Source organism: Pseudomonas sp. Sample_16 (assembly GCF_004307665.1).
Classification (GTDB): domain Bacteria; phylum Pseudomonadota; class Gammaproteobacteria; order Pseudomonadales; family Pseudomonadaceae; genus Aquipseudomonas.
On the sequence record NZ_RCOB01000146.1, the window covers coordinates 57,672 to 105,323 of the forward strand.

Annotated in this window: 46 protein-coding genes and 1 other RNA gene (1 of these 47 cut by a window edge); 15 read left to right on the forward strand and 32 right to left on the reverse strand. The window is 59.3% G+C overall.

Annotated elements, in window-relative coordinates; all coding sequences use genetic code 11:
- The 10 genes from murD to rsmI all read right to left on the reverse strand — a co-directional run.
- Positions 1-713 carry the 5' portion of a UDP-N-acetylmuramoyl-L-alanine--D-glutamate ligase gene (gene murD / locus D8U69_RS19500; RefSeq protein WP_130907937.1) on the reverse strand. It extends 634 nt beyond the left edge of the window, so 713 of the gene's 1,347 nt are visible here — the first part of the coding sequence; the start codon lies at positions 711-713; its stop codon lies beyond the left edge, outside the window.
- Between the two features lie 6 nt (positions 714-719).
- Positions 720-1,802, reverse strand: coding sequence for a phospho-N-acetylmuramoyl-pentapeptide-transferase (gene mraY, locus D8U69_RS19505; protein ID WP_056853199.1), 1,083 nt, complete (start codon positions 1,800-1,802; stop codon positions 720-722).
- Complete coding sequence (gene murF / locus D8U69_RS19510; protein ID WP_130907938.1) at positions 1,802-3,169, reverse strand: UDP-N-acetylmuramoyl-tripeptide--D-alanyl-D-alanine ligase; 1,368 nt, start codon at positions 3,167-3,169, stop codon at positions 1,802-1,804. Before murF ends, mraY begins: the two co-directional genes overlap by 1 nt.
- On the reverse strand, positions 3,162-4,625 hold the full coding sequence (locus D8U69_RS19515) for a UDP-N-acetylmuramoyl-L-alanyl-D-glutamate--2,6-diaminopimelate ligase (protein ID WP_130903603.1): 1,464 nt from the start codon (positions 4,623-4,625) through the stop codon (positions 3,162-3,164). Before D8U69_RS19515 ends, murF begins: the two co-directional genes overlap by 8 nt.
- Positions 4,625-6,364: a penicillin-binding protein 2 gene (locus D8U69_RS19520; RefSeq protein ID WP_177336557.1), complete on the reverse strand. Its 1,740-nt coding sequence runs from the start codon at positions 6,362-6,364 to the stop codon at positions 4,625-4,627. Before D8U69_RS19520 ends, D8U69_RS19515 begins: the two co-directional genes overlap by 1 nt.
- Entirely contained in the window at positions 6,364-6,657 is a 294-nt protein-coding gene (gene ftsL, locus D8U69_RS19525; protein ID WP_056853203.1) for a cell division protein FtsL, read from the reverse strand. The genes D8U69_RS19520 and ftsL overlap by 1 nt, the downstream gene beginning before the upstream one ends.
- Positions 6,654-7,595 carry a 16S rRNA (cytosine(1402)-N(4))-methyltransferase RsmH gene (gene rsmH / locus D8U69_RS19530; protein WP_130903641.1) on the reverse strand — a complete coding sequence of 314 codons (942 nt, stop codon included), beginning with the start codon at positions 7,593-7,595 and terminating at the stop codon, positions 6,654-6,656. The genes ftsL and rsmH overlap by 4 nt, the downstream gene beginning before the upstream one ends.
- Before the next feature lie 2 nt (positions 7,596-7,597).
- Positions 7,598-8,053, reverse strand: a complete 456-nt coding sequence (gene mraZ / locus D8U69_RS19535) for a division/cell wall cluster transcriptional repressor MraZ (protein WP_007917012.1) — start codon at positions 8,051-8,053, stop codon at positions 7,598-7,600.
- A gap of 355 nt (positions 8,054-8,408) precedes the next feature.
- An RNA gene (gene rnpB, locus D8U69_RS19540) (RNase P RNA component class A) lies at positions 8,409-8,762 on the reverse strand.
- A gap of 76 nt (positions 8,763-8,838) precedes the next feature.
- On the reverse strand, positions 8,839-9,711 hold the full coding sequence (gene rsmI / locus D8U69_RS19545; RefSeq protein ID WP_056853205.1) for a 16S rRNA (cytidine(1402)-2'-O)-methyltransferase: 873 nt from the start codon (positions 9,709-9,711) through the stop codon (positions 8,839-8,841).
- A gap of 208 nt (positions 9,712-9,919) precedes the next feature.
- Between rsmI and D8U69_RS19550 the strand changes: the two genes are divergently transcribed.
- From D8U69_RS19550 to D8U69_RS19565, 4 genes are all read left to right on the forward strand, one after another.
- On the forward strand, positions 9,920-11,731 hold the full coding sequence (locus tag D8U69_RS19550; RefSeq protein WP_130907939.1) for a penicillin-binding protein activator: 1,812 nt from the start codon (positions 9,920-9,922) through the stop codon (positions 11,729-11,731).
- Positions 11,731-12,093 (forward strand): YraN family protein, encoded by a 363-nt coding sequence (locus tag D8U69_RS19555; RefSeq protein WP_130907940.1) that lies wholly within the window; start codon positions 11,731-11,733, stop codon positions 12,091-12,093. The genes D8U69_RS19550 and D8U69_RS19555 overlap by 1 nt, the downstream gene beginning before the upstream one ends.
- Before the next feature lie 101 nt (positions 12,094-12,194).
- Positions 12,195-12,788, forward strand: coding sequence for a phosphoheptose isomerase (locus tag D8U69_RS19560; protein ID WP_007904374.1), 594 nt, complete (start codon positions 12,195-12,197; stop codon positions 12,786-12,788).
- A complete protein-coding gene (locus D8U69_RS19565) occupies positions 12,785-13,363 on the forward strand; it encodes a BON domain-containing protein (RefSeq protein ID WP_056853208.1) in 579 nt (192 codons plus the stop codon). The genes D8U69_RS19560 and D8U69_RS19565 overlap by 4 nt, the downstream gene beginning before the upstream one ends.
- A 106-nt stretch (positions 13,364-13,469) precedes the next feature.
- Here D8U69_RS19565 and D8U69_RS19570 read toward each other — a convergent pair whose 3' ends face one another.
- From D8U69_RS19570 to rplM, 7 genes are all read right to left on the reverse strand, one after another.
- A complete protein-coding gene (locus tag D8U69_RS19570) occupies positions 13,470-13,880 on the reverse strand; it encodes a ClpXP protease specificity-enhancing factor (RefSeq protein ID WP_130907941.1) in 411 nt (136 codons plus the stop codon).
- 16 nt (positions 13,881-13,896) lie between these two features.
- Positions 13,897-14,514 carry a glutathione S-transferase N-terminal domain-containing protein gene (locus D8U69_RS19575; RefSeq protein WP_056853210.1) on the reverse strand — a complete coding sequence of 206 codons (618 nt, stop codon included), beginning with the start codon at positions 14,512-14,514 and terminating at the stop codon, positions 13,897-13,899.
- A gap of 150 nt (positions 14,515-14,664) precedes the next feature.
- Positions 14,665-15,447, reverse strand: a complete 783-nt coding sequence (locus D8U69_RS19580; RefSeq protein WP_056853211.1) for a cytochrome c1 — start codon at positions 15,445-15,447, stop codon at positions 14,665-14,667.
- Complete coding sequence (locus D8U69_RS19585) at positions 15,447-16,658, reverse strand: cytochrome bc complex cytochrome b subunit (protein WP_056853212.1); 1,212 nt, start codon at positions 16,656-16,658, stop codon at positions 15,447-15,449. Before D8U69_RS19585 ends, D8U69_RS19580 begins: the two co-directional genes overlap by 1 nt.
- Positions 16,658-17,251: a ubiquinol-cytochrome c reductase iron-sulfur subunit gene (gene petA, locus D8U69_RS19590; RefSeq protein ID WP_056853213.1), complete on the reverse strand. Its 594-nt coding sequence runs from the start codon at positions 17,249-17,251 to the stop codon at positions 16,658-16,660. Before petA ends, D8U69_RS19585 begins: the two co-directional genes overlap by 1 nt.
- A gap of 268 nt (positions 17,252-17,519) precedes the next feature.
- Entirely contained in the window at positions 17,520-17,912 is a 393-nt protein-coding gene (gene rpsI / locus D8U69_RS19595; RefSeq protein WP_003228056.1) for a 30S ribosomal protein S9, read from the reverse strand.
- 14 nt (positions 17,913-17,926) lie between these two features.
- Positions 17,927-18,355: a 50S ribosomal protein L13 gene (gene rplM / locus D8U69_RS19600; RefSeq protein WP_003228062.1), complete on the reverse strand. Its 429-nt coding sequence runs from the start codon at positions 18,353-18,355 to the stop codon at positions 17,927-17,929.
- A gap of 245 nt (positions 18,356-18,600) precedes the next feature.
- On the opposite strand from rplM, the gene D8U69_RS19605 reads away from it, so the two are divergent.
- Positions 18,601-19,641, forward strand: coding sequence for an NADP(H)-dependent aldo-keto reductase (locus tag D8U69_RS19605; protein WP_130907942.1), 1,041 nt, complete (start codon positions 18,601-18,603; stop codon positions 19,639-19,641).
- Between the two features lie 128 nt (positions 19,642-19,769).
- On the opposite strand, the gene D8U69_RS19610 is transcribed toward D8U69_RS19605, so the two are convergent.
- On the reverse strand, positions 19,770-20,906 hold the full coding sequence (locus D8U69_RS19610; RefSeq protein ID WP_056853215.1) for an acyl-CoA dehydrogenase family protein: 1,137 nt from the start codon (positions 20,904-20,906) through the stop codon (positions 19,770-19,772).
- Between the two features lie 221 nt (positions 20,907-21,127).
- On the opposite strand from D8U69_RS19610, the gene D8U69_RS19615 reads away from it, so the two are divergent.
- From D8U69_RS19615 to D8U69_RS19635, 5 genes are all read left to right on the forward strand, one after another.
- Positions 21,128-22,048 (forward strand): GlxA family transcriptional regulator, encoded by a 921-nt coding sequence (locus D8U69_RS19615; RefSeq protein WP_177336558.1) that lies wholly within the window; start codon positions 21,128-21,130, stop codon positions 22,046-22,048.
- 222 nt (positions 22,049-22,270) lie between these two features.
- A complete protein-coding gene (locus D8U69_RS19620) occupies positions 22,271-24,217 on the forward strand; it encodes an FAD-dependent oxidoreductase (RefSeq protein WP_130907943.1) in 1,947 nt (648 codons plus the stop codon).
- Between the two features lie 239 nt (positions 24,218-24,456).
- Entirely contained in the window at positions 24,457-25,344 is an 888-nt protein-coding gene (locus tag D8U69_RS19625; RefSeq protein WP_056853218.1) for a nitrilase family protein, read from the forward strand.
- 15 nt (positions 25,345-25,359) lie between these two features.
- Positions 25,360-26,565 carry a hypothetical protein gene (locus D8U69_RS19630; protein WP_130907944.1) on the forward strand — a complete coding sequence of 402 codons (1,206 nt, stop codon included), beginning with the start codon at positions 25,360-25,362 and terminating at the stop codon, positions 26,563-26,565.
- Between the two features lie 75 nt (positions 26,566-26,640).
- Positions 26,641-27,624 (forward strand): asparaginase, encoded by a 984-nt coding sequence (locus D8U69_RS19635; RefSeq protein ID WP_056853220.1) that lies wholly within the window; start codon positions 26,641-26,643, stop codon positions 27,622-27,624.
- A gap of 48 nt (positions 27,625-27,672) precedes the next feature.
- Here the strand turns inward: D8U69_RS19635 and zapE are convergent, their stop codons facing one another.
- The 3 genes from zapE to D8U69_RS19650 all read right to left on the reverse strand — a co-directional run bounded on the left by zapE (position 27,673) and on the right by D8U69_RS19650 (position 30,867).
- The gene (zapE, locus tag D8U69_RS19640; RefSeq protein WP_056853221.1) at positions 27,673-28,767 is read right to left on the reverse strand and encodes a cell division protein ZapE; all 1,095 of its coding nucleotides are present in this window, start codon (positions 28,765-28,767) and stop codon (positions 27,673-27,675) included.
- A gap of 90 nt (positions 28,768-28,857) precedes the next feature.
- Positions 28,858-30,213 (reverse strand): tryptophan--tRNA ligase, encoded by a 1,356-nt coding sequence (locus D8U69_RS19645; RefSeq protein ID WP_130907945.1) that lies wholly within the window; start codon positions 30,211-30,213, stop codon positions 28,858-28,860.
- 24 nt (positions 30,214-30,237) lie between these two features.
- Positions 30,238-30,867, reverse strand: coding sequence for an alpha/beta fold hydrolase (locus tag D8U69_RS19650; protein ID WP_130907953.1), 630 nt, complete (start codon positions 30,865-30,867; stop codon positions 30,238-30,240).
- A gap of 144 nt (positions 30,868-31,011) precedes the next feature.
- On the opposite strand from D8U69_RS19650, the gene D8U69_RS19655 reads away from it, so the two are divergent.
- On the forward strand, positions 31,012-31,446 hold the full coding sequence (locus D8U69_RS19655; protein WP_056853223.1) for a DUF1043 family protein: 435 nt from the start codon (positions 31,012-31,014) through the stop codon (positions 31,444-31,446).
- Between the two features lie 148 nt (positions 31,447-31,594).
- On the opposite strand, the gene D8U69_RS19660 is transcribed toward D8U69_RS19655, so the two are convergent.
- The 8 genes from D8U69_RS19660 to D8U69_RS19695 form a co-directional block, all read right to left on the reverse strand.
- Entirely contained in the window at positions 31,595-32,980 is a 1,386-nt protein-coding gene (locus D8U69_RS19660) for an aspartate aminotransferase family protein (RefSeq protein WP_130907946.1), read from the reverse strand.
- An 11-nt stretch (positions 32,981-32,991) separates the two neighbouring features.
- Positions 32,992-34,464 (reverse strand): NAD-dependent succinate-semialdehyde dehydrogenase, encoded by a 1,473-nt coding sequence (locus tag D8U69_RS19665; RefSeq protein ID WP_130907947.1) that lies wholly within the window; start codon positions 34,462-34,464, stop codon positions 32,992-32,994.
- 266 nt (positions 34,465-34,730) lie between these two features.
- Positions 34,731-35,210, reverse strand: coding sequence for an Lrp/AsnC family transcriptional regulator (locus D8U69_RS19670; RefSeq protein ID WP_056853226.1), 480 nt, complete (start codon positions 35,208-35,210; stop codon positions 34,731-34,733).
- 129 nt (positions 35,211-35,339) lie between these two features.
- Entirely contained in the window at positions 35,340-36,341 is a 1,002-nt protein-coding gene (doeB, locus tag D8U69_RS19675; RefSeq protein WP_056853227.1) for a N(2)-acetyl-L-2,4-diaminobutanoate deacetylase DoeB, read from the reverse strand.
- 3 nt (positions 36,342-36,344) lie between these two features.
- Positions 36,345-37,535, reverse strand: coding sequence for an ectoine hydrolase DoeA (gene doeA / locus D8U69_RS19680; protein ID WP_056853228.1), 1,191 nt, complete (start codon positions 37,533-37,535; stop codon positions 36,345-36,347).
- A gap of 43 nt (positions 37,536-37,578) precedes the next feature.
- Positions 37,579-38,571, reverse strand: coding sequence for an ectoine utilization protein EutC (eutC, locus tag D8U69_RS19685; RefSeq protein WP_130907948.1), 993 nt, complete (start codon positions 38,569-38,571; stop codon positions 37,579-37,581).
- A 36-nt stretch (positions 38,572-38,607) separates the two neighbouring features.
- A complete protein-coding gene (eutB, locus tag D8U69_RS19690) occupies positions 38,608-39,579 on the reverse strand; it encodes a hydroxyectoine utilization dehydratase EutB (protein ID WP_130907949.1) in 972 nt (323 codons plus the stop codon).
- 105 nt (positions 39,580-39,684) lie between these two features.
- Positions 39,685-41,079 carry a PLP-dependent aminotransferase family protein gene (locus D8U69_RS19695; RefSeq protein ID WP_056853300.1) on the reverse strand — a complete coding sequence of 465 codons (1,395 nt, stop codon included), beginning with the start codon at positions 41,077-41,079 and terminating at the stop codon, positions 39,685-39,687.
- A gap of 291 nt (positions 41,080-41,370) precedes the next feature.
- On the opposite strand from D8U69_RS19695, the gene ehuB reads away from it, so the two are divergent.
- The 4 genes from ehuB (at position 41,371) to ehuA (ending at position 44,491) form a co-directional block, all read left to right on the forward strand.
- Entirely contained in the window at positions 41,371-42,228 is an 858-nt protein-coding gene (gene ehuB, locus D8U69_RS19700) for an ectoine/hydroxyectoine ABC transporter substrate-binding protein EhuB (RefSeq protein WP_130907950.1), read from the forward strand.
- Between the two features lie 75 nt (positions 42,229-42,303).
- Complete coding sequence (gene ehuC, locus D8U69_RS19705; RefSeq protein ID WP_056853232.1) at positions 42,304-42,963, forward strand: ectoine/hydroxyectoine ABC transporter permease subunit EhuC; 660 nt, start codon at positions 42,304-42,306, stop codon at positions 42,961-42,963.
- Entirely contained in the window at positions 42,960-43,616 is a 657-nt protein-coding gene (gene ehuD / locus D8U69_RS19710) for an ectoine/hydroxyectoine ABC transporter permease subunit EhuD (protein ID WP_056853233.1), read from the forward strand. The genes ehuC and ehuD overlap by 4 nt, the downstream gene beginning before the upstream one ends.
- 80 nt (positions 43,617-43,696) lie before the next feature.
- Complete coding sequence (ehuA, locus tag D8U69_RS19715; RefSeq protein ID WP_056853301.1) at positions 43,697-44,491, forward strand: ectoine/hydroxyectoine ABC transporter ATP-binding protein EhuA; 795 nt, start codon at positions 43,697-43,699, stop codon at positions 44,489-44,491.
- A 124-nt stretch (positions 44,492-44,615) separates the two neighbouring features.
- Here the strand turns inward: ehuA and D8U69_RS19720 are convergent, their stop codons facing one another.
- The 3 genes from D8U69_RS19720 to D8U69_RS19730 form a co-directional block, all read right to left on the reverse strand.
- On the reverse strand, positions 44,616-45,347 hold the full coding sequence (locus D8U69_RS19720; protein WP_056853234.1) for an OmpA family protein: 732 nt from the start codon (positions 45,345-45,347) through the stop codon (positions 44,616-44,618).
- 102 nt (positions 45,348-45,449) lie between these two features.
- Positions 45,450-46,091 (reverse strand): MBL fold metallo-hydrolase, encoded by a 642-nt coding sequence (locus D8U69_RS19725; protein ID WP_130907951.1) that lies wholly within the window; start codon positions 46,089-46,091, stop codon positions 45,450-45,452.
- Positions 46,092-46,178: 87 nt separating this feature from the next.
- Positions 46,179-47,652, reverse strand: a 1,474-nt coding sequence (locus D8U69_RS19730; RefSeq protein WP_241668671.1) for a LuxR C-terminal-related transcriptional regulator, incomplete at its 5' end; no start/stop codon positions are given.

Below are 47,652 nucleotides of genomic sequence, written 5' to 3' on the forward strand. Positions count from 1 at the left end.
TTGCTCAAACCGAAGGTCCAGCACGGCTGACCCTCGCCCATCAGCGGACGGCTCAGTGCATCCTGACGGTTGACCACGAACTGCCGGGCGCCACGGAAGATCCGGTGCTTGGCCAGGTGATAGGCCGGCAGACCGCTGTAGCGATCCATATGGTCTTCGCTGATGTTGAGTACGGTCGCCACTTCGGCGTTGAGCTGATCGGTGGTTTCCAGCTGGAAACTCGACAGTTCCATCACGTACAACTCGATGTCGTCGCTGAGCAGGTCCAGCGCCGGCGTTCCGAGGTTGCCGCCGACGGCGACACGCTTGCCGGCCGCAGCCGCCATCTCGCCGACCAAGGTGGTGACAGTGCTCTTGGCGTTGGAACCGCTGATGGCCACGATCGGCGCCTTCGCGTTACGCGCGAACAGCTCGATATCGCCGGACAACTTCACGCCACGGGCGGCGGCAGCCTGCAGGGCCGGGGTCGCCAGGGCCAGGCCGGGGCTCACGTAGAGCTCGTCGGCACGGCACAGGAATTCGACATCCAGCTCGCCACAACGCACTTCCACGTGCGGATAGTCACGCTTGAGCGTGGCCAGTTCCGGTGGATTTTCCCGCGTATCGGCCACGGCAAACGCCACGCCCCGGTTCGCCAGGAAGCGAACCAGGGACATGCCGCTCTTGCCGAGGCCGACAACGATGCGGAAGTGGTCAGAAGCGATCAGAGACACGAGTTTCTACCTCAGCTTCAGAGTGGCAAGGCCGACCAACACGAGAATCACGGTGATGATCCAGAAACGGACGATCACGCGCGGCTCGGGCCAGCCCTTGAGTTCAAAGTGGTGGTGAATCGGTGCCATGCGGAACACGCGGCGACCGGTCAGTTTGAAGGAGGCAACCTGAATGACCACTGACAGGGTTTCCATCACGAACACACCGCCCATGATGAACAGGACGATTTCCTGACGGACGATCACTGCAATGGTGCCCAGGGCCGCGCCCAGCGCCAGTGCGCCGACGTCACCCATGAAGACTTGCGCCGGGTAAGTGTTGAACCAGAGGAAACCCAGGCCGGCACCGATCAGCGCGCCGCAGAACACGATCAACTCACCGGCACCCGGTACATAAGGAATCAGCAGGTATTCGGCAAATTTCACGTTACCCGACAGGTAGCAGAAAATGCCCAGGCCACCGCCAACCATCACGGTCGGCATGATCGCCAGGCCGTCGAGGCCATCAGTCAGGTTGACCGCGTTGCTCGAACCGACGATCACGAAATAGGTCAGGACGACGAAACCTGCGCCCAATGGAATGCTGTAGTCCTTGAGCATCGGCAGGATCAACGTGGTTTCTACCGGAGTGGCCGCGGTCATATAAAGGAAGATCGCCGCGCCCAGGCCGAACACCGATTGCCAGAAATACTTCCAGCGGCTCGGCAAGCCACGGGAGTTCTTCTCGATCACTTTGCGGTAGTCATCGACCCAGCCGATGGCACCGAACAACAGGGTTACCAGCAACACGACCCAGACATAGCGGTTGGTCAGGTCAGCCCACAGCAGGGTGCTGACGCCGATGGAAGACAGAATCAACGCGCCGCCCATGGTCGGGGTGCCCGACTTGGACAGGTGCGATTGCGGACCGTCGTTACGAACGGACTGGCCGATCTGACGGTTCTGCAAAGTGCGGATCATCCACGGGCCATAGCACAGCGACAAAACCAGCGCGGTCAGTACACCGAGAATCCCGCGCAGGGTCAGGTACTGGAAGACCGCGAAGCCTTTGTAGAACTGTTGCAGATACTCCGCTAGCAGCAGCAGCATTAATGTTTCTCCAGACTGGTCCCGCACAAAGCGGCGACGATGTTTTCCATCGCTGCGCTGCGCGAGCCCTTGATCAAAATGGTGGTGTTTGTATCTTGCTCGGCGCCCAGGGCCTTGATCAGTTCAGCCTGAGTGCTGAAGTGAAAAGCCTGTGGACCGAAGGCGTTGACGGCGTGAACCATCATTGGCCCGACGGCGTACAGCGCAGAAACCTTGCCACGGGCGTACTCGCCCACGTCGCGGTGCCCCTGCTCCGCCCAATCGCCCAACTCGCCGATATCCCCGAGCACCAGAACGGTGCGGCCGGAAAAGCCGGCGAGTATATCAACGGCGGCGCACATCGAGGTGGGGTTCGCGTTGTAAGTGTCATCGATGACGCGCATGCCATTGCTGGCCAATTGCGCGACGGTACGGCCCTTGACCGGTTGCACCGCGCCAAGACCGGTGGCGATGCCGAACAGCGACACACCCAGGGCATGGGCAGCGGCAGCGGCGGCCATCGCGTTGGCAACGTTATGCGTGCCGAGCAGGTTCAGTTGCACGCGCTCCACACCTTCAGGGCTGTGCAAATTGAACGCCGGGCAACCACGGGCATCGGTGGTCAGGTCACTGGCAAAGAAATCGGCACTGCTGTTGCTCAAGGCGAATGTCAGCACCTTGCGTTCGCCGGCGCGCTTCTTCCAGATACCAAATGCCTTGTCGTCGAGGTTGAGCACGGCGATGCCATCGGCCGCCAGGCCTTCGATGATCTCGCCCTTGGCTTCGACGATTTTTTCCGGCCCGCCGAACTCGCCAACGTGGGCGGTCCCGGCGTTGTTGAGAATGGCTACGTGGGGTTTGGTCATGCCCACGGTGTAGGCGATTTCACCCAGACGCGAAGCGCCGAGTTCGATCACGGCAGCGGTGTGTTCCGGCGCCAGCTCGAGCAGGGTCAGCGGAACGCCGAGGTCGTTGTTCAGGTTGCCGCGGGTTGCCAGTACCGGACCGCGGGTCCGCAGGATGCTCGCGAGCATTTCCTTGACCGTGGTCTTGCCGCTGGAGCCGGTGACGGCTGCGACTTGCTGCGTGAAGGCCTGGCGATTCAGGGCACCCAACTGGCCGAGGGCCTGGCGGGTATCGCTGACCAGCAGTTGCGGCAGCGCGCTGTCGGCGACTTCGCGCTCGACCAATGCCGCCACGGCGCCTTTGGCCGCGACGTCATTCAGATAATCATGGCCATCGAAGCGTGGTCCGGCCAAGGCAATGAACAATTGGCCAGGCTTGATCGCACGGCTGTCGATACTGACGCCATCGAAACTGGCATCGGCAGAAATCAGGCGAGCATTCAGTGCGCTCGTCAGCTCGCTCAGTTTCAAAGCCTTAAGCATGGGCCACCTCCCACGCGGTCAAGGCATGATCGGCCTCAACCAGATCGGAGAAGGCATGGCGCTCTCCGTTGATTTCCTGATAGTCCTCGTGACCTTTACCCGCGAGCACGATCACGTCGTCCGCTGAAGCGTCGGCGATCAATTGGGCAATCGCCTGGCCACGGCCAGCAACGAAGGTGACTTTATCCACAGCGGTGAAACCGGCGCGGATGTCATCGAAAATCACCGCTGGATCTTCGGTACGCGGATTGTCGTCGGTCACCAGCACGCCATCGGCCAGGCGCTCGACCACTTCAGCCATCAACGGACGCTTGCCGCGATCGCGGTCGCCGCCACAGCCGAACAGGCACAGCAAACGGCCTTTGACGTGCGGGCGCAGGGCGGTCAGGACTTTTTCCAGGGCATCCGGGGTATGGGCGTAATCGACCACCACCAACGGCTGATTGCCACCGCCAAGGCGCTGCATGCGCCCGGCCGGGCCTTCGAGTTTCGGCAACACCTTGAGAATCTCGTCCAGCGCGTAATCCAGGCCGAGCAAGGCACCGACCGCCGCCAAGACGTTGCTCAGGTTGAATCGACCGAGCAAAGTGCTGCGCAAAAGGTGTTCGCCTTGCGGCGTGACCAGCGTGGCACGTACGCCTTCGTCATCGAACTGTGCTTCACGGCAATACAGGTAAGCGCTGCTGTCGAGCAGGCTGTAGGTGATCAGCCGCGACTCACGTTTTTCGGCGGCCAGTTGCCGGCCGAAATCGTCATCGAGGTTAACCACCCGACACTTGAGATCATTCCAGGCAAACAGCTTGGCCTTGGCGTCGCCATACGCCTGCATGGTGCCGTGATAGTCCAGGTGATCGCGGGACAGGTTGGTCATCACCGCCACATCAAAAGCCAACGCAGTGACACGACCCTGGTCCAGGCCATGGGACGAGACTTCCATGGCGACGGCTTTGGCACCGGCCTTTTTCAGGTCGCCCAGGGTCGCTTGCACGGCAATTGGATTCGGCGTGGTATGCAGGCCGCTTTCCAGCGCGCCGTAGAAACCGCAACCCAGGGTGCCGACGATGCCGCAGTGCTGGCCCAGCAGATCCAGCGCCTGGGCAATCAGTTGGGTCACGCTGGTCTTGCCATTGGTGCCGGTCACGCCGACCAGATTCAGATGATGGCTCGGCTCGCCATAAAAGCGCCCGGCAATGTCCGACAGTTGCGCTGCCAGGCCTTTGACCGGAATCAACGGCACTTCAGTGATCGGCAGCACGGTGGCGCCTTCGACTTCGTACGCCACAGCTGCGGCGCCGCGTGCCAGAGCATCGGCAATGTGCGCACGACCATCGAATTTGCCGCCCGGCACGGCGAGGAACAAATCGCCCGCGCGTACATTGCGGCTGTCGAGCGCCAATTCACGGATCAACAGATCGTGGCCGGCGTGGGGGAAAATCTTGTTCAGACTTAATGACATCAGCCGCGCCCTCCATTGGCTTTCAGTGGAACGACCGGCGTAGCGTTCGCTTGTTGAGTAGGTGGCAGGTTGTCCGGGGTGACGTTCATCAGGCGCAGGGTGCCGGACATCACGCGGCTGAACACCGGCGCCGATACCAGACCACCGAAGTAGCCGGCCTTGGTCGGTTCGTCGATGACGACCACGATGGCGTAACGTGGATCGCTCATCGGGCCGAAACCGGCGAACAGCGAGCGATACGAGTTTTCGGCGTAACCCTTGGCACCCACCGAAGTCTTGCGCGCAGTACCCGACTTGCCGCCCACGTGATACGCCGGCACTTGCGCACGGAACACACCGCGCGGAGCTTCGATCACTTGTTGCAGCATGGTTTGCATGGTTTTCGCGACTGTTTCGGGCAGCACTTGAGTGGTCTGCGGCGCTTTGTCGGTTTTGATCAGCGTCAGTGGTGCGAGGCGACCGTTGTTGGCCAACGCCGAGAAGGCGTGAACCAGCTGGATCGCGGTCACGGAAACACCGTAGCCGTAGGACAGCGTCGCGGTCTCGGCCTTGCGCCATTCACGGTAGTTCGGCAGGTTGCCGACGCGCTCGCCCGGGAAACCCAGGCCGGTGTCCTGACCGAGGCCGACTTTCTGTGCGAGACGGAAAATCGTCTCGCCACCGATATCGAACGCGATCTTGCTCATGCCCACGTTACTGGAGTTGATCAGGATGCCTGTCAGGTCGAGCACCGGACCTTCGGTCTTGGACACGTCCTTGATGGTGTATTTACCGATCTGCAAGGTCCCCGGGTACACCTCGACGGTATCGCTCGGTTTCCAGCGCCCGGTTTCGATCGCGGCGCTCATCGAGATCGCTTTCATCGTCGAACCGGGTTCGAACACGTCGATCATCGCGCGGTTACGCATCATCGCCGGTTGCAGGTTGCGCCGGTTGTTCGGGTTGTAGGTCGGTTGGTTGACCATCGCGAGAATCTCGCCGGTCTTCACGTCCATGATCACCAGGCTGCCGGCCTTGGCGCCGTTCTCGATGATTGCATTACGCAACTCGCGGTTGGCCAGGTATTGCAGGCGCAGGTCAATGGACAACGCCAAGGGCTTTCCGGCCTTGGCGTTTTTGGTGACCTGGACATCCTTGATCAACCGGCCGCGCCGGTCCTTGATAACCTGCCGTTTGCCCGGCACCCCGGCCAGCCATTCGTCATAGGCCAGTTCGACACCTTCGCGACCGTGATCGTCGATATCGGTGAAGCCGACCATATGCGCGGTCACTTCACCGGCCGGATAAAAACGGCGGAATTCTTCGATACCGTAGACACCCGGCACTTTCAGATCGAGCACAGACTGGCCTTGCTCAGGCGTCAGCCCGCGCACCAGGTAAATGAATTCTTTATTGGCCTGGGCTTCAAGGCGCTCAGCCAGGGCTTTCGGATCTTGCCCGAGCGCCGCGGCGAGTGCTGGCCACTTCTCCTTGGCCAGCTGCATTTCCTTGGCGTTGGCCCACAGGGTGGTCACCGGCGTACTCACGGCCAACGGCTCGCCGTTACGGTCGGTGATCAAGCCACGGTGTGCCGGAATCGGAATATGACGAACGCTGCGCGCGTCGCCCTGACCTTTCAGGAAGTCACGGTCAACCACTTGCAGATCGATGATGCGCCAGGCGATTGCTGCCACCATGACACCGAGCAAGCCCAGCACCAGACGGAAACGCCACGGAAAGAGTGCGCCTTCAAGTTTCATCATGGCGCCACCATCTGCACTTCGGCGGCGCCCGGAATGCGCATTTTCAGTTGTTCGGTGGCGAGCACTTCGATACGGCTATGGGCGGTCCAGGTGCTCTGCTCCAGAATCAACCGACCCCATTCCGCCTGCGCCTTGTCGCGCACGCTCAACTCGCCGTAAAGCGAGTTCAGCAATTGGCGGCTCCAGTGCGCGCTGTAAGACACGCCGATGGCCGACACCAGCACGCCGACAAACAGCAGCAGCATGAAAAAGCTTCCGCCGGGCAGTGGCTTGGCGAAAAGCTTGCTCACCGAAGTTTCTCCGCCACGCGCATGACGGCGCTACGGGAACGTGGGTTGGCTTTGAGTTCGGCGTCGGAGGCCGTCTGCGCTTTGCCATGGACTTTGATTTTCGGTTCGAATGCCACGTGGCGAACCGGCAGGTTGCGTGGCAGGTTGTCGGCTTCGCCTTTCACCAGCTTGCGCATGAACAATTTGACGATGCGGTCTTCCAGCGAGTGGAAGCTGATCACAACCAGACGACCACCGATTTCCAGGCATTCCAGAGCGGCTTCGAGGCCGGCTTCCAGATCGCCCAGTTCGTTGTTGACGTGAATACGCAGCCCCTGGAACGCTCGGGTAGCAGGGTTTTTGCCTTTTTCCCAGGCAGGGTTGGCGACTTTCAACACCTCGGCAAGATCGGCAGTACGCTCGAACGGCTTGATGTCGCGGCGTTCTGCCACTGCACGAGCCATGCGTCCGGAAAAACGCTCTTCGCCGTATTCCTTGAATACCCGGGCAATTTCTTCCACGGGCGCGGTGTTGACGAACTCCGCAGCACTGATCCCGCGGGACGGGTCCATGCGCATGTCCAGTGGGCCATCGTTGAGGAAACTGAAGCCGCGTTCAGGGTCGTCGAGCTGCGGCGAGGACACACCGAGGTCAAGCAGAATGCCGCTGACCTTGCCCTTCATGCCGCGCTCGGCAACTTCAGAACCCAGCTCGGCAAAGCTGCGCTGCACAACGACAAAGCGGCCGTCTTCGGCCGCTAGCGTCTGCCCGGTGGCAATCGCTTGAGGATCCTTGTCAAATCCGAGCAAACGACCATCGGGACCGAGCCGGCTGAGGATCAATCGGCTGTGCCCGCCGCGCCCGAACGTGCCATCCAAATAGCAGCCATCAGGACGTACGGCGAGAGCCTCGACGGCTTCGTCAAGCAGTACGGTGATGTGGTTAAAGCCGCTATCAATAGTCACAGGATCAGATCACGCAGTTCATCAGGCATCGCGCCCGGTTGTTGAATAGCAGCCAGGTCAGCGGCAGAAACCGCATTCCAGGCATCCTCGTCCCACAATTGGAACTTGTTCAGTTGGCCTACCAACATCGCGCGCTTATCCAATTTGGCATATTCACGAAGACGCGGCGGAACCAGAAAACGACCACTGCCATCGAGCTCGAGGTCGACGGCATTACCAATCAGTAAACGTTGCAGGCGGCGGTTCTCTTCGCGAAGCGAAGGCAGTGCGCGCAGTTTGGTTTCAATAATTTCCCACTCATCGAGGGGGTAAACACACAAACACGGATCAACGGCATCAATGGTGACGATCAACTGGCCGGAACTGCGCGAATCGAGCTCGTCACGGTACCGGCTCGGCATAGCGAGACGGCCCTTTGCATCGAGACTGATTGCGTTGGCTCCGCGAAACACGTCAGCGTTTCTCCAAATATTAGCGTTTTGCGTTCAAAAAACCCACTTCATGCCACTTTCCGCCACTTGCGCACACTATAGGAATGCGCCTACCGCACCGTCAAGGCGCGCAGTAAAGGAAAAGCCTTACAGAACTGAGATTTAGGAGCATAAAAGGAGGGGTAACGGGAATCTGGCGGATGAAAATGACCAATAACTTGAACCAGCACGGAAGGCTGCGCCCGGAAGTTAAAGTAATTTATTAAGAGTAAGATTTTTTTGGTATTACAACCGGGGTTCTGCAGATGATTGTGTAAGAGGGGAAATTGCTATCACCAACACTCTGCTCAATGATTTAAGCAGAGGGGAGAAAAAGGTGGAGAGTCGATCTGTAAGCCGGGTTCTGTCTTGAACAGTCATTCGTCTACGATGGCCATCACTGGACATCTTTAGCAACCTACCCGGTCCCAGCGCGGGCCACGCCTTGGGACCCTATTTGGTCTTGCTCCAAGTGGGGTTTACCTAGCCACGAACTGTTGCCAGACGTGCGGTGCGCTCTTACCGCACCTTTTCACCCTTACCGGCGCCGAAGCGCTTAGGCGGTTATTTTCTGTGGCACTTTCCGTAGGCTCACGCCTCCCAGGCATTACCTGGCACTTCGCCCTATGGAGCCCGGACTTTCCTCCCCCCCCTAATTTTCATAGAGGGCAGCGACTGTCCGATCGACTCTCCGCCGCGAAGGTTAACGGCAGAGCGTGCGAAGAACAAGCGCTAAAAGCCTTCAACCACGCCTGCGCGTCGGGTTTTTACTCGCCCTTCTGTTTATCCAGAGCGACTTGATAGAGAACATTCTTACGCTCGCCGGTAATTTGCGCCGCCAATGCCGCCGCGCGCTTGAGCGGCATTTCTTCGAGTAACAGATTCAGCACGCGCATTGCCTCGCTGCTGACTGCATCTTCAGACTCGGGCACTGTCCAGCCAGCGACCAGCACCACGCATTCGCCGCGCTGTTGATTGCTGTCCGACTCGACGAACTGCCGCAACTCGCCCAGTGGCAAACCCTTCAGCGTTTCAAAGGTTTTCGTCAGTTCGCGAGCAAGCAGCGCTGGACGTTCTGGCCCGAACACCAACTCCATGTCCTGCAGGCATTCCAGAATACGGTGCGGCGCCTCGTAGAAAATCAGCGTGCGCGGCTCTTCCTTTACCAGCTCAAGACGCGCACGTCGCCCAACGGCTTTGGCCGGCAGGAAACCTTCGAAGATGAAACGGTCCGACGGCAGACCCGCCGCCGACAAAGCCGCCACCAACGCACAGGCACCCGGCACGGGCACCACATTGATCCCGGCAGCGCGAGCCTGGCGCACCAGATGATAACCAGGATCAGAAATCAGCGGCGTACCGGCATCGGAGATCAGCGCCACATCGTCACCCGCGAGCAGACGGGTAATAAAGCGACTGCCTTCATCGCGCTCATTGTGCTCATGGCACGCTGCGAGCGGCGTTGGAATGCCGAAGTGCTGCATCAAACGCTGGGAGTGACGAGTGTCCTCGGCGGCGATCAAGGCAACATCACGCAGGATCTTCAGCGCGCGCGCACTGATGTCGTCCAGGTTGCCGATGGGCGTCGCCACCACATAAAGCGAGCCAGCAGCGGAATTCAAAGCACCTGGAGCAGTCAAAGCGCACACCTCATGATCGATAAAGCGGGCATTGTAACCCGTAGCGGCGCTTGCGATACGCGTGAGCAATGCTCGCTTTTGCCGCGTTTTGTGCCGCACAGCAACAATTGCGCAAGCTAAATTGATCGATTCACGCCACTAACATCGCGCCCCGGCCAGTGCTTGGGTACAATTCCACGCTAATTTGATCGAGTATCAGGAACACTACATGATCGCTTGCCTGCGGCTGTTCACTGCCCTCTGCCTCGCTGCCTTGCTGGCGGCTTGCGCCAGCTCGCCCTCCTCCAGCCTTGGCGAACTTCCACGGACCCCGGATGCCAGTATCGAGCAACTGCTCGAGAAGGCCGCCCAGAGCAAATCGCCGGAGGATGCAGCATTGCTGCGCTTGAGCGCAGCTGACCTGGCCTACCGCCAGGGTAATGCCGCCCAGTCCGCACAAATCCTGCAACAAGTACCCGTCGAGCAACTCAAGCCCGGCCAGCAGGTATTCGCCAGCACACTGGCCGCCGAATTGGCGATGACCCGCAACCAGCCAAAAGCCGCGTTGACGGCCTTGAGCCATCCGAGCCTGCAACGCCTGGGCGAATTGCCTGAAGAACAGCAGGTCCGCACCGGCACCGTTCGCGCCCGCGCGCTTGAAGCCGACGGCCAGACCCTGGCTGCCGCACGGGAGCGGATCTTCATCGCGCCGATGCTCAAAGATGAAGCGGCCAGCAAAAACCATGAAGCGATCTGGGTATTGATCGCCTCGCTGCCGACCGATCAATTGCAGCCCAACACCACCGATGACCTCGGCGGCTGGATGGGCCTGGCACTGGCGGTGAAAACTGCCGGCACCCTGGAACAGCAGCAGGCTGCCATCGACAACTGGCGTGAGCAGAATCCGAAACACCCGGCCGCCGCCCAGTTGCCACTGCCACTGACCAAACTCAAGGAACTGGCCAGCCAGCCCCTGAGCAAAATAGCGTTGTTGCTGCCACAAGACGGCCCACTGGCCTCGGTGGGCAAGGCGCTGCGCGAAGGCTTCATGGCCGCTCACTATCAGGCCCAACAAGCCGGGCAGAAGCCGCCAGCCATCGAGTTCTATGACAGCTCGAAACTGTCCTCCCTCGACGAGTTTTATCGCAAGGCCCAGGCAGACGGCGTGCAACTGGTCGTCGGTCCGCTTGAGAAGCCACTGGTCAAACAGCTGAGCACTCGCCCGCAACTGCCAATCACCACCCTGGCACTGAACTACAGCGAAGGCGAACAAGGTCCGCCCCAGCTGTTCCAGTTCGGGCTTGCCGCTGAAGACGAAGCCCGCGAAGTCTCCCGCCGCGCTCGCGCCGACGGCCTGCATCGCGCTGCCATCATGGTGCCGAAAGGCGAATGGGGCGATCGCGTGTTGCGTGCGTTCAGCCAGGACTGGCAAGCCAACGGCGGCAGCATCGTTGCCACCGAACGCGTCGACCAGCCAGTGCAACTGGCCCAGCAGATTGCCGACATGTTCCAGCTGCGTCAGAGCGAAGGTCGCGCCAAGAGCCTGCAAAGCACCGTAGGTTCGCAGGTCGCCGCCCAGCCTTCCCGTCGCCAGGATATCGAGTTCATCTTCCTCGCTGCCACGCCGCAACAGGCCCAGCAGATCAAGCCGACCCTGAACTTCCAGTACGCCGGCGACGTTCCGGTCTACGCCACGTCGCACGTGTTCAGTGCCAGCGGTGATGCAAACCAGTACAACGACATGAACGGCATCCGCTTCTGCGAAACCCCATGGTTGCTGGACGTCAATGATCCGCTGCGCCAACAAGTCACGGCACAATGGCCGCAAGCCGCCGGTAGCCTGGGCCGCCTGTACGCAATGGGCGTCGACGCCTATCGCCTGGCGCCACGCCTGGGTCAACTCAAGGCGCTGCCGGATAGCCGCATCGAAGGCCAGTCGGGCAGCCTCGGCATGACCCAGAACCAGCGTGTCGTGCGGCAGTTGCCGTGGGCAGAGTTCGTCAACGGCCAGGTTCAACGCCTGCCGAACACCCAACGCTGATGCCTGAGAGGTCACGCCGGCAAAGCGGTCAGGATGCCGAGCGCCATGCGCTCGAGCATCTTCAACAACAAGGTCTGCGCCTGCTGGCGCAGAACTGGTTGTGCAAACGCGGCGAGCTTGATCTGGTCATGCTTGATGGCGATACAGTAGTATTCGTTGAAGTTCGCTACAGAAAAAACACTCAATGGGGTGGCGCGCTCGATAGCATTGATGAGCGCAAACGGCAGAAACTGATTTTTGCCGCGCAGTATTTTCTTCAGCGCGAGTCGCGCTGGGCCAATTCCCCTTGCCGTTTCGACGTGATTGCCATCGACAGCAATCTCAATCAGTTGAACTGGTTGCAGAATGCCTTCGACAGCTGATTGCCTGCACCACGAAGCGGATACAACCCAACATTTTTGCTCTTTGTTTTGCGGGCTGCACTTTCACGTGCCGGACAGCCGCGCTCATTAAGGTCACACAGATGGACATGCAATCCAGAATTCGCCAGCTTTTTCAGGCCAGTATCGACACCAAGCAACAGGCGATGGACGTACTTGCACCGCACATCGAGCAAGCCAGCCAGGTCATGGTCAACGCACTGCTCAACGAAGGCAAAATGCTCTCCTGCGGCAACGGCGGTTCCGCCGGTGATGCCCAGCACTTCTCGTCGGAGCTGCTCAATCGCTTCGAACGCGAACGCCCGAGCCTGCCGGCCATCGCGCTGACCACCGACAGCTCGACGATCACCTCGATCGCCAACGACTATAGCTACAACGAAATCTTCTCCAAGCAGATCCGCGCGCTGGGTCAACCCGGCGACGTATTGCTGGCGATTTCCACCAGCGGCAACTCGGCAAACATAATTCAAGCGATCCAGGCCGCACATGATCGCGAAATGATTGTCGTAGCATTGACCGGTCGCGATGGCGGCGGCATGGCGTCGTTGCTGTTGCCCGAGGACGTGGAGATTCGCGTACCCGCCAACGTCACTGCACGCATTCAAGAAGTCCACCTGCTGGCGATCCATTGCCTTTGCGACTTGATCGACAGCCAACTGTTCGGGAGTGAAGAATGACCCCTAATCGCCTCGGCCTACTGGCCCTGACCCTGTGCCTCGGCATCAGCGGCTGCACCTCGGTGGTTAATGCCAGCCGTGAAGCACCGATTGAAGACGACCGCGGCACCCGCACCTTCGGCAGCAAGATCGATGATTCGCTGATCGACACCAAGGTCGGCGTGAACATCGCCAAGGCTGACCCGGCGCTGGATAACGACTCGCACATCGTCGTGACCAGTTTCAACGGCGTGGTGCTGCTCGCCGGCCAAACCCCGCGAGCCGACCTCAAGGCCAAGGCCGAACAGGCCGCCGCTGCCGTTCAGCGCGTGAAGACCGTTCACAACGAACTGCAAATTCTCCCACCCTCCGGCTTCCTGGCCCGCCAGAACGACACCTGGCTGACCTCCAAGATCAAGACACAGATGCTCACCGACCCGAACATCCCCGGTTCGCGCATCAAGGTCGTCACCGAGAACGGTATCGTTTACCTGCTGGGCTTGCTGACCAAACAGGAAGCCGCCCAGGCAACCAACCTGGTGCAGGGAGTTTCCGGCGTTCAGAAGATTGTGAAGTTGTTCGAGTACATTGACTGATCCTCTCAGCGATGGCGATTTTGACAACGCCACCGCCCCGTAGGAGCCAGCAAGCTGTGCTCCTACAAGTAACAAAAAAGGCGATCCTTCCGGATCGCCTTTTTTGTTATTTCACTACCTTCAAGCTCGGTCGACCGCTGGGGCGCGGCGGCTCGCTGTCCGGTGGCGGAACATCATCCGGCTCGATCTCTTCGTCCTCGCCCATAGGCGACTCGAGATCGAAGACCATGCCCTGACCATTCTCCCGGGCGTAGATGCCCAGGATCGATGCGATAGGCACGTACAACGTATGCGGCACTCCACCAAAGCGGCCTTCGAAGCTGACTGCTTCGTTGTCCATGTGCAGATGTCGCACGGCTTGTGGCGATACGTTCAGGACAATCTGCCCGTCACTGGCAAAACCTTGCGGCACTTGCACCGAGGGATACTCGGAATTCACCAGCATGTGCGGGGTGCAATCGTTATCAACAATCCACTCGTAGAGCGCGCGGACCAGATAAGGTCGACTGGAGTTCATAGCGGCTCCTTAAGCCTTAGCGCATATCGCGTTCGACGCCAGACAGACTCGCCTGGAAAGCCTCACGCGCAAACTGGCGCTCCATGTAATCAAGCAGCGGCTTGGCTGGCCGCGGCAGTTCTATACCCAGAATCGGCAATCGCCAGAGTATTGGTAATAGGCAGCAATCCACCAGACTTTGTTCCTCACTGAGGAAAAACGGCTTGTCGGCGAATAGCGGCGAAACGCCGGTCAGGCTCTCGCGCAGCTCTTTACGTGCCACGACACGGGCCGCTTCCTTGGTCCGCGAATCCAGAATCAGATCCACCAACCCACACCAGTCCCGCTGGATGCGGTGCATCAGCAGGCGGCTGTTGGCACGCGCCACCGGATAAACCGGCAGGAGCGGCGGATGCGGGTAACGCTCATCCAGATATTCCATTACCACCGTTGACTCCCACAACGCCAGGTCACGATCGACCAGGGTGGGCAAGCTGCCATAAGGGTTCACTTCGATCAGTTTAGGCGGCTGACGGCCAGCTTCAACGTAAATGATCTCGGCGCTGACACCCTTCTCTGCCAGTACGATTCGCACTCGGTGGGAATAGTGGTCGGCGGGGTCGGAGTAACAGGCCAACCGATTGGTCACGCCCATGGCGATCCTCCTCGCTTGTAGAAATTATCGGAAGCGGAAAAACGAGCGCGCCCAGAGGGCGCCTCCCGTAACGCCTGGATCACCAGACTCGTTACATTTTCAGAGGCGCCCTTGGGCGCGCGCGATTAACAGCAATAGCTTGAAGCTTTATCAGTGCACATCTTTCCAGTATTCGCGCTTGAGCAAATAGGCGAATACGAAGAAGAACGCGAGGTACAGCAATACATACGTACCGATGCGCTGATGTTGCAGCTTAACCGGGTTAGCCGAGTAAGCCAGGAAGGTTACCAGATTCTTGACCTTCTCATCGAACTGCTCTTCGGTCAAAGCACCGCTTTTCGGCACGATGGTCAGCTGATCGCACGCTTCATGGGTCAGCGCAGTACCGGTCAGCGGATCAAATTGCTTCTTGCCGTCTTCGACGATCTGAACCTGTTTGCAACCGACGACCTGACGACCTTGCAAGCCCACCAGAACGTTAGGCATACCGACGTTCGGGAAGACCTTGTTGTTCACACCCCAAGGACGCGACGGATCTTCATAGAACGACTTCAGGTAACCATAGAGCCAGTCGGTGCCGCGAACCCGGGCAACCAGGGTCAGGTCGGGCGGAGCCGCACCAAACCAGGCCTTGGCGTCAGCCGGCTGCATGCCGATGTTCATGTGATCGCCGATCTTGGCGCCAGTGAACACCAGATTCTCCAGCATCAGTTCGTGAGGAATGCCCAAGTCATCGGCAACACGCTCGTAACGCTGGAACTTGGCGCTGTGGCAGCCCATGCAATAGTTGGCGAAAGTGCGTGCGCCGTCCTGCATGGCTGCCTTGTCGGAAACGTCGATGTCGACTTTTTCCAGCTCCGGCCCAGCTTGTCCAGCAGCGAATGCGAACACCGGCAGCGCCGCAAGCATCAATACAGCAAATAGTTTTTTCATCAGCCAGTCACCCTTTCCGGAACCGGTTTGGTCTTCTCGAGCCTGGTGTAGAACGGCATCAGAATGAAGTAGGCGAAGTACAGGAAGGTGCAGACCTGCGACAGCAACGTACGACCTGGCGTCGGAGCCAGCACGCCCAGCACACCCAGGATCACGAACGAGATGCAGAACACGAAAAGCCAGATCTTGCTCAGCCAGCCCTTGTAGCGCATGGACTTGACCGGACTACGGTCGAGCCACGGCAGGACGAACAGCACAGCGATGGCCGCACCCATGGCGATTACACCCAGGAGCTTGTCCGGAACCGCACGCAAGATCGCGTAGAAAGGCGTGAAGTACCAGACCGGCGCAATATGCTCAGGCGTCTTGAACGGGTTGGCCTGTTCGAAGTTCGGCTTCTCGAGGAAATAACCGCCCATTTCCGGGAAGAAGAACACGATCGAGCAGAAGATGAACAGGAACACCACCACGCCGACGATATCTTTCACGGTGTAGTACGGGTGGAAGGCGATGCCGTCCAGCGGTACACCGTTTTCGTCTTTGTGCTTCTTGATGTCCACGCCGTCCGGGTTGTTCGAACCCACTTCGTGCAGCGCCAGGACGTGCAGCACCACCAGACCCAGAATCACGATCGGCAGGGCGACCACGTGCAAGGCGAAGAAGCGGTTCAGGGTAATGCCGGAAATCAGGTAGTCACCGCGGATCCACTGAGTCAGGTCGTCGCCGATGAGCGGGATCGCACCGAACAGCGAGATGATCACCTGGGCGCCCCAATAGGACATCTGACCCCATGGCAGCAGGTAGCCCATGAAGGCTTCAGCCATCAGCGCCAGGTAGATCAGCATGCCGAAGACCCACACCAGCTCGCGCGGCTTCTGGTACGAACCGTAGAGCAAGCCACGGAACATATGCAGATAGACCACGATGAAGAACGCCGAAGCGCCAGTGGAGTGCAGCAAACGCAAAATCGAGCCGTACTCGACGTCGCGCATGATGTATTCGACAGAAGCAAATGCCTCTTCAGCCGACGGGGTGTAGCTCATGGTCAGCCAGACACCGGTGACGATCTGGTTGACCAGAACCAGCAGAGCCAGGGAGCCAAAGAAATAGAAGAAGTTGAAGTTCTTCGGGGCGTAGTACTTGCTGAGATGGTCTTCCCACATCTTGGTCGCGGGAAAGCGCGCATCAACCCAATCCATGAACTTGCTCATCACGCTTTCTCCGTATCGATGCCAATGACAATGATGTCATCGGTCTCATAGGAATGCGGGGGAACTGGCAGGTTCAAAGGCGCAGGTTGTGCCTTGTAGACGCGGCCAGCCAGGTCGTAGTGGGAGCCGTGGCAAGGGCAGAAATAGCCACCAACCCAGTCCTTGCCCAGGTCAGCAGGTGCCACTTCGGGACGGAATGTCGGCGAGCAACCCAGGTGGGTGCAGATACCGATCAACAACAGAACTTCAGGTTTGATCGACCGCGTTTCCGGATCGACATAGGTCGGTTGTGTCGAGTTCTTGGAGGTCGGGTCAGACAACTGGCCCTCGATCTTCTTCAGATTCCCCAGGATTTCCTGTGTACGGCGGACGATGAATACCGGCTGACCGCGCCACTCAGCAATCATCTGCTGGCCTGGCTCGATTTTGCTGACATTCACTTTCACCGGTGCACCTGCGGCTTTCGCCTTGGCACTGGGAAACCATGACCCCACGAACGGGACCGCAGCCCCCACCGCTCCTGCAGCACCCACCACGGATGTGGCTGCTACCAAGAAGCGACGCCGGCCTGCATTCACGCCGTCATTGCTCATTCAGTCCTCTCCCATCAGCTTTGTGGCCTGTTAAATCAGGCATCTACTAAGTAAATCTGTGCACTTATAAAAATTTTGCCGAATGGTAATGAAAAGCCCCAATTCTGACAAGGTAATTACCCCGAGGCACCACTGCCAAGCCTTGTAGTATAGGGGGTCTGCGGATGTGGCAAGTTGTCACAGCGCAATTCTTTGATAAATCTCACGCATAAAAAAACGCCCGGTTCCGTGAGGAATCCGGGCGTTCTTTTTTGAACGTGGAAACGAATTAACGCTTCGAGTACTGCGGACGCTTACGCGCTTTACGCAGACCAACTTTCTTACGTTCAACTTCACGTGCATCGCGGGTTACGAAGCCGGCTTTACGCAGAGCGCTGCGCAGAGTTTCGTCGTAATCCATCAGAGCGCGAGTGATGCCGTGGCGGATTGCGCCAGCCTGACCACTTACACCACCACCGATCACGGTGACGTAGATGTCGAACTTCTCGACAGTCTCAGTCAATTCCAGCGGCTGACGAACTACCATGCGGGCAGTTTCGCGGCCGAAGAAATTATCCAGCGAACGATTGTTGATGGAGATGTTACCAGTACCCGGACGCAGGAAAACGCGTGCGGTTGCGGTCTTGCGACGGCCAGTGCCGTAATTTTGAGTCGCCGACATAATGAACTATTCCGTTAAATCTTCAGTTCTTGGGGCTGCTGAGCAGTATGAGGGTGTGCAGCGCCCGCATAGACTTTCAGCTTACGGTACATGTCGCGACCCAGCGGGTTCTTAGGCAGCATGCCTTTGACCGCGGTCTCGATCACGCGCTCAGGGGCCTTGGCGATCAGCTTTTCAAAGTTGATCGACTTGATGCCGCCCGGGAAACCGGAGTGGGAGTAGTACATTTTGTCAGTGGTTTTAGCACCGGTAACACGGATCTGCTCAGCGTTGATTACGACGATGTAGTCGCCGGTGTCAACGTGAGGAGTGTACTCAGGCTTGTGCTTGCCACGCAGACGGCTCGCGATTTCGGTGGCCAGACGACCCAGGGTCTGACCAGCAGCGTCGACGACAAACCAGTCGCGCTTTACTGTTTCCGGTTTAGCAGTAAAAGTTTTCATTCTTTATAGCCTCAGGGGCCGCCCTGTAAATTAGACGGCGGATCTTACTGAATAGTGCGTACTTTGACAAGTCAAAGGCAGCCGGATACAGACGCTTTCGGGGGCTCGGGTCGGCGCGTCCGTTCAACGGCAAGATTCTTCGGCGGCGGCGCATCACTTCCACTGCAGAAAGAGGTGCGCAATTATGCAGATTGCGAAAAATAATTCAACCTGCTTTTATGATTGTTTTGCCCAAGGAGCACCCGATGGACTATCGCCAGCTAGGCCGGACCAATCTGAATGTGAGTGCCCTCTGCCTCGGAACCATGACCTGGGGCGAGCAAAACAGCGAGGCAGACGCCTTCGCCCAGATCGAACGAGCCAAGGGCGCGGGGATCAACTTCATCGACACCGCCGAAATGTATCCGGTGCCGCCCAAGGCCGAAACCTACGCCACCACCGAACGCTACATCGGCAACTACTTCAAAAGCCGCGGTGATCGTGCCGACTGGATCCTCGCCAGCAAGATCGCCGGTCCCGGCAACACCATCGACTACATCCGCGACAAGAACCTTCGGCACAACCGGCAGCACATCACCGAAGCCGTGGAGGCCAGCCTCAAGCGCTTGCAGACCGATTACATCGACCTGTACCAGCTGCATTGGCCGGAGCGCAGCACCAACTTCTTCGGCCAGTTGGGTTACAAGCACAAGATCGAAGCCAACCTGACGCCGCTGGAAGATACCCTCGAAGCGCTGGACGAACAGGTCAAGGCCGGCAAGATCCGCCATATCGGCCTGTCCAACGAAACGCCATGGGGCACCATGCGTTTCCTCGCCCTGGCCGAAGCCCGTGGCTGGCCGCGCGCGGTGTCGATCCAGAACCCGTACAACCTGCTCAATCGCAGCTTCGAAATTGGCCTGGCAGAAATTGCCATCCGCGAACAATGCGGCCTGCTCGCCTATTCGCCGCTGGCGTTCGGCTTCCTGTCGGGCAAATACGAAGGTGGCGCGCGTCCGCCGAAAGGTCGCCTGAGCCTCTACAGCCGCTTCAGCCGCTACTTCAACCCGCAATCGGAAGCAGCCTGCAGCCGTTACGTGGCCCTGGCCCGCGAGCACGGCCTGGACCCGGCGCAAATGGCCCTGGCGTTCGTGACGCAGCAGCCATTCGTGACCAGCAACATCATCGGCGCGACCACACTGGAGCAACTGGAGAGCAACATTGCCAGTTTTGATCTGAGATTGTCGGAGGAAGTGCTGGAAGGGATTGAAGCGATACACAAGGATCATCCGAATCCTGCGCCTTGATCGAATGATCGCTCCCCACGCTCTGCGTGGGAATGCAGCCCGGGACGCTCCGCGTCCCTTTCTGAAGCTGGAACGCGGAGCGTCCCTTTAGGCGTTCCCACGCAGGCGTGGGAACGATCAACACGGCATTACAGTGACCGCGCAATAATCTCCTTCATGATCTCGTTCGTCCCGGCATAGATCCGCTGCACGCGCGCATCCGCCCATGCCCGCGCGATCGGGTACTCCCACATGAATCCGTAGCCGCCATGCAGCTGCACGCACTCGTCGAGTACTTTGCATTGCAGGTCAGTGCCCCAGTACTTGGCCATCGCCGCCGTCGGCACGTCGAGCTTGCCTTGCAGGTGCAGTTCCAGGCAGCGGTCGACGAAGACGCGGCCGATCTGGATTTCGGTTGCCATCTCCGCCAGTTTGAAACGGGTATTCTGGAAATCCGCAATCGATTTGCCGAACGCCTTGCGATCGCGGGTGTAATCCAGGGTCCATTGCAGGGCCGCTTCGGCTGATGCCAAGCCGCCAATGGCCACGGTGAGGCGCTCCTGCGGCAATTCCTGCATCAAGTACGCGAAGCCCATCCCGGCCTGGCCCAGCAGGTTTTCCTTCGGTACGCGAACATCCTGGAAGAACAGCTCCGATGTGTCTTGAGCCTTCATGCCTACCTTTTCCAGACGCTTGCCCTTTTCGAACCCCGGTGTATTGGCTTCGACCAGAAACAGGCTTGTACCTTTCGCCCCGGCCTTCGGGTCGGTCTTGGCCACGACTATCACCAGGTCGGCGAGAAAACCGTTGGTGATAAATGTCTTGGAGCCGTTGATCACGTACTCGTCGCCATCGAGCACCGCAGTGGTCTTGACCCCTTGCAAGTCGGAACCCGCCCCAGGCTCCGTCATGGCAATCGCCGTGACCATTTCCCCGGAGACCAGTTTCGGCAGGTATTTGTGTTTCAGCGCTTCACTGCCGTAATGCAGGATGTACGGCGCAACGATGTCCGAATGCAGGGAGAACCCGATTCCGGTCAGCCCCAGTCGCCCCACCTCTTCGATGACTACCGCGCTGTAGAGAAAATCCGCCCCCAGCCCGCCGTATTCTTCCGGCAGATGCGAGCACAGCATCCCCGCCTCCCCTGCCTTGTTCCAGAGCTTGCGATCGATAAAGCCCTGTTTTTCCCATTGACCATGGAACGGCACAGCCTCTTTTTCCAGAAAGGTGCGCACGCTGTCGCGGAAAAGCTCGTGCTCGGAACTGAACAGGGTTCTGGGGATCATGCGGCACCTTTTGGTTATTTTTGGAAGGAGATGACCTTCAGAGACTATGCCTGGCTTCCGATACAGGACACTGGACACATCCGACAAAAAATAAGACGATCCAGCCGTCTGGTGACCACTTCCCCCTATAAAAATAAAGTTGAATTATGTCTAACCAAGCCTCCACGCCATTGCGGCGCGTCAGCATCCTGGCGATTGACCGGGTTTTCGCTTCCACCCTCATGCAAGCCAAGGATTTCTTCCATCTCGCCAGCCTTCGCTACGGCAAACAATTGGGCCAAGGCCTGACACCGGCGTTCGAGACTCGCCTGGTCAGTCCCGACGGCAAACCGGTCAATACCTTCAGCGATGTGTTGATACCGGTGGATGGCGGACTGGAAAATGCCGACATCATCGTACTTCCAGCGTTCTGGGACGATTTCGACAGCCTTTGCAAACGTTACCCGCAAGTCCTGCCCTGGTTGCGCCAGCAACATGCACGCGGCGCGGTCCTGTGCGGCGAGGCGACCGGTGTCTTCTGGCTGGCCGAAGCCGGGCTGCTCAATGGCAAGGAAGCGACCACCTACTGGCGCTTCTTCAATGCCTTTGCCGAACGCTTTCCGCGGGTGCAGCTCAATCAGGACAAACACCTGACCGACGCCGACAACCTGTTCTGCGCCGGCGGCACCACCTCGGCCTGCGACCTTTACATCTACCTGATCGAGCGCTTCTGCGGCGCCAACGTGTCCCAGGCCGTGGCACGGGACATTCTCTATGAAGTGCAACGCAGCTATTCCCCGGGACGCATCGGGTTCGGCGGGCAAAAACTGCATCAGGACGTGATCATCCTGCAGATCCAGCATTGGCTCGAAGATCACTTCGCCGATAAATTCCGCTTCGAAGACGTGGCGCGCGAGCACGGCATGAGCATCCGCAACTTCATGCGCCGCTTCCAGACGGCCACCGGCGACAAGCCGTTGCATTACCTGCAACGCCTGCGCATCGAAACCGCCAAGGGCCTGCTGTCCGGTAGCCGCAAGAGCATCAAGACCATCAGCTACGAAGTCGGCTATGACGATGCGAGCTTCTTTGCGCGGCTGTTCCGCCAGCACACGGAACTCTCGCCGAACCAGTATCGGCAGCAATTTCAACAAGCGGCATAATCAGTCAAACAAGTACCGCCCTGAAGTCACAGGGCGGTACTTGCTTTAGCTTTAAACGGTACTTGGCTGCATCGTTTAAATTCAACAGACAAACGAATTACTTGCCCTACACAAAAAGCGGAATACAGAGTAGCGAGCAATCCCTTTGTACGCTTGCGTGTCGACGCCTGTAAAACCCAACATATTCTTCCCCACCGGACAGTGCGCTCAGGGAAGAACCCGATGACAACAGAAACGAGTTCCCAGCCGACTTCAAACGATGCAACGACCAATACGCCAAGTTCATTGCTGACCCGTAAAAAATGGGCGGCCCGCTTTCCCAATCCGCCGGACCTTTGTTTTGACTATCGAGCGTTGGTTGAACAGGAACATGGCATAGCCCGAGCCACTGATCCTGATCACAAAATATGCGTCATTGGTGCCGGCGTTACCGGACTCACCGCCGCCAGAGAACTGTATCGCTGTGGATTTATCGACATAACACTGATCGAGCAATCGAAACGCATCGGTGGCAGGCATTTGACTGTTCATGGCAACCACCCGCTAGAGGAAAACCATACCCCTTTTGAGATGGGCGCAATGCGCATGCCGTTCTTCAACAGGGAAAACGAGCTGCCGAAAGCAGGTCGGTCACTGATGGCTTACTACGCCAATGAATTTGACCTGGCCATTTCGGACTTTCCCAATCCGGGCAGTCGATGGGTGAATTCGACAGGCATTTATCTGCAAGAAGGCAGCCTGGGCGGGCACCCGATGCCGCACATGTTGATCTGGACCAATAAGGATGGTTTGACGCCACCACCCGACGAGGCGCTGCAAACCGTGTGCGCCAAGTGGAAAACCTTTGTCGACAGGATGACCCGGCAGATAATGCAGGTGTACGCCACACAGCAATGGGAATCTGTCTGGGCGGCCATCGTTGAGAGGTATGAGGGTGTCTCGTTTCGCGACCTGGTAGGCATGCCGCCTCTGGAAAACTGGAATACGGAACAACCAGGGGATTTTGGCGGGGTGGGAATGACGCCCCACGAATCTACTCTTTTCTATTCGATAGGTATCGGCGATGGAAGCTGGGGGGCTTTTTATGACGTGTGTGCGCTCTATCCACTGCGAACCGCGATTTTCGGCTTCAGCAGCCGATTGCAACTTGTGCATGGTCGAGTCGATGCATGCGGGGTGCCGCTGACGGCCCCTTATTTGCACTGCGAGGCTGTTATCGACACCGAGGGCCTGCGCTTCGACAGCCCACGCTACATCGGGCTTGTGGCACTCGATGAATGCCTGATGTTTTTGCCAACCGACAGCACAGGCACATCGTTCTACGAGCATTGCCTTGAAAGCGCTGGCGGTTTTTTCAGTGATTCATCGGTCAGCAAACTGGAGAAACTGGACAATCAAAAAATCCGCGTCCATTACACTTGGCAATTCAGTCAACCACTTCTATCCCGGCAGCAGTTCGATGATTTTGATTCAGTGATCATGACCCTGCCCTCATGGCTGATCGAAACTTGTATCAGGCTGGAAAACTTCAATCAGCAAATGCTGCCTTACGAGACGATCAATGCCTACAAAACAGCGCACTGGGAAACCAGTTGCAAAGTGTATGCCCCCTTAAGCAAATCGTTTCTTTCGGGGCCAAGTAAAATCCCCCAGGCCATTGTGACCGACAGTTTCATTCATGACGTATACAGTTATCGCTACAACGACAACTATCAATACGATTGCATATTGCTGAGTTACACCTGGGAGGACGACGCAACCAAACTGGCGCTGTTTACCGACCGTGAACTGGTATCAAAATGCGTGGAGGAACTTGATCGAATATTGATGAACTCTGCCAACATCCAGGAAAAGATCTCTCCGTACATTCGCATCGAACAAGCCATGGTTCAACGCTGGATGACCGACAGGAATGCCCTGGGCTGTGCAAAGTTATACCGGCCTGGCACTTACTACGATGCAGTCAGCCTGATGAAATACAACCGGGACCATTCGCACCTATCCGGCCTGTATCTTTCCGGCGAATCGTTTTCAGTTGATGCCGGCTGGACAGAACCTTGCCTGCGCGGTGCCGTGGATGCGGTGATTCATATCTGCAACAAGACTCAGGCCGTGTTTAACGGCGGTTTCTGCCTGAGCGACTATCCACATTATCGCACTCGGGGCTGAAGCCCGGAGCCATCCGCCAGAACCAACGCACCTCAACCGTTGGTTCTGCCTCGCCTTGACCGCTCTATATCAACACTCTTAGACCTGACAACGCGTTGCCAGCGCCCTGCCCTTCGCGATCTTCGGACATGGACTACAGCCATGCCGGAAGCCGCTGACTACCGCCTCCCTGCCGTTTGAACTCTCATAAACACGCCGTTAAACAAGGCGTGAATAACAATAAAAAGAGGTCATTCGTAATGAGCGAGCCAACAAGTCCTGTTCGTGTAGCAGTCGTGCAATTCGATCCACAAGTCGGCCTGGAGCATCGTGACAGCAACTTCAGCCGTAGCCTGGAGCTGGCGCAGGAAGCGGTCGATGGCGGAGCGAACCTGATCGTCCTGCCCGAGCTTTGCAGTACCGGGTATTTCTTCAGCAATCGACAGGATGCCTTCGACCATTCGGAGGCCGTTCCCGACGGACCCAGCGTCCAGCTGTGGATGGCGTTCGCCCGCAAACACAAGGTGTATCTCGTCGCCGGCCTGGCTGAACGCGACGGTATGCGACTGTTCAACACCGGCGTTCTGCTCGGGCCTGACGGCTTTATCGGCAAGTACCGCAAAGCTCATTTGTGGAACCTCGAGAAGCTCTGGTTCAGCCCTGGCGATCTTGGTTTTCCGGTGTTTGAAACGCCCATCGGCCGTATCGGCCTGTTGATCTGCTGGGACATCTGGTTTCCGGAGGTACCACGAATCCTCAGTCAGCAAGGCGCAGACATTATTTGTAGCCTGAACAACTGGGTGTGGACGCCACCGCCGCTGTTCGATGATGCCGGCAAGTGCATGGCGTCGTACCTGACGATGACAGCGGCCCATGTCAACAATGTGTTTATTGCAGCGGCAAGCCGAATCGGTGAGGAGCGCGGCGCTCGCTATCTCGGTTGCTCGCTGATTGCCGGGACCAACGGCTGGCCGATTGGCACAGTGGCATCGGCAGACCAGCAGGAAATCCTGTTTGCCGATATCGACCTGACCAGCTCCCGCAGCGCACCGATCTGGAACAGCCTGAACGACCTGCATCGCGACCGTCGAGCCGATCTCTACGATCAAATGCTCGGTTACAGCCAACACCCATGTCTCCCACGCTGATACAGGAGACAGACAATGGATATCACCCCGCAAAAAAACCGGCTTGCACACAGATCGCCGGTTGATACCGCGATCATTCTGTTGCTGATTGGCACAGCGTTACTGATTACCTGGCTTTCTTTCACCAACCGCACATTCTGGTCGGCCCACTGGCCAAGCTACAGCGACATGGTGTCTGCCCTTCCTGAGCCAAGCGCCTGGTTACGCTGGGTACTGGGGGACATCAGCGAAGTCGCCTTTTATAAACATGAGTTCGCCTCCATCGGCTTGTTGGCGGGTGCCTATCTCGCTTACTGGGCGAACCGGACGGGGAAAACCTGGCAAGGCTTTGCCATTTGCTATGGCACAGGTCTGTGGCCGTGGCTGGTGACCAGTTCGCTGCTTGGACTGCTGTTGAGTAACCTGCTGTGGGGCTGGACGGTGACCGCCTCGAGTTGGCAACCGACCTTTGCCGCGTTTGTTTCGCTGCCCGCGGCGATGGTGCTGATGTTTGGCGGTGGCTGGAAGGTCACGATCAATGGCGCAATCATGGGTGCGGTACTCGTCACCCCAATGTGCCTGCTGATCGTCAATCACCTGTGCAACCCGTTGGGCTTGCCAGCGGTAGTCGGCAATGTGTTGGGCATGGCGGTCGCCAGTGTGTTTGCCTTTCTGCTCTGTCGTTACCTGCCAAGCCTGGTAAACACTGCACCGCCTGATCTTGCCGAGAAACCCGCCGACGCAAGCCCCACCATCACCAGGACACCGGACTACGGCCTCATCTGGACCCTGCGCAGAGTCCTCGCCGACTTTTCCGAAGCGCCATTCTTTGGCAATGAACTGGCCAGCCTCGGATTGATCCTGGGTGCATTGCTGGCCTACACCCTGAATCCCTTGAGCCCGGTCTACGGCTCAGGCTTGTTGCCACAACTGCTGTGCGCCCAGGCGTTGACCTCGGCCATGGGCATCATGATCTGGCGTAGGCAATGGATGTTGCGTGGCTGGTATCCCACCTACATTCCGCTGGTGTCCGTTGTGCCAGCGGCGCTGTTGACCCATGGCGGCAGCTGGCAGGTCATCGTCTCAAGTGCGTTCCTGGGAGCATTGATCGCCCCTCCCCTGGCCTGTGCGATTGCCAAACGGTTGCCGACCGACATGCACGCCTACATCGCCAATGTCCTGTCCATGGCGATCAGCACGTTGCTGATCCTCCCTCTGGTGGGGTGGCTGATCACCCACTGACCGACTGCTCTCGGGCTGTATCGCCGCCTCAAAAGCCGATACAGCCCCGCTTACCACCATCATGTGAGGTATCAAATGGACCTGCCCAAACTGGCCATCGCTGCGCTCGGCGGCACGGTGAGCATGCAAGCCAGCCATTCCGGCGAAGGTGTTATACCGACCGTCAGCGGCGAATCCCTGCTGGCTTCAGTGCCCGAATTGGCGACACTGGCGCGGATCACCGTTGAAACGCTCGGCCTGTTGCCCAGCGCTTCATTGGATTTCGAGGTATTGCTCAGCGTGATGTCCTGGGCGAAATATCAAGTTGAGCAAGGCGCCCATGGCGTGGTTATTACCCAAGGCACCGACACGCTGGAAGAAACTTCAGCGTTTCTTGATTTTCTATGGGATTGTGATCAACCGCTGGTCCTGACCGGCGCCATGCGCTCGGCAAAACAGGCAGGCGCCGATGGCCCGGCCAATCTGCTGGATGCCTGCCGCGTTGCCCTGGCTGCCAGCAGTCGACAACGGGGAGTTCAGGTGGTGATGAACGGGCAGATCCATCAGGCCCACTGTGTTCGCAAAACCGAGTCGCTCGCCCTGCAGGCATTCTCTTCCCCGGTATTCGGAATCGCCGGCCTGGTTGTGGAAAACGCGGTTCGCTATTTCCATCATCCGTCCGAGCGCAAGTGTTTACCCTGGCCGCAACACACCACGCAAAAGGTGGCCCTGCTGGAGGCGTCGCTTGGCGCCGATACCCTGCTATTGGAAAACATCCTGCACCTGGGCTACGACGGGCTGGTGATCGCCGGTTTCGGCGCCGGGCACGTCTCGCAGAAATGGGCTGAGGTGATCGAACACATTGCCGAAAAAATACCGGTGATCATTGCGACCCGCACCGGTTCCGGCTCCACCGCGCAATCCACCTACGGTTTTATTGGCAGTGAAATGGACCTGGTGCGCAAGGGGGCATCCATGGCCGGGTTTCTCTGTCCGCGTAAAGCCAGAGTCCTGCTTTGGTTGCTACTTGGTTGTCAGCGACAGCATGAGTTATCGCGCTATCTCAACCGCAGCGCATAACCCACAAAAAAGGCCTGCAATCGCAGGCCTTTCTAGTTTTCCGACATCCTACGGCTTGTGTGCCCGGGACAGGAATTCGTGGGATTGCATTTCCAGCAGGCGACTGAGCGTGCGCTGGAACTCGAAGTTCAAACGACCGCCGGTGTACAGATCCTTGAGTTCAACTTCAGCAGAAATGATCAGCTTCACGTTGCGGTCGTAGAACTCGTCGACCATGTTGATGAAGCGTCGGGCGATGTCGTCGGTGGTGACGCTCATCTGCTCGACGCCGCTGAGCAGCACGGCGTGGAAGATCTTGCCCAGTTCGATGTAGTCGTTCTGGCTGCGCGGGCCGTCGCACAGTTCGCGGAACTCGAACCACGCCACGTCATCGCAGGTGCGCAAGGCACGGATCTCGCGGTTTTCGATCATCAGAACGTCGTTCTCGATCGCCGCAGTGCATTCCGGCGTCAACGCGCGGAAGCTTTTGCGCAGGCTTTCGTGGGACGCTTCGTCGAGCGGAAAGTGGAACAGCTCAGCTTGTTCGAGGTGACGCAGACGATAATCGACGCCGCTGTCGACGTTGACGATTTCGGTGTTCTGCTTGATCAGCGCGATGGCCGGCAGGAAACGCGCGCGTTGCAGGCCGTCCTTGTACAGACCGTCCGGTACGATGTTCGAGGTTGCGACCAGGGTTACACCGTTTTTGAACAATTCTTCCATCAGGGTGCCGAGGATCATGGCGTCGGTAATATCGGAAACAAAGAACTCATCGAAGCAGATGACCCGGGCTTCGGTGGCGAAGCGCTTGGCGATGATGGTCAGCGGGTTTTTCTCGCCGCCCAGGGTCTTCATCTCTTCGTGCACGCGCTTCATGAAGCGGTGGAAGTGGGTGCGGGACTTTTCCTTGAACGGCAGCGCTTCGAAGAAGGTGTCGACCAGGTAAGTCTTGCCGCGACCTACACCGCCCCAGAAGTACAGGCCCTTGACTGGGGTCTGATCTTTTTTGCCAAACAGTTTGCCCAGCAGGCCCGGTTTGTTTTGCTCGGCCGCGACCAGATCGTCGTACAGGCGCTGCAAATGACGCACGGCAGTTTCCTGGGCGGCGTCGTGGAAGAATTCCGGGCGTTTCAGATCAGCTTGATATCGTTCTAGGGGCGTCATAATTCGTTAGCAAGGCAACAAAAACGGGCCGTCACTTTAGCGATGGCCCGCAGGAATGGCAATCGGCCCTTGGTCGGACCGCGCCGCTGTTTATTCCTGAACCGGGGTCAGGGCAATCCGCAATGCTTCGATGGCTGCGTCGCGGGCAGAGCTGTCGGCGAAGGCCGGGCTGTCGCCAACGCACTGGCCTTCCAGCCAGACGCTGAAGCCCAGGTCTTGATTGCGCACATCCAGCACTTGGCCCGATTGCAGCTGCTTGGTCACTTGCCCTGCGGTTTTACCGTCGGCAAAGTTGCGCGAGAGCAACAGTTGTTCGCCATCGGCCGCCAGCAGCCGGAAGCGGAAACTGCCGTCGTCTTCGCGGAAGCTGACAAAACGCGCCGCTTTCGCGGCCTTTTTCTTGGTGGTCGCCGCCACTTGGGTCTGGGCAACGAAGGAGCGCAGGCCCACCGCTTCACGCAACTCGTTGAGGAACGGGGTCGCCACCGCTCGGGCTTTTTGTGCGCCGTGCTGCAGGATGTCTTCCAGATCCGCCGGACGTTCGATCAATTGGTGATAACGCTCGCGCGACTCGCCCAACTCGCTGTCCAGCAACTGGAAAAGACGGTTTTTCGCTTCGCCCCAGCCCAGGCCCTGCAACAGTTCGCTGCGGAACTCGTCGGCTTGCGCTGGCGTGGCGAATGCCTGGAACAGGGTGAACAGGTGCGAGTTGTCCGGATCTTTCGCTTCGCCCGGCGCTCGGGAGTCGGTGACGATCCGCGAAATCGCGTCTTTCATTTCCTTGGCGCTGCTGAACAACGGAATGGTGTTGTCGTAGCTTTTCGACATTTTGCGGCCGTCGAGACCCGGCAGTGTGGCGACGCTTTCTTCGATCAGCGCCTCAGGCATGGTGAAGAACTCCTTGCCTTTGCCGAACAGGTGGTTGAAGCGCTGGCCGATGTCCCGGGCCATTTCCACGTGTTGGATCTGATCGCGACCGACCGGGACCTTATGCGCGTTGAACATCAAAATGTCGGCGGCCATCAGTACCGGATAGCTGTACAGGCCCATGGTGATACCGGCATCCGGGTCTTCGCCGGTCTCGACGTTCTTGTCCACCGAAGCCTTGTAGGCGTGAGCGCGATTGAGCAGGCCTTTGGCGGCGACGCAGGTCAGCAGCCAGGTCAGCTCGGGGATTTCCGGAATGTCGGACTGGCGATAGAAGGTCACACGATCCACATCCAGGCCGCCGGCCAGCCAGGTCGCGGCGATTTCCAGACGCGAGCGCTGGATGCGCAGCGGGTCATCGCACTTGATCAGGGCGTGGTAGTCCGCCAAAAAGTAGAACGAGTCGGCATTGCTGTCACGGCTGGCAAGGATCGCCGGGCGGATGGCACCGGCGTAGTTGCCCAGGTGCGGCGTGCCGGTGGTGGTGATGCCGGTGAGGATACGGGTACGAGTCGTCATGGGTAATCGCTTGTCAGACTGCAATCAATTCGAGAGACGCGGCAGGATCAGATCCTTGAGATCGGTCAGCTTGCCATGAAAAAAGTGTCCGCATTCTGCCACTTTCAGCAGCTCATGGGGACGTTCGAGCTTGTCGGACCACTCGTAAACGACTTGAGGATCGATCACTTCGTCGGTTTCCGGCTGGATCAGGGTCAGCTCGCCGTGCTGTGGCAGTTGATCCTGGGCGCCCAGGCGCATGACGGCCGGTGCGACCATGAACAGGTGCTTGATCTGTTCGCCCTGCGCTTCCAGGCGTCCGCCGAGACTTGCGGCAACAAATCCGCCGAAGGAGAAACCGAACAGGGTCAGCGGCAGATCCGGGTGTTTGTTGCGCAACCATTGGGCCACTGCCTGGGCATCGTCGACTTCACCGGTGCCCATGTCGTGGCTGCCTTCGCTGGCGCCGACGCCACGGTAATTGAAGCGCAGGGTGATCAAACCGGCATCGCGTGCGGTGCGTTGCAGGGTCGAGACCACTTTGTTGAGCATGGTGCCACCCTGCACCGGGTTTGGATGGCAGATCAGCGCCAGGCCGCGCGGCTGTTCGTTGTCCAGGTAAAGAGACTCGAGCTGGCCGACCGGGCCATCAATCACTACAGGGGTTTCACGCATCAGCAAGGAAAGAACTCCGTGACCTCGAAACGGGTCGACTCGTCTAGCAAATTGTCTGCAACTGTCTATTGCGAGCGAATCGCGGTATACAGCGCAGGTTCGAGCCGTTAACGTAAAGCAAAGCCGTTTATAGAGGAAGGACTCGTGGAACACTCGCTCTTAGTTTGGTTGTTGCCGACTCTTGCCCTGGTTGTGGGTGTCGCCATTGGTTTCCTGATCGCTCGCCTGGCGCCGAATGCCGCGCCCAGCAGCACACAACGTCAGCTGGACGATATTCAGGAACGTTTCGACAGTTATCAGAACGAGGTGGTGACCCACTTCAACAGCACTGCGACACTGGTCAAGAAACTGACTCAGAGCTATCAGGAAGTGCAGGATCATCTCGCCGAGGGTGCCAACCGTCTGGCCCTGGATGAACAAACCCGCCAACGCTTGCTGGCCTCGCTGCACGCCGACGCGGCGCAGACTCCGCGCGAGCGCCTGACGCCGCCGCGCAATCAGGAACCGCCACGCGACTACGCACCCAAAGCCCCGAACGCCCCGGGCATGCTCGATGAGCATTACGGCCTGAAGAAGTAATCAGGTTTCACGCGACAAAAAGCCCCCGGACAAGTGGTTGTCCGAGGGCTTTTTTATTTCTGATCCAGCATCTCGGCTGAATGTCCCGCCCTCATCGCGGACTTGCCCGCGATGAGGCCAGTACAGACCACACAACAGGATCAGATAATCAGCCCAACACCTCCCCCGCCACCTGATCGATCGCATCCTTGGTGATACCCACGATCAAGTCCGCCTCGACCTCGGTCAGGACCAACGGCGGTGCAAAGCCGAGGATGTCGCCATGGGGCATCGCCCGGGCAATCATCCCGCGCTCCAGGCATGCCGCCGAGACTTTCGGACCGACCTTCAAGGCGGCGTCGAATGGCGTGCGCTGTTCACGATCCGCCATGAACTCGACCGCCGCGAGCATGCCGTCACCGCGCACTTCGCCCACCAGCGGATGGCCTTCGAGGGTTTCGCGCAGCCGCCGATTGAGATAACCGCCCACCTTATCGGCGTTGGCCGTAAGGTTTTCCCGCTCTAGGATATCGAGGTTGGCCAGCGCCGCGGCCGCACAAATGGGGTGCCCGGAATAGGTCCAGCCATGGCCCATGGCGCCTTGGGATTCGGAGGCTTTTTCGATCACGTCCCAAACCTTTTCGCCGACGATCACCGCCGACAATGGCGCATAAGCGCTGGTCAGGCCTTTGGCGGTAGTGATCAGGTCCGGGCGCATGCCGTAACGCTGGCTACCCATTTTCGACCCCAGCCGACCGAAGGCGCAGACCACTTCGTCGGCGATCAACAGCACATCGTATTTGTTCAGCACTGCCTGGATCGCTGCCCAATACCCGGCGGGTGGAACAATGATTCCGCCGGTCCCCATCAGCGGCTCGCCAATGAAGGCCGCCACGGTGTCCGGACCTTCGGCGAGGATCATTTTTTCCAGCTCGTCGGCGCAATAGCGCACGAAGGCCGTTTCATCCATGCCGATCGGCGCCTTGCGATACCAGTGCGGGCAGACGGTGTGCTTGATGCCTTCGGCCGGCAGATCGAAATGCTGATGAAAACTCGGCAGGCCGGTCAGGCTGCCGGTCATGATGCCCGAACCGTGGTAGCCGCGATCGCGGGAGATGATTTTCTTCTTCTGCGGGCGACCCAGCACGTTGTTGTAGTAACGCACCAGTTTGATCTGGGTTTCGTTGGCGTCAGACCCGGAAAGGCCGTAATAGACCTTCTTCATGCCTTCAGGCGCCCAGTCGATGATACGGCTCGAAAGCTCGATGATCGCTTCGGTCGAATGCCCCATGTAGGTGTGGTAATAGGCCAGTTCCCTGGCTTGCTTGTAGATCGCATCAGCAACTTCGGTGCGCCCGTAGCCGATGTTCACGCAATACAGGCCGGCGAAGGCGTCGATCAGCTCGCGGCCTTCGTGGTCGCGGATGCGGATACCCGACGCGCCTTTGATGATCCGTCCTTTAAGCGCGCCGCTGGCATGATCATGGGCGTGAGTCGAAGGGTGCATGAAGTGCGCACGGTCTTGCTCGAACAGCGAGTCAAATTCTTGGTTCATGGTGAATCTCCTCAGAACTGGCCTTGATGGTGCAGGCAGAAGTATTTGGTTTCGACAAAGGCTTCGAAGCCCTCAGTGCCGCCTTCCCGGCCCAGCCCCGAGGCTTTCATGCCACCGAACGGGATCGGATGGCCGGTAAACTTGACGCCATTGACCGCGACCATGGCGTGGTCGAGGCGGCGGATCAGCGGGTAAATCAGGTCCAGACGATTGGAACAAATGTAGGCGGCCAGACCGTATTCGGTGTCGTTGGCCATCTCGACCGCCTGATCGAGGGTGTCGAACGGCATCACCCCGGCAATCGGCGCGAAGTTTTCTTCGCGGTAGATGCGCATCTGTGGCGTGACATCGGCCAGCACCGTTGGCTGATAGAACAAACCGCCCAGTGCATGGGCCTCACCGCCCACCAGTCGTTGCGCGCCGTGTTGCAAGGCATCGGCGACCCGTTCGGTGGTGACATCGAAAGCGGCCTGATGCATCAACGGGCCGACATCGACCTGCTGCTCGCGGTCGCCGAGCATCGCCGGGCCAACCCGCAACTCACGTACCGCCGCGGTAAACCCCTTGAGAAATTGCGCATAAACAGAGCGATCGACCATGATGCGGTTGGCCGCGCAGCAATCCTGGCCGGAGGTCTGGAATTTGGCGGCCACCGCGACTTTCACCGCCAGCTCAAGGTCGGCGTCGGCGCAGACAATGAACGGCGCGTTGCCGCCCAACTCCAGTGCCACCTTTTTTACGTCCTGGGCTGCGGCTTGCAGCACCAACTTACCGACGCGGGTCGAGCCGGTGAAACTCACCGAACGCACGCGACTGTCTTGCACCAGGGTCTGCATGGCCATCTGCGGTTCGCCCAACACCACATTGAATACGCCGGCAGGGAAACCTGCTTCCTCGGCCAGTTGCGCCAGGGCAAACGCCGAGTACGGTGTTTCATGGGCCGGTTTGATGACCACGGTGCAACCGGCGGCCAGCGCGGCAGCGGCTTTGCGAGTGATCATTGCCGAAGGGAAATTCCATGGCGTCAGCAATGCACAGACGCCGACCGGCTCCTTGACCGTGCCCAGGTGCGCCCCTGGAATGTGGCTGGGAATGTTTTGCCCATACAGGCGCCGCGCCTCTTCGGCAAACCAGGGAATGAAACTGGCGGCATAAGCGATTTCGCCACGGGACTCGGCCAGGGACTTGCCCTGCTCCAGGCTGAGAATCCGCGCCAGGTCTTCCTGATGCTCAAGAATCAATGCCGCCCAGCGCCGCAGAATCGCCCCGCGCGCCTCCAGGCTTTGTTCGCGCCAATCGGCGAACGCACGGTGCGCAGCATCGACGGCGGCGACGATTTGGGACTGGTCGAGCATCGGTACATGGCCAATCAGTTTTTGATCCGCCGGGTTGTGCACCGCGATACTGTGACCGCTGTCGCTGTGCACCCAATGGCCATCGACGTAGCAAAGGGCCTTGAACAACAGTGGGTGTTTGTAAGTCATGGCGTTCACTCCAAATCCGTGTGCGTGGAACCATGCTAGGGCAGCCAAGCCTTGGGAATTTGGCGTTTGAACGGGGTTTGGCAGGTGGTTTTTTCTGATTGAGCGGGGCTGAACAGCGTTTTTTGCGGTGTGAACACGACACCTGAATCCACACAAATCGACTGTAGGAGCGAGCCTGCTCGCGATAGCGGTGTGTCAGTTGACATCACGGTTTCTGACTGGCCGCCATCACGAGCAGGCTCGGCTCCCACAGGTTTATTGAGTGTTCAGGATTCTTGCGACAATTCGGCCGGCAAGGCGCCGCCGGTCTTGATGGTTTTGGTGACGATGTAGGTGAAGTAGCGTTCGATTCCCAGATCATCGAGCAGCAACTGGTCGATGAAACGTTGGTAATGGTCAATGTCCGGTGCCTGGATCATTGCCATGTAATCGACACCGCCACCGGTGGCGTAACAGAACGCGACTTCGGGCGCTTCGCTCATGCGTTGCTCGAAACGCCGCATGTCCTGCGCGGTGTGCCGGGCCAGGGTGATTTCCACCAGCACCTGCTGACTTTTGAACACCGCGCCCCAGTCGATGTGTGCCCGGTAGCCCTTGATCAGGCCGAGGGCTTCGAGTTTGCGCACCCGCTCCCAGGCCGGGGTCACCGAGAGATTGATCGCCTCGGCCAGGCTCGACTTGGTGATACGCCCGTCGTCAGCGAGGATTCGCAGGATTTTCAGGTCATAGCGATCGAGCTTGTGCATGGGCATATCCCTCAGGTTAATAAAAAACCCTGTGGGAGCTGGCTTGCCAGCGATGGCGGTAGCACATCCAGCATTGATGTGACTGACATACCGCTATCGCTGGCAAACCAGTTCCCACAGGGATGGCTGTCAGGTCACGATATCGGCGATCACTGCGATGGTATCGCCGCACCCCACCAGCCCCGGAAAGTGCCGCGCCGCCAGCAGACCGTTGCGCGCCGCGCGATATTCCACCGGGGCCACGCCGCTGCGGGTGGCGTCGTAGACGCGGGCGATCACTTCGCCCTTGCTTACGTGATCGCCCAGGTCACGGCACATTTCCAGCAGGCCGTCGTGCTCGCTGGCGATGAAGCAATCGCCATCGGGCATGTCGAGCATGATCGATGTCGAAGCCTGCACTTGGCCCTCAACAATCCCCGCATGCACCAGCAGATTGCGTACGCCGCGCTCGGCGATCGCCACACTGCGCGCCGTAGACGAACCGCCGCCGCCCAGCTCCGTGGTGACGAAAATCTTGCCCTGGGACTCGGCAGCGGTGTCGTACATCGCCCCGGCATCGAGTTCGAGCATGCGCATGCTGTACGGCGCATTGAACGCACGCATGCCGGCCTCGCATTGCGCCTGCTGCCGTTTGTCCGGCAACACATGACAGGCGGCGAACGGCAAGAAATCCAGGGTGCGACCGCCGGAGTGAATGTCCAGCACGATGTCGGCCAGGGGCAGCAACGTGCGGGTGAAATAGTCGGCGATCTTCTCGGTCACCGTCCCGTCCGGCTTGCCGGGAAAACTGCGATTGAGGTTGCCCTTGTCGATCGGCGACGTACGCCGCCCGGCGTGGAACGCCGGGGTATTCATGAACGGGACGATGATCACCCGTCCGCTGACGTCGGCGGCCGTCAGGCTTTGCGCCAGTTTGCTCAAAGCCACCGGGCCTTCGTACTCATCACCGTGGTTACCGCCGGTAAGCAGCGCGGTCGGTCCCTGGCCGCGCTGGATCACCGTAAGCGGAATCATCACCGCGCCCCAGGCAGAATCGTCCCGGGAATAGGGCAGCTTGAGAAAACCGTGCTGCACGCCTTCGCGGCTGAAATCCACCGTGGCACTGATCGGGTTGTCAGGCAGTTCACTCATGGCTCAATCCTTCACGAACAATTGGCGAGGCACATTGCACAGCGTCTCGACGCCGGTTTCGGTGATCAGAATGCTCTCGGTGATTTCCAGCCCCCAGTCATCCATCCACAGGCCCGGCATGAAGTGGAAGGTCATGCCCGGTTGCAACACGCTGGTGTCGCCGGGACGCAGGCTCATGGTGCGCTCGCCCCAATCCGGTGGATAGCTGATACCGATCGGGTAGCCGCAACGGCTGTCCTTGTGGATGCCGAACTTCTCCAGCACCTTGAAAAACGCTACGGCAATGTCACCGGTGGTATTGCCCGGTTTGGCCGCTTCCAGCCCGGCTGCGATGCCTTCAACCACGGCTTTCTCGCCGTCGAGGAAATGTTGCGGCGGTTTGCCCAGATAGATCGTGCGCGACAACGGGCAGTGATAACGCTTGTAGCAGCCGGCGATTTCAAAAAAGGTGCCGGCGCCCTTTTCGAACGGTGAATCGTCCCAGGTCAGGTGCGGCGCACTGGCATCGGCGCCGGTCGGCAACAACGGCACGATGGCCGGATAATCGCCGCCATGACCGTCAGCCCCGAGGATGCCGCTGCTGTAGATTTCGGCCACCAGTTCGTTTTTGCGCATGCCCGGTTCGATGCGCTCCAGGATCCGCCCGTGCATTTTCTCGACAATGCGCGCGGCGATGCGCATGTAGGCGATTTCCTGCGGCGACTTGACTGCCCGCTGCCAGTTCACCAACCCGACCGCGTCGATCAATCTGGCTTTCGGCAGATTTTTCTGCAGCGACAGATAAGCGGCAGCGCTGAAGTAATAGTTGTCCATTTCCACGCCGATGGTCAGTGCATCCCAACCTCGAGCGCTGATCACTTCGCGCGACAGGTAGTCCATGGGATGACGTTCCCGCGACTGCACGTAAATGTCCGGGTAGCCAACGATGTTCTCTTGCTGCATGAAGACGGTGCGCTTGGCGCCGTTGGCGTCTTGGCCGCGACCGAACCACAGCGGTTCGCCATCGAGCGCCAGCAGCACGCATTGATGAACGTAAAACGACCAACCGTCATAGCCGGTCAGCCAGGCCATGTTCGACGGATCGGTGACCAACAACAACTCGATGCCCTGCGCCTGCATGGCCACTCGCACCTTGGCCAGACGCTGGGCGTATTCCTCCCGTTGAAACGGGAGATTGACGACTATCTGAGACATGCACATGCCCTCTGATAAATGACGCACGGATGAAAAAAGCGCTTTAACTGCCGAACTGAAAACCTTTGCCGGCCGCACGCGCACGTTCGAAGGCCAGGTTGGCCATGGCCGTGTCCTGGGCGCCGGTGCCCGTGAGGTCGCACAGGGTGATTTGCGTTGAATCGGTACGACCGGGCCGTTGGCCGGCCAACACCTGCCCCAGTTCTGCGAAGTTCGATTCGTCGCTGACCACACCCGCCGCAAGGGCGTGATGCAGCTCGCCGAGGATGCGCGTCTGGCTCAATCGATCCGCCACGTAGCGGTCGACCTGTGCCAGCGCACGGGGAGAAATTTCGTTCTTGTGTTCGGCATCCGAGCCCATGGCCGTGATGTGCAGGCCGGGATGCAAATGGCGCAAATCGATCAACGGCTCACGGCTTGGTGTGCAGGTGATCGCGATGTCTACCTCAGACATCGCCTCGTCGATGCTGGCGCACGGCTTGACCGCCAGACCGCTGTCCCGGGCCAGTTCGACGCTGAAGGCCTGGGCCTTGGCGGCGTCCCGCGCCCAGACCCGCACGCTGTCGATCGGCCGCACCAGACGCAGCGCTTGCAACTGCAACGCGGCCTGCTCTCCGGCACCGATCAGCGCCACGCTACGGCTGTCTTGCCGCGACAGCGCCCGCGCCGCCACGGCTCCGGCCGCCGCTGTGCGCACGGCGGTCAGGTAACCGTTATCGAGCAGCAAGGCATCCAGCAAGCCGGTGCGCGCAGACAACAACATCATCATGCCGTTGAGGCTGGGCAAGCCCAGTTTCGGGTTGTCGAAAAAACCCGGGCTGACCTTGATCGCAAAGCGTTCAAGCCCCGGCAGGTAAGCGGTTTTCACATCCACTTCGCCGTTATGTTCGGGAATGTCCAGGCGCAGGATCGGCGGCATCGCCACGGCAGCGGTGGCCAGCAGTACGAAGGCCTGCTCAATGGCTTCGATACTTGGCAGGTCCAGCGACACGCAGGCGCGCAGGTCCGCTTCGTTCAGCAAGGTGATTTCACTCATCAACGCGGCACTCCATTGAGTCGTTATTGTTGGCATTCATGCATCGGCGCCGGCGAGCACACGCAGGTGTTGCTCGACATCGACGTTGCGTCCGCTGATTACCACCACGATTGGCCCGAGCGGCTCGATCAAGCCCTCGAGCAACGCGGCAATCCCCACCGCCGCCGCGCCCTCCACCACCAGACGTTCTTCGCGATAGGCATGGCGGATGGCATTGGCGATGGCGGCTTCGCTGAGCAGATGCAACTGATCGCAGGTGTCGCGGGTCATGGCGAAGGTGTAACGGTTGTCCAGGCCGATGCCGCCGCCGAGCGAGTCAGCCAGGGTCGGTAACTCTTCGACTTCCAGCGGATGCCCGGCCGCGAGGCTGGCGTGCATGGCCGCACCGCGTTGCATGCTGACACCGTGAGTGACGATCTGCGGGTTGGCCCTTTTCAGCGCCAGCGCGACGCCGGCGAACAGGCCGCCACCGGACAATGGAACCAGTACTTGGGCGACGTCTGGCTGCTGCTCGAGGATCTCCAGGCCCAGCGTGCCCTGCCCGGCAATGATCGCCGGGTGATCGAACGGTGGCAGCAGTGTTGCGCCATGTTCGTGGGCAATCCGCTCGGCTTCACGCTGGGCATCATCCTGGGACTGACCGACGATACGCACATCAGCGCCGAGATCGCGGATGGCCTGGACTTTGTTTCCCGGCACCAGGTGCGACAGGCAAATCGTCGCCTTCACGTTTTGCCGCGATGCGGCGTAAGCGAGTGCCCGCCCATGATTGCCGGTGGACGCGGCGACGACGCCACGCGCCTTTTGCTCAGCAGTGAGTTGTGCCACGGCATTGCTCGCGCCGCGCAACTTGAAGCTGCCGGTAATTTGCAGGGATTCGAGCTTGAGGTACACCGGCACGCCCGACTGTCGCGACAGGCTGGGTGAATGTTCCATCGGCGTGTGCCGTACCAGCGCTTCGATCCGCTGGCGGGCGAGGTAGATATCGTTGAGCTGTAGCGCTGACATGACCGCATCCCGATGAGGTATTGGGCGCAGTCTAAGAGGGCTGGATTGTCGCGCTGAATGTACTAGGGCAATTTAGTCGACAAATTTTTCAACGTCTTTTGCCGCTCAAAAATCGTGGATTTGCGGGTACTGACCAAAGATTTCGCGCATGCCCATCAGCGCATCGCGCATTTCCTCGTCACTGCATTCAGCGCCTACGCATACCCGTACCGCCCGTGGCCGGGGCGTACCGCGCACGGTAAACGGGTCGGGCGACGTGACTGCAATATGCTTGTGGCGCAACGCACGCACCAGGCTGTCGAGTTCCCAATGCGGCGGGATGCCGATCCAGGCGTTCAAGGCATAGGGATGCTGGCCGAGCAGGTACTCGCCGAGGTATTCGCTGACCATCGCCTGCCGCCCGCTCAACAGCTTGCGCTGCACGCCCACCAGCGTCTCGGCGCGGCCATCGCGAATCCAGCGCGTGGCGATTTCCGAAACCATGGGCGTCGCCATCCAGCTGTTGACCCGCAAAATGCTTTCGGTGCGCAGCGCCAGACGCTTGGGCATCACCAGATAACCAATGCGCAAACCGGTGAGCACCGATTTGGTCATGCTGGTGCAATAGAACGATAGCTCCGGCAGGTAATGGCTGATCGGCGGCGCACGGCGCTCGTCCAGAAGCGGGCCGTAGACATCATCTTCGATGATGTGCACACCAAAACGCCGGGCAATCTCGGCAATTTCACGCCGTCGGTTGTCAGGCATCAGGCTGGTGGTCGGGTTGTTCAGGTTCGGCGTACAGACCAGCGCGGTGATCCGCTCATTGCTGCACATGTCTTCGAAATGTTCCGGGTCAATGCCGTAGCGATCCATTTCCAGGCCCTTGAGGGTAAACCCCAGCACCTGGGAATTGCCGATCACGCCGTGGTCAGTGACACCTTCGCAAAGCACCACATCATCAGGCCCGGCGAGCGAAGCCAGGGCGAGGAAAATTCCGTGGGCCGCGCCGTTGGTGATCAGGATGTCATCGCGCTCGACGCGCAGGCCTTGGCGGGCGATCCAGTGCATCGCCGCTTCCCGGTGCGACTCGAACCCGGCAATCGGACGGAATGCGTGAATCCACGGCTGATCGTCTTCGGTACTGAGTTCGCGGCAGGTTTCGCGCCAGAACTGGTCATGTTCACGGGTGTGCATGATCCGCGTAATGGAAAAATCCACCAGCGCGCGTTCGGGACTGTCGAGAATATAGGTGGCGACCCGGTCGCTCATGCGCCGCGAGACGAAGCTGCCACGCCCCACTTCGCAACGCACCAGCCCCTGGCGCTCCAACTCCTTATAGGCGTTGGTGACCGTTTGCACGCTGATGCCCACCGCATCGGCAACCTGTCGTTGCGGCGGCAGGCGCTGATCGTTGACCAGCACGCCCTGCTCGATGTCGTCGGCAATCGCCTGCACCAGGATCTTGTATTTCGATTCGCCGCTGCGGGCGATTTGCAGTGCTGCCTTCCACTTGTCCATCGGCGCCGAACCCACGTGTTTGCCAGTGCCGACAGCATCCCGCGAGAAACCATGCAAAGCAATTGTCCTAGTGCAATGCAATGTGGCTCAGGGCTTTTGTATGCTCGGTCCAAGGTCGATGCACAGGCGGCCGAACCCGCCGCCAACAACAACCAATCGATCTGTACCGGAACTGTGGCCCAAAGCTTCGGCTCAACAGGAAAACGGCTCTCGTACGCTTTGCTCTTGTCACACTGCCTCCTACCACAGAGCCGTCTTCGACGGGTCCACAAGAAACAGGAGATTTTATCGATGAGCAATTCCATTCCCCGCAGTTCCCATGTCTTGCGTCACCTGTTCGTGGCTTGTGCGATGTTCGGTCTGGCCGCCAGCGCCCATGCCGCCACGACGCTGGAAACCATCACGAAGAACAGCAGCATTCGCATCGGCTACGCCAACGAAACGCCATTCGCCTTCACCGAAACCGATGGCCGGGTCACCGGTGAATCGCCGGAGATCGCCAAAGTCATCTTCGCCAAAATGGGCATCAAGCAAGTCGATGGCGTGCTGACCGAATGGGGCTCGCTGATTCCGGGCCTGCGCGCCGGGCGCTTCGACGTGATTGCCGCCGGCATGTACATCACGCCCGAACGCTGCAAACAAGTCATCTTCACCGATCCGCAGTACCAGTTGCCCGATGCCCTCCTGACCGCCAAAGGCAACCCGAAAAACCTCCATAGCTATGAAGACATCGCCAAGAACCCGGATGTGAAACTGGCGATCATGGCCGGCACGGTCAATCTGAAATACGCACGGGACTCCGGGGTGAAGGACGCACAAATTCTCCAGGTGCCCGACACCACCGCCCAGCTGCAAGCCGTGCGCGCCGGTCGCGCCGATGCCGCCGTAGGCACCCAATTGACCATGAAAGGCTTGGCCGCCAAAGGCGGTGAGAAGATCGAAGCGGTTACCGAGTTCAAGGATGACCCGTCGCATACCGGTTACGGCGCCCTCGCCTTCCGTCCGGAAGACAAGGACCTGCGGGATGCGGTCAATGCCGAACTGAAAAAGTGGCTGGGCTCTGAAGAGCACCTCAAGACGGTCGCCCCGTTCGGCTTCGACAAATCCAACGTGACCAGCAAAACGGCTGCCGAGCTCTGCGCTCAATAGTCGAGACAGGCATGGCGCTGTGGCGCGATGCCTATCCCTGCTGACTCCGGATGTTGAACCACGCAGGTGTGAACAATGGGTGAATTACTTCCGCTATTGATACAAGGCGCCTGGGTCACGCTCCAGGTGACCTTCTTCGGCTCGATCCTGGCAATTGTCGCGGCCATTCTGGCGGCGCTGGGGCGCATGTCGCCGTGGCGGCCGTTGAGCTGGTTCTCGGTCGCCTACATCGAAGTGTTTCGCGGTACGTCGTTGCTGGTGCAATTGTTCTGGCTGTTTTTCGTGTTGCCGCTGCCACCGTTCAATCTGGAACTGAGCCCCTACAGCGTGGCCATCGTCGGCCTGGGCCTGCACATCGGCGCCTATGGCGCCGAGGTGATGCGCGGTGCGATCAGCTCCGTGGCGAAAGGTCAGTACGAAGCGGCGACCGCGCTGAACTTCAGCGCTTACAAACGCTTTCGCCGAATCATTCTGCCTCAGGCTTTGCTCGCCGCGATTCCACCAGGCACCAACCTGCTGATCGAATTGCTGAAGAACACTTCGCTGGTGTCGCTGATCACCTTGTCCGACCTGAGTTTCCGCGCTCGACAATTGGATCAGGCTACCTTCCAGACCCTGGAAATCTTCAGCCTGGCGCTGGTGATGTATTTCATCCTGGCACAAGCGATCAACCTCGGCATGCGCAGTATCGAGCGGCGTCTGGCGCGTGGCCGGATGCGTGGAGGTTTGTCATGACCCTGTTCGACTGGACATACGCCTGGCAGATCCTTCCCGATTTGCTGCGCGCTTCGCTCAACACCGTGGGCATTACCCTGGTCGGTTTCCTGATCGCCATTGTGCTGGGGCTGTTCCTCGCCATCGGCCGGCGCAGCCGCTTGTACTGGTTGTCGTGGCCGATCGCCGGGGTCATCGAGTTCATCCGCAGCACGCCGCTGCTGATCCAGGTGTATTTCCTTTACTACGTACTGCCCAACTACGGCGTCAGCCTGTCGGCCATGCAAGTGGGGATCATCGGCATCGGCGTGCATTACGCCTGCTACATCGCCGAGGTTTATCGCGGCGGACTCGATGCGGTGCCTCGTGCGCAATGGGAAGCGGTGACCGCGCTGAACATCGCGCCGTACAGCGCCTACCGCAACATCATCCTGCCCCAGGCCCTGCGGCCGATCCTGCCGCCGCTGGGCAATTACCTGGTGGCAATGCTCAAGGACACGCCCGTGCTGTCGGCCATCACCGTGGTGGAAATCATGCAGCAGGCCAAGAACATCGGTTCCGAAAACTTCCGCTACCTGGAACCGATCACCATGGTCGGTCTGTTCTTCCTCGCCCTGAGCATCGCCTTGGCTTATCTGGTACGGCGCCTCGAACTGCGCCTGGAGCTACGTTAATGACTTCTCCACTTTCGACTTCAAACGACCTTTCCCGGCGCGGCAATCTGACGCCGCTGCATCCGCAAGAGGCCACGGCCATGCATCAAACGAAAGCGGTCAAGCCGATAGTCAGCTTTCAGGATGTCACCAAAAGCTACGGCAGTTTCACCGTGCTCGATCATTTGAACCTGGACGTCACGCCCGGTGAAAAAGTCGCGATCATCGGCCCCAGCGGCTCAGGGAAATCCACGCTGTTGCGGGTCCTGATGACCCTCGAAGGCATCGATGACGGAGTGATCCGCGTTGAAGACGATCTGCTGACGCACATGCCCAATCGCAATGGCGTGCTGGTGCCGGCCAACGACCGACACATCCGCCGTGTACGCGGCAAGATCGGCATGGTGTTCCAGAGTTTCAACCTGTTCCCGCACATGACCGCATTGCAAAATGTCATCGAAGCGCCGGTGCAGGTTCTGGGCATGAAACCCGCCGAAGCACGGGAACGCGCGGCGGATCTGCTGGAGTTGGTGGGTCTGGGCAGCAAGCTGGGGCATTACCCTTCGCAGCTGTCCGGTGGGCAGCAGCAACGGGTGGCGATCGCCCGCGCCTTGGCCATGCGCCCCAAAGTCATGCTGTTTGACGAAGTGACCTCGGCGCTTGATCCGGAACTGTGCGGCGAAGTACTCAATGTGATCCGCAAGCTCGGCGCCGAACATAACCTGACCATGTTGATGGTCACACACCAGATGGGCTTTGCCCGGGAGTTCGCCGATCGTGTGTGCTTCTTCTACAAGGGCCAGATCCACGAACAGGGCACCCCGGCGCAGATCTTCGAACATCCACAGCAGGAGCGTACCTGTGCGTTTCTCAGTGCGGTAAAAGAAGCCAACTGAAACGCCGCACATAAAAAATGGGAGCGAGCCTGCTCGCGTTGGGGCAGTCAGATTCAACATTGATGTTGACTGACCGACCGCCATCGCGAGCAGGTTCGCTCCCACAGGTTTTATGTCGCGGGTGTTACGGATACTGCTGAACGGTACCCGGCTGTTGCTGAGCACCATACTGCTGACCCGGAATCGCCTTGAGGTTGACCTCGACACGACGGTTCTGCGCGCGGCCATTGACGTCAGCGTTGCTGGCAACCGGGTTATCCGGGCCGGCACCACGGGCGCTCAGGTTGGCACCGCTGACACCTTGCGAAGTCAGGTAGGTCGCCACACTCTGCGCACGACGCTGGGACAGGTCCATGTTGTGCTGGCGGCTGCCGGTGCTGTCGGTGTAACCGACGATTTCGATCTGGTTCTGGTTGAACTCTTTCAGCGAGCCGGCCAGGTTGTTCAACGGCTGGTAGAAACTCGAAGCGATGTTCGCCGAGTCGGTGGCGAAAGTGATATTGCCTGGCATGATCAGTTTGATCTGATCGCCCTGACGCTGCACTTCGACACCGGTGTTGGCCATGCTGGCCCGCAGTTTTTTCTCTTGCTGGTCGGCGTAGTAACCGTAACCGGCGGCGGAAGCACCCACCACGGCGGCGCCGATCAACGCGCCCTTGCCACGGTTGTTGTGGTCAATGGCGGCACCGGCCAACGCGCCGGCCAGTGCACCGAGGCCACCGTACTTCGCGGTTTTGCTCATGCCGGTGGAGCCGCTATCGGCCTGTCCCTGGTTGTCGTAAGGGTTGGGCGATGCGCAACCGGACAACAGCGCCACGGCAGTAGCGACAATAATCAAACGACGGGTGGTGAACATGAAGAGCTCCTACTTTTTGCATTCTGTGGTGCATCAGACCAAGGCATCGGCCTTTGCGGGCGTTGGATCATTTCGATGCCTGAAAATTCCACCTGTTACAAATCAGGCTCGAACGAACGGGTTCTCACGCATTTCATCGCCAAGTCGGGTATCGGGACCATGCCCGGCCACCACGACGGCTTCTTCATCGAGGGTGTACAAACGCTGTTTGATGGAGCGCACGATAGTCGCCTGATCGCCACCCCATAAATCCGTACGCCCCACTCCACGCTTGAACAAGGTGTCGCCGGCAATCAGCAGCCTGGCATCGGCAAACCAGAAACTCATCGAACCCGGCGTGTGACCCGGCGTATGCAGCGCTACGCCACACCCACACGCCAATTCTTCATCGTCAGCCAGCCAGCGATCCGGCGACGGCACCGGCGTGTAGGGCACCCCGAACATCTGGCATTGCATCTCCAGATTGTCCCAGAGGAATTGGTCTTCCTTGTGCAAGTGCAAGGTGGCGCCGGTTTTTTCCTTCAACTGACCGGAGGCCAGGAAATGATCAAGGTGTGCGTGGGTGTGAATGATACTGACCACCTTCAGGCCCAACGCGTCCAGACGGGCGAGGATCAGCTCATGATTGCCACCCGGATCGACAACGATGGCCTTTTTCGTCACTGGATCGCCGATGATCGTGCAGTTGCACTGCAAAGGGCCGACGGGGAAGGTTTCGCGGATGAGGCCGGGGTGTTGGGACATCGGGGTCTGCTCGGTAAACGGGGACGGGTAATGTTCGCACACATCAGTATCCCGCCAGTGTCTGCGATGTGTAATGTGAAATATTCCTTACCCCAGAACCCCCAGTTCCTTGGCCCGGGCAACGGCCTGTGTACGGCGCTCGACCCCCAGTTTGCTGTTGATATGGCTGGCGTGGGTCTTGACTGTGTGCAGGGAAATAAACAACTGGTCACTGATTTCCTGATTCGAACAGCCTTGGGCAATTAGTCGAAGCACAGCCAATTCGCGGGTGCTCAGTTGTTCAGCGGCAGGAGCCGGGTCCAGCACCTGACGCGCGGGCGGAGCAGGCAGTTTCTCCGTCAGGCTCTGTATGACTTCAGTCGTCGCGCATAGCTGCAATTGGCCACGCAACCACTCCGGATACCCTGCCATCAAACCTTCGAACGATTGCAGTATGCCCCCGCCAGCGGCGTCCAATGCCTGGATCAGCGCCTTGCGGGCCTCGGGCTCGCGGCCGGTGGTGAGCAACAGCGACACTTTTTGCGTCAGCGCCATCGCGCTGAGCATCTGCCGCCCGGTTTGCTGACCCTGCTCGAGCAAGACATTCAAACGCCCCTCGGCCAGCATCGGCTGACCCTGTATAACCTCAAGCAGGGCTTGTTGCAGTTCGATATGCAACGGCAATTGCGGATGGAATTCCGGTGGCGCTGCAGCATGCTCGCCATTGTAGGTTTGCCCCAGTCGCGCCAGCCAGGCTTCGGCAAGATCTGTGCGCCCCTGCGCCAGCCAGAGTTCGCATTTGACCAAGGTGATCATCGCCAGATAGTAGATCGGCGGCACGTCCCAGATGTGCATCAGGCGTTCGGCTTCAGCCAGTTCGGCAAAGGCCTTGGCAAACTCGCCGCTGCTGCCTTCGAGCCGGGCGATGACACAATGGCCGATCAACACGCTGATGTCGCGACAGGCGCGAGCCTCGTTCAAGCCCACCTGCAAACGCGCTCTCGCCGCGTGTGGTTGCAAGCGCAGAGCCAGCAGAAACCCTTCGTACAAGGTCAGCCGGGCGCGGATGGCATAGAGACGTTGCGGTGACAAACCTTGCAAACGCTGCAGCCCTTGGCGAACTTCGGCAAGGGCGCGCAGGACTTCCCCGCGCGCCTGCAATACCCGGGCACGGTCATAATGGGCCAGCGCTTCGAACAGTGGGTTGCCGACCCGTTGTGCCAACTCCAGAGAAGCGCGATTCAACCCGCGCGCACGCCACAGGTCGCCGTCGGCAATGGCCAGGTTGGACAATGTCGAAAGACACATCAGCCGCTGGCCGTAACGCTTGCAGGGAAGGCTTTCGAGTGCCTCGGTGCAATAGAGCAGCGTGAGTTCACGGTTGCCACGCCCGCGAGCGATGATCCCGCTCAGGGCCAGCCATTGCGCCAGCATCGACTTCTGCGCGGTAGCCGACGGGGCCGGCAGGAAACGGCTCAGATGACTGGCCAACTCCTCGGCAGCATCCAGTTGGCAGGCCAGTCCCAACGCCCAGCTGTAGAGCACGATCAGACGCGGCGTGCTGATCAGCAGGCTGTCGGGC

Coding starts and splice junctions, on each gene's coding strand:
- D8U69_RS19720 (WP_056853234.1), bottom strand. CDS start 45,347: ATGTTCACCACCCGTCGTTTGATTATTGTCGCTACTGCCGTGGCGCTG.
- doeA (WP_056853228.1), bottom strand. CDS start 37,535: ATGTCTCAGATAGTCGTCAATCTCCCGTTTCAACGGGAGGAATACGCC.
- zapE (WP_056853221.1), bottom strand. CDS start 28,767: ATGACGCCCCTAGAACGATATCAAGCTGATCTGAAACGCCCGGAATTC.
- ehuB (WP_130907950.1), top strand. CDS start 41,371: ATGAGCAATTCCATTCCCCGCAGTTCCCATGTCTTGCGTCACCTGTTC.
- rplM (WP_003228062.1), bottom strand. CDS start 18,355: ATGAAAACTTTTACTGCTAAACCGGAAACAGTAAAGCGCGACTGGTTT.
- D8U69_RS19610 (WP_056853215.1), bottom strand. CDS start 20,906: ATGATCCCCAGAACCCTGTTCAGTTCCGAGCACGAGCTTTTCCGCGAC.
- D8U69_RS19630 (WP_130907944.1), top strand. CDS start 25,360: ATGGATATCACCCCGCAAAAAAACCGGCTTGCACACAGATCGCCGGTT.
- D8U69_RS19695 (WP_056853300.1), bottom strand. CDS start 41,079: ATGGACAAGTGGAAGGCAGCACTGCAAATCGCCCGCAGCGGCGAATCG.
- D8U69_RS19555 (WP_130907940.1), top strand. CDS start 11,731: ATGCCTGAGAGGTCACGCCGGCAAAGCGGTCAGGATGCCGAGCGCCAT.
- ehuA (WP_056853301.1), top strand. CDS start 43,697: ATGCATCAAACGAAAGCGGTCAAGCCGATAGTCAGCTTTCAGGATGTC.
- D8U69_RS19560 (WP_007904374.1), top strand. CDS start 12,195: ATGGACATGCAATCCAGAATTCGCCAGCTTTTTCAGGCCAGTATCGAC.
- D8U69_RS19645 (WP_130907945.1), bottom strand. CDS start 30,213: ATGACGACTCGTACCCGTATCCTCACCGGCATCACCACCACCGGCACG.
- D8U69_RS19550 (WP_130907939.1), top strand. CDS start 9,920: ATGATCGCTTGCCTGCGGCTGTTCACTGCCCTCTGCCTCGCTGCCTTG.
- mraY (WP_056853199.1), bottom strand. CDS start 1,802: ATGCTGCTGCTGCTAGCGGAGTATCTGCAACAGTTCTACAAAGGCTTC.
- D8U69_RS19625 (WP_056853218.1), top strand. CDS start 24,457: ATGAGCGAGCCAACAAGTCCTGTTCGTGTAGCAGTCGTGCAATTCGAT.
- eutC (WP_130907948.1), bottom strand. CDS start 38,571: ATGAGTGAAATCACCTTGCTGAACGAAGCGGACCTGCGCGCCTGCGTG.
- D8U69_RS19670 (WP_056853226.1), bottom strand. CDS start 35,210: ATGCACAAGCTCGATCGCTATGACCTGAAAATCCTGCGAATCCTCGCT.
- rpsI (WP_003228056.1), bottom strand. CDS start 17,912: ATGTCGGCGACTCAAAATTACGGCACTGGCCGTCGCAAGACCGCAACC.
- ehuC (WP_056853232.1), top strand. CDS start 42,304: ATGGGTGAATTACTTCCGCTATTGATACAAGGCGCCTGGGTCACGCTC.
- murF (WP_130907938.1), bottom strand. CDS start 3,169: ATGCTTAAGGCTTTGAAACTGAGCGAGCTGACGAGCGCACTGAATGCT.
- D8U69_RS19725 (WP_130907951.1), bottom strand. CDS start 46,091: ATGTCCCAACACCCCGGCCTCATCCGCGAAACCTTCCCCGTCGGCCCT.
- D8U69_RS19620 (WP_130907943.1), top strand. CDS start 22,271: ATGACAACAGAAACGAGTTCCCAGCCGACTTCAAACGATGCAACGACC.
- ehuD (WP_056853233.1), top strand. CDS start 42,960: ATGACCCTGTTCGACTGGACATACGCCTGGCAGATCCTTCCCGATTTG.
- D8U69_RS19660 (WP_130907946.1), bottom strand. CDS start 32,980: ATGAACCAAGAATTTGACTCGCTGTTCGAGCAAGACCGTGCGCACTTC.
- D8U69_RS19635 (WP_056853220.1), top strand. CDS start 26,641: ATGGACCTGCCCAAACTGGCCATCGCTGCGCTCGGCGGCACGGTGAGC.
- D8U69_RS19515 (WP_130903603.1), bottom strand. CDS start 4,625: ATGTCATTAAGTCTGAACAAGATTTTCCCCCACGCCGGCCACGATCTG.
- D8U69_RS19580 (WP_056853211.1), bottom strand. CDS start 15,447: ATGAAAAAACTATTTGCTGTATTGATGCTTGCGGCGCTGCCGGTGTTC.
- D8U69_RS19605 (WP_130907942.1), top strand. CDS start 18,601: ATGGACTATCGCCAGCTAGGCCGGACCAATCTGAATGTGAGTGCCCTC.
- D8U69_RS19615 (WP_177336558.1), top strand. CDS start 21,128: ATGCAAGCCAAGGATTTCTTCCATCTCGCCAGCCTTCGCTACGGCAAA.
- D8U69_RS19665 (WP_130907947.1), bottom strand. CDS start 34,464: ATGACTTACAAACACCCACTGTTGTTCAAGGCCCTTTGCTACGTCGAT.
- D8U69_RS19585 (WP_056853212.1), bottom strand. CDS start 16,658: ATGAGCAAGTTCATGGATTGGGTTGATGCGCGCTTTCCCGCGACCAAG.
- petA (WP_056853213.1), bottom strand. CDS start 17,251: ATGAGCAATGACGGCGTGAATGCAGGCCGGCGTCGCTTCTTGGTAGCA.
- D8U69_RS19520 (WP_177336557.1), bottom strand. CDS start 6,364: ATGAAACTTGAAGGCGCACTCTTTCCGTGGCGTTTCCGTCTGGTGCTG.
- doeB (WP_056853227.1), bottom strand. CDS start 36,341: ATGAGTGAACTGCCTGACAACCCGATCAGTGCCACGGTGGATTTCAGC.
- D8U69_RS19570 (WP_130907941.1), bottom strand. CDS start 13,880: ATGAACTCCAGTCGACCTTATCTGGTCCGCGCGCTCTACGAGTGGATT.
- eutB (WP_130907949.1), bottom strand. CDS start 39,579: ATGTCAGCGCTACAGCTCAACGATATCTACCTCGCCCGCCAGCGGATC.
- D8U69_RS19650 (WP_130907953.1), bottom strand. CDS start 30,867: ATGCGTGAAACCCCTGTAGTGATTGATGGCCCGGTCGGCCAGCTCGAG.
- D8U69_RS19565 (WP_056853208.1), top strand. CDS start 12,785: ATGACCCCTAATCGCCTCGGCCTACTGGCCCTGACCCTGTGCCTCGGC.
- D8U69_RS19575 (WP_056853210.1), bottom strand. CDS start 14,514: ATGGGCGTGACCAATCGGTTGGCCTGTTACTCCGACCCCGCCGACCAC.